Origin of the sequence: Veillonella denticariosi JCM 15641 (assembly GCF_002959855.1) — a bacterium.
GTDB lineage: Bacteria > Bacillota > Negativicutes > Veillonellales > Veillonellaceae > Veillonella > Veillonella denticariosi.
In genome coordinates this window covers 346,029-403,699 of the sequence record NZ_PPDB01000001.1, presented here as the reverse complement: position 1 = coordinate 403,699, position 57,671 = coordinate 346,029, and the positions used below count along the sequence as shown (strand labels likewise).

At 44.6% G+C, this 57,671-nt stretch carries 59 protein-coding genes and 4 tRNA genes (1 of these 63 only partly in view); 10 read left to right on the top strand and 53 right to left on the bottom strand.

All coding sequences use genetic code 11. The features are described from left to right. The 10 genes from VEHSUH05_RS01980 to VEHSUH05_RS01935 form a co-directional block, all read right to left on the bottom strand. On the bottom strand, positions 1-485 hold the 5' portion of the coding sequence (locus tag VEHSUH05_RS01980) for a hypothetical protein (RefSeq protein WP_105090582.1). 379 nt of this gene lie to the left of the window's left edge; only the first 485 of its 864 coding nucleotides appear in the window; it begins with the start codon at positions 483-485; the stop codon falls past the left edge of the window. Positions 486-625: 140 nt separating this feature from the next. Then, entirely contained in the window at positions 626-1,393 is a 768-nt protein-coding gene (locus VEHSUH05_RS01975) for an SDR family NAD(P)-dependent oxidoreductase (protein WP_038117948.1), read from the bottom strand. Positions 1,394-1,404: 11 nt separating this feature from the next. Then, a complete protein-coding gene (locus VEHSUH05_RS01970; RefSeq protein WP_054673832.1) occupies positions 1,405-2,199 on the bottom strand; it encodes a TSUP family transporter in 795 nt (264 codons plus the stop codon). 58 nt (positions 2,200-2,257) lie between these two features. After that, positions 2,258-2,563, bottom strand: a complete 306-nt coding sequence (locus VEHSUH05_RS01965; protein WP_038117953.1) for a YerC/YecD family TrpR-related protein — start codon at positions 2,561-2,563, stop codon at positions 2,258-2,260. Positions 2,564-2,572: 9 nt separating this feature from the next. Further along, entirely contained in the window at positions 2,573-3,226 is a 654-nt protein-coding gene (locus VEHSUH05_RS01960) for a methionine ABC transporter permease (RefSeq protein ID WP_105090581.1), read from the bottom strand. Next, positions 3,207-4,253, bottom strand: a complete 1,047-nt coding sequence (locus VEHSUH05_RS01955; protein WP_105090580.1) for a methionine ABC transporter ATP-binding protein — start codon at positions 4,251-4,253, stop codon at positions 3,207-3,209. The genes VEHSUH05_RS01960 and VEHSUH05_RS01955 overlap by 20 nt, the downstream gene beginning before the upstream one ends. Before the next feature lie 143 nt (positions 4,254-4,396). Then, on the bottom strand, positions 4,397-5,254 hold the full coding sequence (locus VEHSUH05_RS01950) for an aminotransferase class IV (RefSeq protein WP_105090579.1): 858 nt from the start codon (positions 5,252-5,254) through the stop codon (positions 4,397-4,399). 170 nt (positions 5,255-5,424) lie between these two features. After that, positions 5,425-6,540: an acyltransferase gene (locus VEHSUH05_RS01945; protein WP_170007086.1), complete on the bottom strand. Its 1,116-nt coding sequence runs from the start codon at positions 6,538-6,540 to the stop codon at positions 5,425-5,427. Positions 6,541-6,556: 16 nt separating this feature from the next. Further along, positions 6,557-8,365, bottom strand: a complete 1,809-nt coding sequence (locus VEHSUH05_RS01940) for a DUF4127 family protein (RefSeq protein WP_105090577.1) — start codon at positions 8,363-8,365, stop codon at positions 6,557-6,559. A 113-nt stretch (positions 8,366-8,478) separates the two neighbouring features. Next, positions 8,479-9,105 carry a trimeric intracellular cation channel family protein gene (locus VEHSUH05_RS01935; protein WP_105090576.1) on the bottom strand — a complete coding sequence of 209 codons (627 nt, stop codon included), beginning with the start codon at positions 9,103-9,105 and terminating at the stop codon, positions 8,479-8,481. 83 nt (positions 9,106-9,188) lie between these two features. On the opposite strand from VEHSUH05_RS01935, the gene tadA reads away from it, so the two are divergent. From tadA to VEHSUH05_RS01915, 4 genes are all read left to right on the top strand, one after another. Next, positions 9,189-9,689, top strand: a complete 501-nt coding sequence (gene tadA / locus VEHSUH05_RS01930; RefSeq protein ID WP_105090611.1) for a tRNA adenosine(34) deaminase TadA — start codon at positions 9,189-9,191, stop codon at positions 9,687-9,689. After that, positions 9,643-9,733: transfer RNA gene (locus VEHSUH05_RS01925), tRNA-Ser, on the top strand. The genes tadA and VEHSUH05_RS01925 overlap by 47 nt, the downstream gene beginning before the upstream one ends. A gap of 77 nt (positions 9,734-9,810) precedes the next feature. Beyond that, positions 9,811-11,001, top strand: a complete 1,191-nt coding sequence (locus VEHSUH05_RS01920; RefSeq protein WP_105090575.1) for an MFS transporter — start codon at positions 9,811-9,813, stop codon at positions 10,999-11,001. Between the two features lie 85 nt (positions 11,002-11,086). Continuing rightward, positions 11,087-11,812, top strand: a complete 726-nt coding sequence (locus VEHSUH05_RS01915; RefSeq protein ID WP_105090574.1) for a hypothetical protein — start codon at positions 11,087-11,089, stop codon at positions 11,810-11,812. A gap of 123 nt (positions 11,813-11,935) precedes the next feature. Here VEHSUH05_RS01915 and VEHSUH05_RS01910 read toward each other — a convergent pair whose 3' ends face one another. The 4 genes from VEHSUH05_RS01910 to VEHSUH05_RS01895 all read right to left on the bottom strand — a co-directional run bounded on the left by VEHSUH05_RS01910 (position 11,936) and on the right by VEHSUH05_RS01895 (position 15,449). Beyond that, positions 11,936-13,180, bottom strand: coding sequence for an L-cysteine desulfidase family protein (locus tag VEHSUH05_RS01910; RefSeq protein WP_105090573.1), 1,245 nt, complete (start codon positions 13,178-13,180; stop codon positions 11,936-11,938). A 1-nt stretch (position 13,181) separates the two neighbouring features. After that, a complete protein-coding gene (locus VEHSUH05_RS01905; RefSeq protein ID WP_054673839.1) occupies positions 13,182-13,553 on the bottom strand; it encodes a RidA family protein in 372 nt (123 codons plus the stop codon). A 140-nt stretch (positions 13,554-13,693) separates the two neighbouring features. Next, positions 13,694-14,497, bottom strand: a complete 804-nt coding sequence (locus VEHSUH05_RS01900) for a hypothetical protein (RefSeq protein WP_105090572.1) — start codon at positions 14,495-14,497, stop codon at positions 13,694-13,696. 1 nt (position 14,498) lies between these two features. Further along, positions 14,499-15,449, bottom strand: a complete 951-nt coding sequence (locus VEHSUH05_RS01895) for a hypothetical protein (protein ID WP_105090571.1) — start codon at positions 15,447-15,449, stop codon at positions 14,499-14,501. Between the two features lie 205 nt (positions 15,450-15,654). Between VEHSUH05_RS01895 and menA the strand changes: the two genes are divergently transcribed. Both menA and VEHSUH05_RS01885 read left to right on the top strand, forming a co-directional pair. Continuing rightward, positions 15,655-16,551 (top strand): 1,4-dihydroxy-2-naphthoate octaprenyltransferase, encoded by an 897-nt coding sequence (menA, locus tag VEHSUH05_RS01890; protein WP_105090570.1) that lies wholly within the window; start codon positions 15,655-15,657, stop codon positions 16,549-16,551. Positions 16,552-16,690: 139 nt separating this feature from the next. Then, on the top strand, positions 16,691-17,509 hold the full coding sequence (locus tag VEHSUH05_RS01885) for a MetQ/NlpA family ABC transporter substrate-binding protein (protein WP_054673842.1): 819 nt from the start codon (positions 16,691-16,693) through the stop codon (positions 17,507-17,509). A gap of 34 nt (positions 17,510-17,543) precedes the next feature. On the opposite strand, the gene VEHSUH05_RS01880 is transcribed toward VEHSUH05_RS01885, so the two are convergent. The 4 genes from VEHSUH05_RS01880 to VEHSUH05_RS01865 all read right to left on the bottom strand — a co-directional run bounded on the left by VEHSUH05_RS01880 (position 17,544) and on the right by VEHSUH05_RS01865 (position 20,925). Further along, a complete protein-coding gene (locus VEHSUH05_RS01880) occupies positions 17,544-18,008 on the bottom strand; it encodes a cytidine deaminase (RefSeq protein ID WP_105090569.1) in 465 nt (154 codons plus the stop codon). A gap of 155 nt (positions 18,009-18,163) precedes the next feature. Then, on the bottom strand, positions 18,164-19,465 hold the full coding sequence (locus VEHSUH05_RS01875; protein WP_105090568.1) for a pyrimidine-nucleoside phosphorylase: 1,302 nt from the start codon (positions 19,463-19,465) through the stop codon (positions 18,164-18,166). A gap of 60 nt (positions 19,466-19,525) precedes the next feature. Then, positions 19,526-20,188: a deoxyribose-phosphate aldolase gene (deoC, locus tag VEHSUH05_RS01870; protein WP_054673844.1), complete on the bottom strand. Its 663-nt coding sequence runs from the start codon at positions 20,186-20,188 to the stop codon at positions 19,526-19,528. A 107-nt stretch (positions 20,189-20,295) separates the two neighbouring features. Then, complete coding sequence (locus VEHSUH05_RS01865; protein ID WP_105090567.1) at positions 20,296-20,925, bottom strand: 3'-5' exonuclease; 630 nt, start codon at positions 20,923-20,925, stop codon at positions 20,296-20,298. Between the two features lie 186 nt (positions 20,926-21,111). Here VEHSUH05_RS01865 and pyrF point away from each other — a divergent pair, with 186 nt between their 5' ends. Beyond that, the gene (gene pyrF, locus VEHSUH05_RS01860; protein ID WP_105090566.1) at positions 21,112-21,831 is read left to right on the top strand and encodes an orotidine-5'-phosphate decarboxylase; all 720 of its coding nucleotides are present in this window, start codon (positions 21,112-21,114) and stop codon (positions 21,829-21,831) included. Continuing rightward, entirely contained in the window at positions 21,828-22,415 is a 588-nt protein-coding gene (gene pyrE, locus VEHSUH05_RS01855) for an orotate phosphoribosyltransferase (RefSeq protein WP_105090565.1), read from the top strand. The genes pyrF and pyrE overlap by 4 nt, the downstream gene beginning before the upstream one ends. A 321-nt stretch (positions 22,416-22,736) precedes the next feature. Here pyrE and VEHSUH05_RS01850 read toward each other — a convergent pair whose 3' ends face one another. From VEHSUH05_RS01850 to VEHSUH05_RS01790, 13 genes are all read right to left on the bottom strand, one after another. Continuing rightward, positions 22,737-23,153, bottom strand: coding sequence for a transcriptional regulator (locus VEHSUH05_RS01850; protein ID WP_105090564.1), 417 nt, complete (start codon positions 23,151-23,153; stop codon positions 22,737-22,739). Positions 23,154-23,162: 9 nt separating this feature from the next. Further along, a complete protein-coding gene (locus VEHSUH05_RS01845) occupies positions 23,163-23,735 on the bottom strand; it encodes a DUF1700 domain-containing protein (RefSeq protein ID WP_095065313.1) in 573 nt (190 codons plus the stop codon). Further along, positions 23,722-24,051 carry a PadR family transcriptional regulator gene (locus tag VEHSUH05_RS01840; protein ID WP_038118023.1) on the bottom strand — a complete coding sequence of 110 codons (330 nt, stop codon included), beginning with the start codon at positions 24,049-24,051 and terminating at the stop codon, positions 23,722-23,724. The genes VEHSUH05_RS01845 and VEHSUH05_RS01840 overlap by 14 nt, the downstream gene beginning before the upstream one ends. A gap of 239 nt (positions 24,052-24,290) precedes the next feature. Next, on the bottom strand, positions 24,291-25,397 hold the full coding sequence (locus VEHSUH05_RS01835) for a S1C family serine protease (protein WP_105090563.1): 1,107 nt from the start codon (positions 25,395-25,397) through the stop codon (positions 24,291-24,293). A gap of 463 nt (positions 25,398-25,860) precedes the next feature. Then, a complete protein-coding gene (locus VEHSUH05_RS01830) occupies positions 25,861-26,550 on the bottom strand; it encodes a response regulator transcription factor (RefSeq protein ID WP_038118031.1) in 690 nt (229 codons plus the stop codon). Next, a complete protein-coding gene (locus tag VEHSUH05_RS01825) occupies positions 26,543-27,886 on the bottom strand; it encodes a sensor histidine kinase (RefSeq protein WP_038118036.1) in 1,344 nt (447 codons plus the stop codon). Before VEHSUH05_RS01825 ends, VEHSUH05_RS01830 begins: the two co-directional genes overlap by 8 nt. A gap of 218 nt (positions 27,887-28,104) precedes the next feature. Continuing rightward, the gene (locus VEHSUH05_RS01820; protein WP_008715613.1) at positions 28,105-29,457 is read right to left on the bottom strand and encodes a pyruvate carboxylase subunit B; all 1,353 of its coding nucleotides are present in this window, start codon (positions 29,455-29,457) and stop codon (positions 28,105-28,107) included. A gap of 540 nt (positions 29,458-29,997) precedes the next feature. Beyond that, entirely contained in the window at positions 29,998-30,318 is a 321-nt protein-coding gene (locus tag VEHSUH05_RS01815; RefSeq protein ID WP_054673847.1) for a hypothetical protein, read from the bottom strand. Continuing rightward, positions 30,305-31,480: a glycosyltransferase family 9 protein gene (locus tag VEHSUH05_RS01810; RefSeq protein WP_105090562.1), complete on the bottom strand. Its 1,176-nt coding sequence runs from the start codon at positions 31,478-31,480 to the stop codon at positions 30,305-30,307. Before VEHSUH05_RS01810 ends, VEHSUH05_RS01815 begins: the two co-directional genes overlap by 14 nt. Before the next feature lie 72 nt (positions 31,481-31,552). Continuing rightward, complete coding sequence (locus VEHSUH05_RS01805; RefSeq protein ID WP_038118042.1) at positions 31,553-32,530, bottom strand: hypothetical protein; 978 nt, start codon at positions 32,528-32,530, stop codon at positions 31,553-31,555. 8 nt (positions 32,531-32,538) lie between these two features. Next, a complete protein-coding gene (locus VEHSUH05_RS01800) occupies positions 32,539-33,477 on the bottom strand; it encodes a phosphodiester glycosidase family protein (RefSeq protein WP_038118045.1) in 939 nt (312 codons plus the stop codon). An 11-nt stretch (positions 33,478-33,488) separates the two neighbouring features. After that, positions 33,489-34,292: a polysaccharide deacetylase family protein gene (locus VEHSUH05_RS01795; RefSeq protein ID WP_054673849.1), complete on the bottom strand. Its 804-nt coding sequence runs from the start codon at positions 34,290-34,292 to the stop codon at positions 33,489-33,491. 67 nt (positions 34,293-34,359) lie between these two features. Then, positions 34,360-34,923, bottom strand: coding sequence for a nitroreductase family protein (locus VEHSUH05_RS01790; protein WP_105090561.1), 564 nt, complete (start codon positions 34,921-34,923; stop codon positions 34,360-34,362). A gap of 149 nt (positions 34,924-35,072) precedes the next feature. On the opposite strand from VEHSUH05_RS01790, the gene VEHSUH05_RS01785 reads away from it, so the two are divergent. Beyond that, positions 35,073-35,864, top strand: a complete 792-nt coding sequence (locus VEHSUH05_RS01785; protein WP_105090560.1) for a carbon-nitrogen family hydrolase — start codon at positions 35,073-35,075, stop codon at positions 35,862-35,864. A 139-nt stretch (positions 35,865-36,003) separates the two neighbouring features. Here VEHSUH05_RS01785 and VEHSUH05_RS01780 read toward each other — a convergent pair whose 3' ends face one another. From VEHSUH05_RS01780 to VEHSUH05_RS01765, 4 genes are all read right to left on the bottom strand, one after another. Continuing rightward, the gene (locus VEHSUH05_RS01780) at positions 36,004-37,440 is read right to left on the bottom strand and encodes a hypothetical protein (RefSeq protein ID WP_054673855.1); all 1,437 of its coding nucleotides are present in this window, start codon (positions 37,438-37,440) and stop codon (positions 36,004-36,006) included. A gap of 107 nt (positions 37,441-37,547) precedes the next feature. Next, positions 37,548-37,633: transfer RNA gene (locus VEHSUH05_RS01775), tRNA-Leu, on the bottom strand. A 13-nt stretch (positions 37,634-37,646) separates the two neighbouring features. Next, positions 37,647-37,722 (bottom strand) — tRNA-Phe (locus tag VEHSUH05_RS01770). 18 nt (positions 37,723-37,740) lie between these two features. Beyond that, positions 37,741-37,816, bottom strand: a tRNA-Asp gene (locus VEHSUH05_RS01765). Between the two features lie 281 nt (positions 37,817-38,097). Between VEHSUH05_RS01765 and VEHSUH05_RS01760 the strand changes: the two genes are divergently transcribed. Continuing rightward, positions 38,098-38,730, top strand: coding sequence for a hypothetical protein (locus tag VEHSUH05_RS01760; RefSeq protein ID WP_054673857.1), 633 nt, complete (start codon positions 38,098-38,100; stop codon positions 38,728-38,730). Positions 38,731-38,816: 86 nt separating this feature from the next. On the opposite strand, the gene VEHSUH05_RS01755 is transcribed toward VEHSUH05_RS01760, so the two are convergent. The 18 genes from VEHSUH05_RS01755 to VEHSUH05_RS01670 form a co-directional block, all read right to left on the bottom strand. After that, complete coding sequence (locus VEHSUH05_RS01755) at positions 38,817-39,194, bottom strand: PaaI family thioesterase (protein WP_054673858.1); 378 nt, start codon at positions 39,192-39,194, stop codon at positions 38,817-38,819. Beyond that, entirely contained in the window at positions 39,191-40,342 is a 1,152-nt protein-coding gene (gene menC, locus VEHSUH05_RS01750) for an o-succinylbenzoate synthase (protein ID WP_105090559.1), read from the bottom strand. Before menC ends, VEHSUH05_RS01755 begins: the two co-directional genes overlap by 4 nt. Positions 40,343-40,369: 27 nt before the next feature. Then, positions 40,370-41,761 (bottom strand): o-succinylbenzoate--CoA ligase, encoded by a 1,392-nt coding sequence (gene menE, locus VEHSUH05_RS01745; protein WP_105090610.1) that lies wholly within the window; start codon positions 41,759-41,761, stop codon positions 40,370-40,372. Between the two features lie 155 nt (positions 41,762-41,916). Beyond that, entirely contained in the window at positions 41,917-42,759 is an 843-nt protein-coding gene (menB, locus tag VEHSUH05_RS01740) for a 1,4-dihydroxy-2-naphthoyl-CoA synthase (RefSeq protein ID WP_095065288.1), read from the bottom strand. Continuing rightward, complete coding sequence (menH, locus tag VEHSUH05_RS01735; protein ID WP_105090558.1) at positions 42,752-43,576, bottom strand: 2-succinyl-6-hydroxy-2,4-cyclohexadiene-1-carboxylate synthase; 825 nt, start codon at positions 43,574-43,576, stop codon at positions 42,752-42,754. Before menH ends, menB begins: the two co-directional genes overlap by 8 nt. Before the next feature lies 1 nt (position 43,577). Beyond that, complete coding sequence (menD, locus tag VEHSUH05_RS01730; RefSeq protein ID WP_105090557.1) at positions 43,578-45,359, bottom strand: 2-succinyl-5-enolpyruvyl-6-hydroxy-3-cyclohexene-1-carboxylic-acid synthase; 1,782 nt, start codon at positions 45,357-45,359, stop codon at positions 43,578-43,580. Between the two features lie 165 nt (positions 45,360-45,524). Then, positions 45,525-46,667, bottom strand: coding sequence for an isochorismate synthase (locus VEHSUH05_RS01725; protein ID WP_105090556.1), 1,143 nt, complete (start codon positions 46,665-46,667; stop codon positions 45,525-45,527). 301 nt (positions 46,668-46,968) lie between these two features. Next, a complete protein-coding gene (purD, locus tag VEHSUH05_RS01720) occupies positions 46,969-48,231 on the bottom strand; it encodes a phosphoribosylamine--glycine ligase (protein WP_105090555.1) in 1,263 nt (420 codons plus the stop codon). A gap of 97 nt (positions 48,232-48,328) precedes the next feature. Next, entirely contained in the window at positions 48,329-49,858 is a 1,530-nt protein-coding gene (gene purH / locus VEHSUH05_RS01715; RefSeq protein ID WP_105090554.1) for a bifunctional phosphoribosylaminoimidazolecarboxamide formyltransferase/IMP cyclohydrolase, read from the bottom strand. A gap of 39 nt (positions 49,859-49,897) precedes the next feature. Further along, the gene (purN, locus tag VEHSUH05_RS01710; protein ID WP_105090609.1) at positions 49,898-50,521 is read right to left on the bottom strand and encodes a phosphoribosylglycinamide formyltransferase; all 624 of its coding nucleotides are present in this window, start codon (positions 50,519-50,521) and stop codon (positions 49,898-49,900) included. A 76-nt stretch (positions 50,522-50,597) separates the two neighbouring features. After that, positions 50,598-51,659, bottom strand: coding sequence for a phosphoribosylformylglycinamidine cyclo-ligase (purM, locus tag VEHSUH05_RS01705; RefSeq protein ID WP_105090553.1), 1,062 nt, complete (start codon positions 51,657-51,659; stop codon positions 50,598-50,600). Beyond that, the gene (gene purF, locus VEHSUH05_RS01700; RefSeq protein WP_105090552.1) at positions 51,646-53,064 is read right to left on the bottom strand and encodes an amidophosphoribosyltransferase; all 1,419 of its coding nucleotides are present in this window, start codon (positions 53,062-53,064) and stop codon (positions 51,646-51,648) included. Before purF ends, purM begins: the two co-directional genes overlap by 14 nt. A 12-nt stretch (positions 53,065-53,076) precedes the next feature. Further along, on the bottom strand, positions 53,077-53,805 hold the full coding sequence (purC, locus tag VEHSUH05_RS01695; protein ID WP_095065272.1) for a phosphoribosylaminoimidazolesuccinocarboxamide synthase: 729 nt from the start codon (positions 53,803-53,805) through the stop codon (positions 53,077-53,079). Positions 53,806-53,956: 151 nt separating this feature from the next. Beyond that, complete coding sequence (gene purE / locus VEHSUH05_RS01690; protein ID WP_105090551.1) at positions 53,957-54,448, bottom strand: 5-(carboxyamino)imidazole ribonucleotide mutase; 492 nt, start codon at positions 54,446-54,448, stop codon at positions 53,957-53,959. A gap of 457 nt (positions 54,449-54,905) precedes the next feature. Then, entirely contained in the window at positions 54,906-55,346 is a 441-nt protein-coding gene (locus tag VEHSUH05_RS01685) for a hypothetical protein (RefSeq protein WP_054673862.1), read from the bottom strand. Positions 55,347-55,354: 8 nt separating this feature from the next. Beyond that, positions 55,355-55,804 carry a hypothetical protein gene (locus VEHSUH05_RS01680; protein WP_054674178.1) on the bottom strand — a complete coding sequence of 150 codons (450 nt, stop codon included), beginning with the start codon at positions 55,802-55,804 and terminating at the stop codon, positions 55,355-55,357. Positions 55,805-55,841: 37 nt separating this feature from the next. Beyond that, the gene (locus VEHSUH05_RS01675; protein ID WP_038118102.1) at positions 55,842-56,417 is read right to left on the bottom strand and encodes a xanthine phosphoribosyltransferase; all 576 of its coding nucleotides are present in this window, start codon (positions 56,415-56,417) and stop codon (positions 55,842-55,844) included. Between the two features lie 191 nt (positions 56,418-56,608). Continuing rightward, positions 56,609-57,514, bottom strand: a complete 906-nt coding sequence (locus VEHSUH05_RS01670) for a LysR family transcriptional regulator (protein ID WP_038118105.1) — start codon at positions 57,512-57,514, stop codon at positions 56,609-56,611. Between the last annotated feature and the right edge of the window lie 157 nt (positions 57,515-57,671).

Below are 57,671 nucleotides of genomic sequence, written 5' to 3'. Positions count from 1 at the left end.
TCGCGTTGACCTTGCGTGAAAGGAATGCTGGTCGCAGCATCGCGGGCAATTTCGGAGGCCATCGCTTTGCCGTTTTCAAGGAATTCCGCAACCATAGGTTTGTAGCGTTCAATATCGGAAGGCATACCGTCCTGAATCCAGATATGTGCAACCTTGCCGATTGCATACGTCAATCCGATAGCCACAGGTATGCGGACAGCTTTCACAGGAATCACTAAGGATATCGCGGCAGTCGCTACAGCCGTACTCAAACCACCCACAAAGCCTACAACGGCACCAGTTTGTAATTCCACATCATATAAATGGGCAATGCGCGTTACCATATATGTTGCATTAGCACATAGCGCAACATTACTGAATTTTGGAGATAAAGCCAATGCTGCCGCACGCCCTGCCCCCCAGAAAATAAATTGTTCAACTTGATAATCACGATCTTGAGAACCGTCCATAAGAGGCTCAAGTGTTACGCCATTATATTCCGCCATAATTATTCTCCTTTGTTGTGTACCAACTATAGGTCATATTATTAGTATTATTATACCATTCTATGTGTAGAAGTGAAATGAAATTTTATGTTTACCCCGTAAATGGTTCATATCGAAAAGCATCATTATGAGGGCTGTCTTTACCAACTTGTGAGACCGCCGTCTATGGTCCACGCCGCACCTGTTACGAACGAAGCTTTACGGCTCAATAAGAATGCGATAACTTCACCGATTTCATGTGGTTTGCCGATGCGCCCCAACGGATAATGCTGTCCCATTTCCGCCTTTGCGGTCGCCATATCCTGATGAGCATGAGCTATTTGTTTATCCACCAATGATGTATCTACATCGCCGGGACACACGCAGTTGACCCGCACCCCATGAGGCGCCATTTCCAAAGACAGCGATTTAGTAAAACTGACCACGGCCCCCTTCGATGCGCCGTATACGGAGCATGCTACATTTCCTTGAAGCCCCGCATCGCTGGCCACCGTTACGATACTGCCCTTCGCTGATCGTAAATAAGGCAATGAAGCCTGGCATAAGAATACGGTGCCCTTCACATTGGTGCCGAACATCTCGTCAAAGGCGGCTTCCGTCACATCCGCCAAAAGTTCTTCTTCATAATAACCCGCCGCAGTCACGAGGGCCGAAATACCGCCGAAAAAATTTACCGTTTCCTTTACAATACGCTGACAATCTTCTATTTTCGATACATCACCTTGCACAAAGCGAACTTTTGACGAAAAGCGGCGCAATTTCATTTTCGCCTTCTGTCCTTCCCGTTCATTACGGCCGTTAATAGCTACACACCAGCCGTCCTTCAACAACAGTTCCGCCGTAGCAAACCCGATGCCCGACGTACCACCGCTGATCAATGCCACCTGCACATCACTTTTATGAGGCATACCTAGCCCTCCTATAAGTTCGTAATATAATCAAACACCAATTTTATGAGCATGACAGTCGTTACCGACAAAAACACGACACGCACCAGAGACGAGCCTTTCATGATGGCCAGCTGCGACCCTATATACGCACCGATCACCTGACCGACGGCCGCCGCCAAACCATAATAAACTTGTACATGCCCAAGATAGAAAAACACGATAAGCGATGCTAAATTACTGGTAAAATTTAAAATCTTCGCATTCGCCGAAGCGTGAAGAAAATCAAAGCCCGTAAAAATAAAACCCATGATGAGAAATGTTCCGGTCCCCGGTCCGATAAATCCATCATACATACCGATGCCAAGGGCGAAGGCCATACAAATATATAAAGCCCGTCCCATCACTTGCGATGTACGATTCACCTCGCCCCAGTCCCTTTTAAACACCACGAACAGCGTCACCCCTACAAGAAGTGCGATAATAATGGGTTTTACATAGAGAGGCGGCAACGATACCACCGCAACGGTACCGACCATGGAACCTATAAAGGTAAACGGTAAAAGTTTACAAACCAGGCTGAAGTCGACCATGCCGTTGCGCAAGAACGTAATGGATGCGCTGCCGGCACCAAAAATGCTGGATAGTTTATTACTGCCGAGAGCCACGCTGGGCGGCAGGTTCGTAAGCAGCATAGCCGGCACGGAAATGAGCCCGCCACCGCCGACAATGGAGTCCACAAATCCCGCGAAAGCGCCTGCCACACAGAGCAGCATAAGCACTAACACATCGTAAGGTAATCCCGTTATTCCTATTAGCCAATCCATAGATTTCCTCTTTTCACATAGTACAGCAACGGTCGCCGAAGGCCACCGTTGTCATGCTTTATGTATTTGATTGTACACCGAGTCGATCTAAAGCCAATGTGTATCCATCGGCACCATATACCAAACATCGTTTTACACGGCTGATTGTAGCCGTACTGGCTCCGGTTTCCTCTACAATTGTTTCATAGCTGTCACCGGAACGCAACATTTTAGCCACTTGTAAGCGTTGAGATAATGCCTTGAGTTCGTTGACCGTGCAAATATCCTCAAAAAACGCATAACATTCTTCAATATTTTTCAAGGTCAGGATAGCGGTGAATAATTCATCATTTTGTAGGCTTCTTAATTTCTCATTTATGCTCATAAGTACCTCCTATTTCTTATTCATCGCTTTAGATAGACCGTCACCGATCATCTGAATTACCTGCACGAGAATAACCAAAATAATGATAGTCGCAATCATGATATCCGCCTGAAAACGTTGATAGCCGTACCGGATGGCAATATCACCGAGGCCGCCGCCGCCGATAGCGCCGGCCATCGCCGAATAGCCGATGAGGTTCACGATAAGAACCGTCACATTGTCGATAATAGTCGGCAAGGCTTCCGGCAACAATACCTTCCAGATAATCTGAACCGGACTGGCCCCCATCGATTGTGCCGCCTCGATAACACCGAAGTTAATATCCTTAATCGATGTTTCCACAAGACGTGCCAGGAACGGGATAGCCGCCAAGGTCAACGGCACACAGGCCGCCGTCGTACCGATAGAGGTACCCGCCACCATACGTGTAAACGGGATAATGGCAACCATCAAAATAATGAACGGTACGGAACGAACCGCATTGATTACGGCCCCCAACACCTTATTCAAAGCGGCATTTTCGAGAATATGTCCCTTTGAAGTAACGACGAGAATAACACCTAACGGAATTCCCAGTAACATCGCCATCACCGTAGAGACAACGGTCATCTGCGATGTATCCAAGGTACCGGTTATGAGTAGATTAATGACTTGCTCTGACATAACCGATCACCTCGCTTTCAATTGGCAATGTTTTGATATACTCAAGCCCTTCCTGCGCTCTTTCAGGGTCACCGTTCAATATGACGATAAGACGCCCTACGCTCGTATCCTGAATGTAGTCGATGCCACCAAAGAGAATGCTTACATCTAAATCGAACCGTCTTACGAGTCCCGCCACGACAGGTTCATCTGTAGCTTGCCCCGTAAATTTAAGGCGTACCAGCGGTGCCGTTCCGCCAACCCATTGATCATGCAGTTCCAGATGCGCAAGTGCTTCAGGAGGCAGATTATCACTCACGACGGAGCTGATAAAGTCCTTCGTCGTATTCTCGCGAGGATGCGTGAATACCTCAAGGGTACTGCCTTCTTCGAGGATTACGCCGCCTTCAATGACCGCCACACGGTCACAGATTTCGCGTATGACATGCATTTCATGAGTGATGAGGACGATAGTAAGTCCCATCTTCTCATTGATATTCTTCAGTAATTTTAAAATGGAGTCCGTCGTCTGCGGATCGAGCGCTGATGTCGCTTCATCGCAAAGGAGAACCTTCGGATTGGACGCCAATGCACGGGCGATGCCGACACGCTGCTTCTGACCGCCTGATAATTGAGACGGGTAATTATTCATACGTTCCGTAAGGCCAACGATGTCGAGGATCGGCATGATACGTTCCTTGATTTCCGATTTGTTCATGCCTTGCAGTTCCAATGGGAACGATACATTATCGTATACGGTACGGGATGACAACAGATTAAAATGTTGGAAAATCATGCCGATTTGCTTACGCGCCTTACGTAAATCGGATTTTCCAAGCTTCGTTAAATCAGTTCCGTTTACGATAACGGAACCTGATGTAGGCGCTTCGAGCATATTAATGCAGCGAATCAATGTGGACTTGCCCGCACCGGATTGACCGATAATGCCGAAGATTTCACCTTCCTTGACGGTAAGGTTGATATCCTTCAATGCCTCCACACGATTAGCGCCTTCATAGACTTTACTAATGTGTTGTAATTCTATCAAAATACTATCCTTTCTTATGAAAGTAAATACTAAACTAATTTAACCTGATCACAGATTATCGCAACAGGGTACACCAATAACATTATATTCAGTAATGCCGAAAAACCAGATATCTGTTTATACAGCGGATACTAAGGCACCCATCAAGGGAGACCTTCTTCCATCAGCTTCTGTAATGCTTCTCGAAGCCGTAGTGTGACGGTCCCCGGTTTACCACCGGATACAGGATTGCGATCCAGTTTGATGATTGGAATAACGCCGCCAATCGTATCGGTAAAGAATAATTCATCCGCATCGTCCACGAAGGCGCGGTCAAATTCCTTTTCAATAAGTGTAATACCTAATGACGGTGCAACACGGGTCAGAATCATTTGACGTGTAATGCCCTTCAAGATGTGATTATCCGCCGGATGCGTGTACAAGATACCGTCTTTTACGGCAAATACATTCGACGTTGCACCTTCCATACAAATATCGTCGCGAAATAAAATCGCCGTATAGGCAAATTTCTTTTCCGCCTTTGTTTGAGCTAAAATATTCGGAATCAGGTTGGTCGTCTTAATATCCACATGACCCCACCGTTCATCCGGTAAGGCAATCGCCTTTACACCTTCCCCTAATTTATTAACCGCTTCCATGTCCAGAATGCGGATGGACATGAGCATCTGCGGCTCCAACTTAGAGCGATCATAGGCATGATGACGCGGTGCTACGCCACGAGAAATCTGCAAATAAATATACCCGTCCCTGATCTCACTTTGTTCGATCAGTATTTCATGCAACTCCGTCAAATCATCAGGTGTCATTTTAACAGGAATATCCATTTCACGCATGGACCGATACAGGCGATCCTGGTGATACGATAAGGCAAAGCATCGACCATTTACAACACGTACCACTTCATACACGGAGTCGCCGAACAGATATCCCCGGTCATCAATGCTGACTACCTTGGCGCCTGGTTCGACGAATTCGCCGTTAAAATATGTTAATTCTTGCATAGGAGCACCTCTTTTTCTATATCGTTACTCTATTTCTAATAGCAATCATCATGAATTTATTATATCATAATTGCTTTTAAATTTTCACACTTTACTTTGTAAAAGATAGTATTTTCCCATAAAAAAATCCGCCGGCATAGCATAGCAAAAAACTATGCCCCGGCGGATAATTATCGGCCCAACACAAAACGCCGCACCTGTTTAGGCAACTGATCCAGCGCAAGGGTCGTCAGATACGACAAACCTAACGCCATGATATACATGGCAATAACGTGTATAACCGTATATGTTAAATTATATTTTGCCATCAGACCGGACAGGATGAGCAGCCAAAACGGATGAACCAGATACACACCGTAGGATGTATCCCCGATTTGAGACCAGAAAGCCTCCATGGTCGCGTTGAGCGGTACCGTCTGAAACAAAAACAAGCTAAACAAGGTACCGAGCCCCGTATAGAGAACCCCCATCGGACTCATTTGATGTACCGTATAAATCGCTTCGAGTACGGTGTAATGCCATACATCCATCACATAGTAGTAGGCGCCCAGCATGAGCAATGCCGACCCCACTGCACCGACGGCCAATGCATAGCGGTAACGCCACATATACTCACGCACCGCATCATATCGCTCGGCACAAACGGCACCTAAAAGAAAAATCCATACATAGTGAATCACCCAGTAATTGAGGCGCATATCAAAAAGATATTTAATAGCCGGTCGGTCGCCGAAATGTTGTGTCACCCACGCCCCGAGCATGTAGGATGATACATAATCGATACCCACCTGTAGCGCCAAAAGAACCGACAGCCACAGCACGGGCCGTTTCAATATGACTTTCACCATGGCGCGCCATATCGGCATCATCACATAAAACCACAAAAGAATGACCATAAAGTACAGATGGTACATGGATGTGCCGAACAGCATATTCACGGCCAGCGGTCCCGGATGCAGATTCGCGAAATTATGAGATGTCGCCGCTGCATAAAGCAGATAAAACAACGACCACACAATATATGGAAATAGCACCACCTGGATGCGGCGGTGCATAAATTCCTTATATGAGAATGGTCCCTCTACCGAGGTATGATAAAACAGACCGAAGGCAGAAAGAAAAAAGAACGCAGGAACTCCGAAGCGTGACAGAATTTCCAGCACGCCGATGAGCTGTAAATTTACAAAGGGATTTTGCAATGCATAGGACCCTACGTGAATGCCGATAACACCGAGCATGCAGAGTCCGCGCATATAGGTAATTTCCGGTAAAAACGCCTTTTTCATAACCATGCTCGTTTCATTAATGTCCCGGTGCAGCGGCCGGTGTCGGCACAAGACGAGGACCTTGAGAAGTCGTAGCCGGTTGTGTTACCACATTCGAAGGCGCTGTTTCTGTTTTTTGTTGTGTCGGTTGTGCAGGTTGAGCCGGTTGCGCAGCTTGTCCGTTTTGACCGGCCTCTTTGGCCGCTTTTGCTTTAGCCTCTGCTTCCGCCTTGGCCTTCGCTTCCGCTTCGCGTTTCAGCCGCAATTCTTTTTCAAGAGGTACTACCGGTTTATCATAAACGGTGATGTCCGTTTCAAATAAACGGCCCCATGGGAATGTGGCCTTCACCGTACGAGGATTTACCTTAAGGTATTTTTCAGCGAAATCCTGAATGCGTTCGCCGAGATAGCTTTCAAGGCGTTCATTGAGCTCGCCCGAGTATCGAACGTTATCCGTGCGGATAGAATCCTGCATGCGGTAAATATCCTTACGGATATTCGCCTGATAAGCCCAGTTATCCAAGTACTGTTGCGTCAACATGTTGCGATGGCTTTCAGGGCTCATAGTTTTGAGCAGCAGGCCTTGCGCAATCGCATAACCTACCGTATTACTTGCCGTATTCCAGCCGTTATAGGCACCGATCTTATAAAGCATATCGCGTTTATACATAGCGGATACCAATGTATTGTCCGCACCATTATTATAGGCGATGTCCGCAACACTCACATTGACACCGGAATCAACCGCCTGTTGAATGCGATCTACAAAGGCATTGGTAGATTTAGAGATCATCGGGAAGTTTTCAAAGTTTTCAGATTCCCCCGTACTTGTCGTAAGCGGTGTATTCACAGCCAATAAAACCGTCGGCTTGCCTTGCGTTACCATCGTACCGCCTACAGCCTGCACGTGTTCCGCAATCGTCTTATCAACGGTCTGATCTTCGTATCCCGGCAAGGTCTTACCGGCGCCGCCGAGAGGATAAATCACGGAAAAAGTCGGTTTTTCCGCACTTTCATCGGTACGGGAACGAGCCATCAACAACAAGCCGAGTTGATCGGCCCCCGGGAAGCTGCCATATTTTTCAACAGGAATATCCTTTGAATACGAATTCAGATAACGACCTTCCAATGCGGACTGGGATAATTGAGATGTATCATCATGGCCCAATGCGAAATAATCGAATACGCCGCTGCGGGTTTCATCGATTAAGCCCTTATTGACCTTCATGTTCTTTTGACGACGTTCAAACCAGTCCTGCAGATATTCCACAGGTACGGAAGCTTGAAGGCTCATCAATTTTTGCGTTTCCTCCTGCGTCAAGGAAGCTGCATCCATCTTGTCCTGCAATGCGGCAATTTGGAAAATAGTCGGACCGTATTCGGCGTAATATGCCGGCTCCGTACCGCCACCGCTGGCACGAGGGGAGCGCATTACCGTACCGAAACCGTAAATGCGCACATTTCTATGACGCGCCTTTAGGCCTTCGATTCGTTTCAACCGATTTTGCAATACACTGAGAGGAATATTATGCTTACGAGAATCAACAAGACCGCCGTAAATAAGGGAGTCCGTACTCAATACCATAACATCTGCACGACCGGCATTCTGTTCGACCCAGTCCCAGATTTTGTCCGCCTGACCTTGATAAGTCTTGCCGGAAATCAGATTCTGAGGTGGTGTCAACACGGTCATCCCCGCTTCACGCGCCGTATCAACGGTGTACTGTAAACTTACAGGACGATCATCTTGCGGTACATACAAAACGGTTTCCGCATCAACATAGATGGACGTACCTGTAGCAATAGCTGTTGCCATGAGGGCCACTTTCAACCACTTATTAGTCATATATAAACTCCTTCTCCATAGGCGGGTCAATATAAACCCGCAGAAATAACTGCTTTATAATACCTTTAATTTCTGACAGTTTTATGAAATCCTTATTACTACGATTATAGCACTTACCGAACCTTTGGCAAACTCCACCGATATTTGATGGCCAACAGGCGTATAATGAGAACGATACTGAAAGCTCCATACACGGCCTGTCCGGTCCAGCCGTACAGGACCATAACGTAATAGACGATGCCGCCGATGATGCTGGGCAAGGCGTATACATCTTCTTTCAGAACGGACGGAATGCGCTGCGCCAGCATGTCCCGAATAATGCCACCCCCGACGGCGGTTATCGTCCCGAGAAGAACGATAAAAATCGGTAAATCCGGATACAATGTATAACCCGCAGATGCGCCGGTCACCGTAAAGGATGCCAACCCCACCGCATCGGCAAACAGATAGCTGGCCCGACTGCGAGGCCCCATCACCTGCCGTCGATATCGGCTGCTGTAGATGATAAATACGATAATCGTCACCACGATGACCACCGTTACATACACGATATTCCGCAGCGAGTTCGGCGGAAAATAGCCGAGCAATACATCGCGAACAATACCGCCCCCGATGGCCGTCGCCAGAGCGAGAACGGACATACCGAAGATATCCATTTTCCGCGCCACCCCCACAAGAGCGCCGGATACGGCAAAAGCAATCGTCCCGATCATATCAAATATATACCATATAATATCCATAGTTCCCCCACACAATCTATTCGCATAACTCTTCACACTATGATAGACTTTATGTAGAATATTATACATGAAGAGGTATGATCATGACAAAAGATGAACAATATATGCAAGAATCCCTCATTGAGGCCCGTAAGGCCTATGAATTGGGCGAGATTCCCATCGGGGCGATCTTGGTGCACGACGATACGATTATTTCCCGCCATCACAACCGCCGAGAACTGGATCATGATGCGACGGCTCATGCGGAAATCCTCGTCATTCGCGAGGCCTGTGAAAGCCTGCAGCGTTGGCGGTTGACTGGATGTACCCTGTATGTTACGATAGAGCCGTGTCCGATGTGCGCCGGCGCCATTATCAACAGTCGTATCGACAGGGTTGTATATGGTGCGAGCGATTACAAAGGAGGCGCGGTAGAATCACTATTCAATGTGCTATCTCATCCCGGATTAAACCACGAGCCGGAACTCACGGCAGGTGTCCTCGGCGATGAATGTAGCCAAATTATGAAAGATTTCTTCAAAGAGCGCCGTAAAGCACGGAGGAGTACCCAAGAGGCTGAAGGGTCCGCACTCGAAATGCGGTAGGTCGGGCAACCGGCGCGGGGGTTCAAATCCCTCCTCCTCTGCCACATAACATGCACAAAGCGCTAACGCAAGTTAGCGCTTTTTTAGTAATATTTTCTTATCCTTCAAGGGAAGTGAAATCATGCAGAAATTCTATCCTTATCTGATTACCGTGAGCCACATGATTAACGATTCGTGCCAGAGCGTGTTGCCCGCCTTATTACCGCTATTTATCTTCACCTACGGTCTCACGTTGGAACAGGCGGGTTTCCTCATTTTGGCCAACACCGCTTTATCATCTCTGTTACAACCCTTATTGGGTTACATTTCCGACAAGATTCATCAACCTCGACTCATCGCATTAGGCGTATTACTGTCCGCCTGCAGCATCGGTGTAATGGGTATTGTGACGTCCTATGAAAGCCTTCTTATCTGCGCCACATCAGCAGGTATCGGCTCCTCCGTCTTTCATCCGGAAGGCGCCAAAATCATGAACCGCCTCGGCGGAGGCAAAAAAGGTAAGGCCATGGGAACCTTCGCCATCGGCGGCAGTTCGGGCTTTGCCTTCGGACCACTTTTTGCGGGGGCCATCGCTTATACAGTAGGACCTCACGGGCTGTTAGCTTTCACCGTCGTCGGAATTATCGTTTCAGTCATTCTATGCATCCTTATGCCGCGCATCGAAGCCCATGCGAATACGATTGAACAGGCCGTCATAACCAGGAATCATACGGTCCCGGCCGTTCCGCTCAAAAATTACTGGATGTATTTCGGCATTCTGTTTATCATCATCCTGTCTCAATCTATTAACTTCCGCGTTATCAACGCATTCATTCCTGTGTTCTGGACACGGGAACTGGGAACGAGCCCCGAACAGGGCAGCTTTGCCCTCACCGTATTCTTCAGCATCGGTATCTTTATGACCTATATCGGAGGTCTGCTTGGCGACAAATACGGACCGATTAAAATCATCCGCCTGTCCCTCCTACTCTGGCTGCCGTCCATGTTTCTGTTGCCGCAAGTGCCGGAATTTTCCGCCACCATTATGTTACCCCTAGGCTATCTTCTACTGGTTATTATCGGTGCAGCCAAGGCGCTCAGCTACAGTCCCGTCATCGTGCTGGGGCAAACCTATTTAGCTAAAAGCATCGGCTTTGCCGCAGGCGTCACCCTCGGGGTGAGCCAAACAATCGGCGGCATCATCGCACCTGTTGTGGGCAACATCGCGGATACATACTCCTTGCCGGTGGCGATGATGACACTAGTGCCTTTCCTTCTCATAGGATTGATAGCATCACTATTCTTAAAAGATCCGAAAAAATTGGGAGTATAAGACAAAAGCGGATATAAATAAATTGACGTACTAAAAAGCAGTTACTTCCAGTTGGAAATAACTGCTTATTAAAAGGAGTGCACATTTGGAAAATACGATTTTGGAAAAATATGAAACAGGAAATTTTTCTAGTATATATGTGGGATCCAAGCCAACTATCAAATTGGCTATGCTTAGATTGGAAAACTTTATATCGTATTATCTAAGAGGTCCGGGTGGAATAGATTATAGGTCCAATATTCTTACTATTAATTCATATGCTCGTGAAATTTTTTATGTAGAACAAACTGATGTCGACAAATTCGAAAACTGGACAGTATACTATGACGATGAAAACGACTGTATCGCTATAAGACATTGCTATTGGGATAAAGCCTTAGATCGGGACATGATAATGGCGGACGAGAAATTAAGAGCTGATGTTAGGGATAACGGTATTGTTGGTGCAGTTCCACATATTAATAATGAAACGGTCATCGACGTAAACGAAAGTAGTAAAAGTAAACTTTTAAATACAATTAAAGGCCTTGATAACGTAATATCGAAAATGACGATAAAAAACCTTTGTAATAATTTAAATTATCACAAAGGGGATTACAAAATCTCCAGATCCTATGATTTAGACGTGCGATTAGAAACTATTATTAACGACGAGCAAATCAAAATATATTCAAAAATACACGACCTGACTAATCTAATATCCGATATCTTATCACAACCGATGGATACGTCACCAGAATATAAAATTTCCTTTGACTATCAACTGTCACCTATTGATGTACTAAAAAATACCTTTGCAATCAAAAAATAACTAAAGAGTAATAAAAAACTATTGATAAAATGCACCCGTTTAATAGCGGGTGCATTTTCATCATTCAGTAATATATTATTTTCTATTTACTATGGATAGCTGTATATTAGTATCAATACTTTCTTAATGTTTCAGCATTTCATTGAGTATAACCACATCGGTTTCTTTCATGCCTTGTGCCACGACACCGATGCTGCGGATGGTTTCATCCACGGAATACGCCACGAGGCCGTCGCCTTTTTCGTAGTTTTTATTTAGACGGGCCTGTTTATACCCCATAAAAGCGCCGTTCAAAGAGATTGCGATTTTACCGGCACAGGACGGTTTAGCACCGTCACAGACGATACCGGACAGGCTCGCCAGACCGTTCACGAGGGTATTTCCGATAATCTCTTTGCTTTCACCCTTCAGAAAGGCTATCCCGGCAACACTGACGACACCGGCGGCTACAACGCCGCAGTAAGCGGATAGTTTTCCGATACCGGTTTTGACGTACAGCGTCAAAAGATTGGCAAAAACGAGAACACGATACAGTTCTTCATCCGTTTTGTGCAATTCTTCAGCAGTCGTGATGATCGGTACCGACACCGTCAAGCCCTGATTGCCCGATCCGGAGCAGATAACAACGGGTAAAGGGCATCCGCTCATACGCGCATCGGAACCGGCCGCAGCACGGGCCTTACACTTAGTTTCAAGGGATGGATTTTCCTCATCAAGCAACAGGATTTGCCCGATATTAGCACCGTAAGAGTTCTTAAGGCCTTCATCCGCAATAGCCGAATTATAAGATATCTGCTGTTGAATTTGAGGAATAATTTCGGAAATATCGCCTGTTTTGGCAAATTTATAAATACTGTCAAAGTCCATAGAGCAGGTATCCGACTTATTTTTGCTTTCATCGGCGTGCTCGGAGATAACCTCACCGTCAAGCGCCAGATATGTCACATTGGTATGGTCATTTTCGATACGTATTACGGCCGTATGGTCATCGCTTTCAGCAACGATCTCGATATACAGATTGTCTACGCCCTCGGCCAGTTCTACGGTACAGAATTCAGATTCCGTCAACGTGCCGAGCCGTTTACGGTCTTCATCTGTAGCCGCCCCCAGCACCTCGAGTTCACGTTCCGGATGTCCTACAACAGCACCTAGAACGATGGCGGTAATAAGTCCTTTTCGCCCCCCGGAATTGGGAATGACTACAGATTTTACATTTTTAATGATATTTGCACTACAGCGTGCATGGATACGATTAGGAAATTCAGGTAAAACAGAGGCGACCTTTGCTGCCCCGTAGGCGAGCGCAATCGGCTCAGTACAACCGAATGCAGGTCGCATCTCTGCTTGCAACAACGAAACAAAATCCATATTAGACTTCCGCAATAATTTCCACCTCTACGGAAACGCCCAATGGAAGATCTTTTACGGCTACACAGGAACGAGCCGGTTTAGATGTGAAATACCTGGCATATACTTCGTTAAACGCCTTAAAATCACCGATATCCGCCAAGAAACACGTAGTTTTTACAACTTTAGAGAAATCTGTGCCGGCCTCAGTCAATACGGCTTCGATATTTTTGCATACCTGTTCAGTTTGTTCCTGAATACCGCCTTCCACAACGGTTGCCGTAGCCGGATTGATAGGTACTTGTCCGGATGCGAACAAAAAGCCGCCCGATACCTTTGCCTGGGAATACGGTCCTACTGCTGCCGGTGCTTTGTCTGTGTGAATTGTGTTCATAATCAATCTCCTTTTCTAAAAATAAAATACTATATAAATTAGTCTTGCCCACAAAATGCCATTATTACACTTCACAGTAATACTTATACATCATAATTTTTTATGATGTATGATTTGTGAAAGCAACGAACCATTATAAACTATCTAATAGACTTGAAAGCCTTATCAAAAATCGGACTGAAATAATCGCGTTGTACATCGCTTGTAAGGCCGATATACAATGTCGGTTTTCCCGGTTTCATCACGAGAGCCGCTTTGGCATAATACGGTGCCTGCCAACCGCTACTATTCAGCAACAGGCGGGAACCTACCGTATACGTCTGATATTTCGTAGAGTCCAATCGTTTCATCGGCTCCGTATCCTCTACCGTAAGCGTAGCTTGTGATTTAGGGGTAACGCTAACCTTTTTAGGATCGCGGCCGGATACGTTAATCGGTTCATTTAAAGGAATTACCGTAGTTTGTTTCGGCAATACATTATTCACAGATGTCAACATGAGTTGTTCCATCGCCGGATCTAATTTACCCTGGTCCAACATCCCCATAACCACCGCCATATTCGGATTCACGGAACGACCTTTATTCATTTCCTCAGCCATGGTCTTAACATCGACAGCCACTATAAAGGCATCCTTCTGACCGGTCTTATCATTTCCTTGTAATTGGTATGCATCATAGTTTACCCCCAGATTCTGTAAAAAGTTCACCACTGACTGTTCCGGAGATACCAACATAGCATTCGTCTTATTTACAGATGTATTTAATGCCTTTTGAGCCTCTGTTAATGCATAATTACGGGTATTTGTCTGAGATGCGGTCACCATCGTTACGTCATTAGGTACCGTCATCGTTCCCGCCAATGTATGTACATCCTTTGCCACGCCTACAGCCGTCAAAGTCCCCATTAAGCAAGCGGTACATGCTAATACTTTCAAAGATTTCATATTATTTGCCTCCCTTAAGAGATTGTGTCTGATAGATAAGATTTAATTCATTAGCCCAGTAGTCATGACTGGAATCCTCAGATAACAGGAACTGAACGGAAACGCCCTTGTCTGTCGGCACCGCATAACCGATGAGTGAAAACGGCGATTTGAATCCGTCATAGCCAAGTGAACCGCGAAGATCGCCTTTTACAGCCGTACCGTAGCGAGTTTGAACCGGCTCGTAGGCCATATGCGTTGCATCAACCTTCATCTGTTTAATGCCGAATGTAGTCCAGTTGATCAGTTTCTGCTTTTCAGAATCTTTCATCTTCTTATCGGCTAAAACAGCTTGGCTGAAAGATTGAATCAACTGTTCCGGCAACTTGGCATTAAATTCCGTCATTTTCTTTGCCAGTTTTTTTCCATCCAAGGATTCACCCTTAACGGTTTGCAGCTTATTTTCAGCGGTAGCTTTGGAGTACATCGAAATTTCTTTTGACAATGGATGCTTACTATTTGCTTTTATCTTATCCCCATCGGAACCTTTTTCTAAAACCGTTTTCTCTATAGCTATTGCCCCGTCAATGATGGATTTTGAATAATCTATCGTCATATAATATGCCGTATGATGACCTTTTGCATCGGCACCTTGTAACTGATATATAGAATATCCGTCTACAACATTACCTTCAAGTTGAGGTAACTGCACCGAATATTGATTTTGCATAAGTGCGTTCACCTGAGCACGGGCATTATCATTTGCCTGACGAATCAGTTTATTCTGCTCCGCTGTGCGCATACTTGGATCAGATGGAATATCCGCCAACTTCACCGCTTTCACGGAGGCCGAAGTATTTCCTTGTAAGCCGTAACCCATATCAACCGTATCGGCACAGGCAACAGCGCCCATTCCAACAGTCAGACAGGTAGCACAAGCCAATGTTATTAGTTTTTTCTTGAGAGCTTTCATAAGACACCTCACTGATTAACAATCATAAAACAGTATTATAAAATGTAAAAGTTTCTATAACACGTATATTTATTATTATACTATATCTCTCGTCACTACTGTATATATTATTTTCGTTACTGCACGCTATAATTTACAACCCGCCCGTTCTGCTATACAATACATAGAGACAGAAAGGAGCACACGTGTTGTGTACATAAACCATATGATACAAGAATTAATCCCTCTCACCCGGCCCCGCACATTGGCGGCGGCCCTCGGCCCCGTTCTACTAGGGGCGTCCTTCAGCTATTATGCATTTGGCGCCGCACACGGTACGGCCCTTGCCGTATTCCATACGGTGCTCATATTCCTCGCCGTCGTATCCGCGCAAATCATCGCGAATATGTGGAATGAATATGCAGATTTTAAAAGCGGTCTCGATCACGGCCAGAAGGTCGGTAACGCAGGATCCATCACCCGTGGAGCCATGAGTCCTACGCTCATCATGCGCCTCATCAAAACAGTAATGATCGTCCCCATCGTCATCGGCCTCTATTTATCGGCCACGATTACATGGTATTACTTGCCGGTCGGCATGGTGTGCATCTTAATCAGTTTCCTCTATTCAGGAGGGCCCAAACCGATTTCACGTACACCCTTCGGCGAATTATCCTCCGGCATCGCCATGGGGCTTGCCATTGTACTCATCACAGGCTATGCATGGACCCGTGAGTTATCGTGGGCTCTGCTCATCCCCGGCATTCCTTCTACTCTGCTCGTCGGTTCCATCATGTTGACCAATAATATCAGGGATATTAAAAATGATGAAAGCCACGGACGTCGTACATTACCGATTATACTGGGCCGTGACAAAGCGCTGCATCTCATGAGTATCTGCTACATCTTTAATTTTCTGTGGGTTATCGCATGGATTATCGTAGGACACATGACATGGTTTTCCCTCTTAGCTCTTTTAGCGGCACCGTTAGCATTCAAGACAGTGTATACCTTGGATACGTATGCAGACGAATTCCAATTGGACAAAGCCATGGGGACTACGGCAGGCGCCGCCATGATTTACCAGATTATGTGGTCTGTGGGGCTGATTATAGGAAAATAACTTTCGCGTTCCTCATACCATAGCTTTAAGTTATGCATAACTCATACTAATACCTTCTTGCAGACTAGGAAATAATTTAGTAGTATAGATTTATTAAATAAACTTGGTACATAAATTTCTTGTAAAAGGAGTGTTTTTAATGAACAAATTTTTAGCATTGGCGGCAACCGTAGTTCTCGGCGGCGCCCTATTAATCGCAGGTTGCGGCAGCGATAACAACAAGGCTGCAAGCGGCGACAAACAAGTTTTAAAAATCGGCGCGACAGCCGTACCGCATGCAGAAATATTAGAACAGGTTAAACCTGTTTTAGCAAAAGAAGGTATCGATCTTCAAATCACCGAATTCAGCGATTACAATACACCGAATTTAGCATTAGGCGACAAGGAAATCGATGCTAACTTCTTCCAACATACACCTTACATGGATGAATTCGCAAAGGCTCACAACTTGCCTTTAGTATCCGCCGGTGCGGTTCACTTGGAACCGATGGGCTTATATTCTCGTCAAATCAAGGATCTGAAAGATCTTCCTAAAGGCGCAAAAATCGCTATTCCTAACGACCCTACAAATGGCGGCCGTGCCCTCTTATTGTTACAGAAACAAGGTCTTATCACACTGAAAGATTCCAGCAATATCTTGTCCACCGTACAGGACATCGCCTCCAATCCTAACGAATACCAATTCGTAGAATTGGAACCTGCTCAAGTACCTCGTGCACTTGATGATGTAGCTTTGGCTGCGATCAATACGAACTTCGCGTTGAACGTAGGCTTGAATCCTGGTAAAGACGCATTGGCTATCGAATCCAACGATTCCCCTTACGTAAATATCGTAACCGTTCTTAAAGGCAATGAAAGTGATCCACGCATCCAAAAATTGATGGCTGCACTTCATAGCCCGGAAATAAAAAAATTCATCGAAGATAAATATAAAGGTGCTATTGTACCTGCATTCTAATTTATAAATCTGCATAACACAAAACGGAGTCGGTTTAAACCGGCTCCGTTTTTATATCTGCCGATTCGAAGGAATACGGCAGTAGTTCTCGTAATGTAACAACTGTATATTCACCATTAAGATTGCCCATGACTATATAGGGAATCTTAAACTCCGCGATCACCTGCCTGCAAGCTCCACACGGCGAACAGGGTCCGTCCGTATCGGCTACGACTGCGATCGCAACAAATTCACGGCATCCATGACTGACAGCATTAAAGATAGCACTACGCTCCGCGCAGTTTGTCAGACCATAGGATGCATTTTCTATATTGCAGCCTTTATAAGTCATGCCATCGGAGCCTAATACAGCCGCCCCGACCTTAAATTTGGAGTATGGACTATATGATTGACGACGGGCTTCAACGGCTGTATTTATCAAATTTCCTACGACCTCGACACCAAGATGCTTCACATATTCTGTTGCTACTTGATAATTATCCGATTGTACTAACTGCATATACACTCCTATGTTCGATTATTACTATCTCACCAAGATATCAGGATACTTATTCAATATTACAATTGCACATGTAATATTACGTAGTTTACACAATACAACTCAACTCAATTCAACTCAATTCAGCATAACATAATACAACTACATAATATACGTCATTCAACAATCCCTAAAATCGTATTCGACACACCGGGTGCTACCGCATCTATAGTTATCGCATCTATATAGGTTTTCTCCGCTCCATCAAGCAAACTTTCATCACCGGCATAGAGCGTGGCGATTACATCATCTTTGGAAACGGCATCACCTGTTTTCTTATGCATCACAATGCCCGCACCGTAATCAATAGGACCATCCTTAACAGTGCGTCCTGCACCGAGCATGACAGAGGCTATACCGCATTGTTCCGTATTCATATGGATGATATATCCATTTGATTGTGCAATCACGTCACGCGTATAACGACCGATCGGCAACAAGCTGTCATCATTGAGGACTCGCACATCTCCGCCTTGAGCTGAAATCATGAGCCCCAACCGCTCAAGAGCGGCACCGGAATCCAATGCCTGTTGTACTCTTTCAAAGGCCGTGTCATAATCACAGATCTTGCCTAAAACAAGCATATGGGCTGCCATAACAAGGCATTCGTGAGTTAAGTCCTCAGGGCCGTTGCCCTTCAATGTATCGATAACTTCGCGAATCTCAAGTGCATTTCCTATCGCGTGCCCCAAAGGGCGATCCATATCGGTAAGGATGGCTTTCACAAAGCGGCCGTTAGCCTTACCGATATCCACCATGGCCTGTGCCAATTGGCGCGCATCATCCAGGGTTTTCATAAATGCTCCGCTGCCGACCTTCACATCGAGGAGAATGGCCTGTGCACCGGATGCCAGTTTCTTACTCATAACGGACGATGCAATGAGCGGAATACTGTCGACGGTCCCTGTCACATCCCGCAAGGCGTATAGTTTTTTATCCGCCGGGGCAAGTCCTTCCGACTGTCCGATAACGGCGAGTCCGATGCGGTTTACCTGTTCAATGAAAGCATCCTGTTTCATCTCCGTCTGCAAGCCCGGGATAGACTCCATCTTATCGATGGTCCCGCCCGTATGGCCGAGACCGCGGCCGGACATCTTGGCTACCTTGCCACCGCAAGCGGCCACAAGAGGCGCAATAATCAGGGTTGTTTTATCCCCTACACCGCCCGTGCTGTGCTTATCTACGGTTACACCATCAATCGAGGATAAATCCACCATATGACCGGATTTCGCCATTTCCAATGTCAATGTACCGAGTTCGTCTTTATTCATCCCGTTAAAGACTATGGTCATCAACAAGGCACTCACCTGATAATCCGGTATATCTCCGTTCACATAACCGGAGATGACAAAGTGAATCTCCTCAGACGTCAATGGCTGAGCGGCCCGTTTTTTCAGAATAATATCATACATGCGCATCATATCACCGCCAGTCTAAAAAGCCACCTGAGACAAGCTCAGGTGGCATCTCATCATCTATTAGTAATCTTCATCCAAATCATTTTTTAATAGTTCTACAGCTGCGCTGGCACCGATACGTGCACAGCCGGCTTCAATATAGGCCTTCATATCCGTTACGGAGCGAATACCGCCGGCAGCCTTAATCTTTACATTAGGACCGATATGCTTTTTGAAAAGATATACGTCCTCTATACTGGCACCGCCGCTACCGAAGCCCGTCGATGTTTTGATATAATCAGCACCGCCGTCGGTTATGCATCTACATAGTGCGACCTTTTCCGCATCGGTCAGATAACACGCCTCGATAATAACCTTTAAAACCTTATTGCCGCAGACAGCTTTAAGCGCCTTGATTTCCGACGTAACGGCCTTAAAGTCACCTTCCTTAACCTTGCCCAAGTTGACGACCATATCGATTTCATTGGCCCCGTCAAGGATGGCCTGTTCCGTTTCGGCCACCTTCACGTCTGTAGTCTCATAGCCCAAAGGAAATCCGATAACGGTACATACATTAAGCTCCGGAAAGGCTTTATGTGCAGCGCCTACAAAATCAGGTGGAATACATACGGAAGCGGTTTTATAAGTTACGGCATCCGTACAGATTTGCTTCACCTCATCCCACGTCGCGGTAGGTTTTAACAACGTATGATCCACATATCGTAACAGTTCTTTTCCTAACATCGTCCCTCCTATTCCCCATCGAATACGTCGCACATATTCTCATCAGTCAATTTATAACATAGTCTATTTATGACATACAACAAAAAGGCTGTACAAATTCCAGCCGGTTAAAAAAACGACATTTGCTCCGGTTCCGGCTCTTTATGTAGAGCCTCCTGAGCCGACCGATTTTTCTCATCGATAAACGGCTCCAACGGAACCCCCGTGCTTTTAAGCAAGTCAGGCAAGCTGTCAGCACCGCGCAGTTTAGCGGCCTCCATCACGACCTTTGCACAAGTCTCCGCATCATCGAGAGCGTAATGGTGTTTAAACTCCACCCCCAAATAAGCGGCCATTGTGTTCAACTTATGGTTTACCAGATCAGGCCATACGGCGCGTGATAATTTCACCGTACATGCATAATCAAGATTCGGCCAGGGAATCTTATAATAATCCAATGTAGCACGAAGTACATTCATATCGAACTTGGCATTGTGCGCCACCATGATGTTTCCTTTCAAGTGGTTTTCATAGATGGCATCCCACAACCGGTCGAAAGTTTTTTCATGCAATACGTCCTTCGGTTCGATACCGTGAATTTCAATACATTCATCATCAAAGCTCATAAACGGAGGCTTGATGAGGCTATACGCCTTTTTTGTAATCTGACCGCCCTTAACGGTGATAACGGCGAGCGAGCAGGCGCTATTTTTAAATTTATTGGCTGTTTCAAAGTCTAATGCAACAAAATCTAACATAGGACTCCTTTCACAAATCTATATATAAGAATTATCATCAATTACTATATTTATTATAGCATGAAACCTCGGATTATCTACTGCCCGAAGGTTCCTATCAGTCACCTATTTTACGGCGATTTACATTGACAGGACCGCCTCGATATGTAAAAATTATTTAGATATATATAATATGGAGGTTGTAACATGGCAGATGACAGATTAATCGTAGCCCTAGACGTATCCACCATGGATGAGGTGAAAGCGATCGTCACATCCCTCGGTGACGCGGTCAGCTTTTACAAGGTCGGCATGGAACTATTCTACGCCGAAGGGGAGAAAACGATTCGCTATTTACAGGAACAGGGCAAGCATGTATTTCTCGACTTGAAATTACATGACATACCGAACACGGTGGCCCACGGTGTATCGTCCTTGACATATGTGGGCGCTAATTTAATCACAATTCATGGGCAGGGCGGCCCCGTGATGATGAAAGCAGCGGTACAGGCGGCCCGTGAAAGTGCGGAAAAGCTCGGCGTGGAACGTCCAAAACTATTGGCAATCACCGTGTTGACCAGCTTTGACGAAGAGGCTTGGACGGCTACAGGCGGTCAGTTACCGATTTCCGATCAAGTTATCCGCCTCGCAAGGCTCGCTAAGGAATGCGGCATGGACGGCGTCGTATGCTCCGCCCTCGAAGCGAAAATGATTCGACAAGCCTGTGGCGAAGATTTTCTCATCGTCACACCTGGCATCCGTCCTTCTTTTGCGACTACAGATGACCAGAAACGTATCGCCACCCCGGCAAGTGCCCTTCAGGACGGCGCCTCCCGCCTTGTAATAGGCCGTCCTATTACCCAGGCAGCAGAACCTCGCGAAGCAGTCCGGCTAATTATTGAAGAAATGGAGAGTCTATCAAAATGATGACAGAACAAGAAGTAAAACAATTACTCATCGACACACAAGCTATTCTGAAAGGCCATTTTCTGTTAACCTCCGGTTTACACAGCCCCATGTACGTTGAAAAATTCAACGTCTTACAACATCCTAAATACACGGAAACACTATGCAAAGACCTGGCAGAACGATTCCGCGATCAAAATGTGGAACTCGTTATCGGACCTATGACCGGCGGTATCCTATTGGCTCATGAAGTAGGCAAAGCACTTGGCACCCGTGCTATCTTCACGGAACGCGAAAAAGGCGTAATGACATTACGTCGAGGCTTTAAAATTGAACCGGGCACCCGTGTCCTCATCGTGGAGGACATCGTAACCACAGGCGGTTCCGTTCAAGAGGTTGTCAACGTAGTCAACCAGAGCGGCGGTGAAATCGTAGGCGTAGGCCTCCTCGTCAACCGCTCCGGCGGCAAGGCCGAATTCGGTGTACCGAAAGAAAAAGTACAGGCTCTTCTAAACCTTGAGGTCCCTACATATAAACCTGAAGAATGCCCGCTTTGTAAAGACGACATTGCCATGACAGAGCGCGGATCCAAACATATCAAGTAAAATACCCGGAACACTATACCCGCTCCTGTTTTCCGATACAATATCAAAACATCCGATAATGTTGTAAGTCATACATGATAATATTGTGAGTCATGCATATTTAATTACATACAAAAAGCGCTCCTTCAATGAGGAGCGCTTTTTGCGTGTGTGTAGTTACTGTGTGTAAGAGAGTTTTTGATACATAATGTATCAGCATAGAGTGTGTGGCTCTATGGTGGCCATGAATGCACTTTCATGACCACGCCTCTAAAAGATTTTACCTATATGACTCACAATCGATAATTCGATATATATTTGACAATCAGTCATTCAATATAATTACTGAGCCTGTGTATTCGGTTGTGCTGCCCCCTGTTGCGTATTGGATGCTTGTGGAGGCACGGCACCATCAGGCTGATTTCCATTCATAGGGCCTTGAGGTACATTCGGCTGACCTTGAGGCGGAGCCACCGGTCCTTGTGGAGGGTTTGACTGTCCTTGAGGACCATTTTGAGGACCTTGACCAGGATTTTCCTTAGGAGGCATTCCGTCCTGAGGACCCTTTTGATTCCGATCATCCATCATCGGTTTATCCATATGCTTATGCGGGCCGTCATGTTTCGGAGGCCGTCTGAATTGTTGTTCATTCGTTTTCATCCATTCACCGAAATTCGGTAAATCATTGACCACAAACGATGTCGTTGCACCGACGGCACATATAACCATGAGAATCGCCGCAATTATAATTCGTCTCATAAACCCTCCTCAGTCCAAATTTCCGAAGTAGCGTTCACGAACGCCACGCAGTTCTGTACCAATAAAGATACATACAAGGCCGGCAAATAATCCCATGCCGCCTAAAGCAACCAACGTAACGATGGATAAAGCGGGAAATGCCGTTACATTTTCAAACGGCTGCCAGGAGATGCCCAACAAATACAAAACAGCCGGTGTAATAATAAATATAAGAACCCCTACAATATAAGATAATATGCTGCCGATGAACAATAACGTGCGGGAAGCCTTCTTGGCCATACTCGGCAATTGAGGTAACAACCGTTCTCTATAATCATCTAAACGCTCATAAAGAGCCTGCATATTAATCGCTTTACTTTCACCGTCCTGCCCCGAAGTATCCGTAATAATACCCGCGTCTACATAGGATGCATAGATTTCTTCTGGAGTCCCCAACGATTTTATAATTTCACCATCGGTCAAACCCTTTTCATAACCGGCAGCGAAATGCTCCTCATAGATTTCTATGATACTTTCCACATCGGCAACGCGCGCTTTCTTAAAAATATTGCGCAATGCTTCTAAAAAATTATTTTTGGTCATTATAGTCGACTCCTTTCAACAGGATGTTGATAATACCGGAAAATTCATCCCATTCCTGACGCATTCTGGCATAGGCCATACGCCCATCCGCCGTAATGTGATAATACTTCCGCGATGGTCCTGTAGGCGACTCTTTCAAATACGTTTCAACGTACTTCTCTTTCTTTAATCGATTAAACAATGGATATATAGTACCTTCCGAAATCTCAATATACTCCGAAATCGTACTCACAATTTCATAACCATAGCAATCATTCTGTGTCAGTAATGCAAGCACGAGCATATCCATAACACCTTTTTTTAATTGAACTTGCATAGTTCCTCCCTTTGGACAGTGCCCATAGGCAATGTGAAAGTTCACTTATAGACATCATTATCTACCAGCAAATACATTATAACACAAGGTACTATATAATGCAAGGTACTTTAAAATACAAAATATAAATAATAATCCTCTAAATGGAGAATTCACAGTTTCTATCTATGTTTTTCACATTTAGAGGACCATGTACATCATTTACAATTCAGGCATATCTTAACACTATTAATCAAAACTTATTTACCGGATTGAGAACTTACAGCCCCCAATTTAACCTGTGTGCTCTTTGAACGCCCGTTATGAGTATAGGATACCAAAATCGTATCTCCCGGACTCTTAGAATCAATTTGTTCTTTCAATCCGATGAGATTAGTGACGTCCTTTCCGTCAATCTGATCAATCGTATCGCCTTCTACGAGTCCCGCTTGTGCCATAGGCCCGTTATAATCCAGTTGAACGATGAGAAGTCCATCACCTTCATAGCTCACATTGTTGCGCGCTGCCGTCTGTTTATCCACGGCCCATACGCCGAGGTAAGGACGTATAACCTTACCGTTTTTGATAATAGAGTCGATGATCGGCTTGGCGGAATTTATAGGAATCGCAAAGCCCATCCCTTCAACGCCTTCTTTGGAAATTTTAGCACTGTTAATGCCGATTAACTCCCCATCCGCATTAATAAGAGCACCGCCGGAATTTCCCGGATTGATGGCCGCATCCGTTTGAATCAACGGGAATCGTTGTCCCTGATCGTCAATGGTTCGTGCTAATGCACTGATAACACCGGACGTAACCGAACCTTTAAATTCAAGTCCCAACGGATTACCAATAGCAATAGCCGGTTCCCCGACCTGTAAGGAATCGGAGTCCCCGATTTCAATAGGTTTAATATTCTTAGGCGGTGTAATTTTAACAACCGCCAAATCCGTTTGCGGATCCGTACCGATGACAGTACCTGTTACGGTGCTGCCATCAGATAACGATACCGTCACCTCTCCATTTTTAGCGCCGGACACAACATGATTGTTTGTAACAATATGACCGTCATTATCGATGAGCACACCGGATCCTACGCCTTCTCCCGCATAAATCGTGCGATTAAAGATATCTTTTTGAAATACCTGCGTAGTAATACCGACTACAGCAGGACCCGATTTTTTGGCCGCCTGTACGACAAAGGTATTACGGGTTTCAGTCAACGGTTTCGTCTGCTTTGTCTGCTCCCGTACAGTAGGCTGATCCCCTCCTGCAGGATTGCCGAAATAGTAATAGCCCCCGCCTAATCCAACGCTCAAAGCCAGGATACAGGCGATGATGCTTTTCTTATATTTTGAAAAATTCATAATCTCTCCTTTATATTTAATTTTATAAAACTAACTTTGATGAACTAATTATAGTACGCAAACTTTCATAATGCAATATTCCAATTTTCAATAGTTTACACTGCAATATTTTACGTTGCGACATAAGAGTTATAAAACACAAAAGGCATTCATCAGCTGACGCTAACGAATGCCTTTTATGCATATAGCTTGAGAGTGTAAGGACTGTTGAGAGAGAGTATATGTGATCAGGAAAAGTATGAGAGAGAACTTATTAAGAGAGAGAAGTTTAGTGTATTACTTTTCCAGAATCAAATTTTTATCCTTACATTACATAGTATACAACGAACAGTTAAACTATCAATGTAGCAATATAAAATATTCTTAAAGGTTTGATTACATCTATATAATAAGTTCTTATGAATTTATATACGCTCAACAGTCAGACTTATCGCATCTACAATTTAACCATCATTCCGGTTCATCAGACAAATTTATAGCCAACGCCCCAAACCGTAATGATGTGTTTGCTGTCGGACGGATTGTCTTCGATTTCTTCACGAAGGCGATTGATATGCACCGCAACAGTAGCATAATCACCGTAGGAGTCCAACCCCCAAACGCGAGAATATAGTTCTTCTTTACTAAATACGATGTCGCGATTACGCATCAAGAATTCCAATAGCTGAAACTCTTTCTTTTTGAGATGCACTTCCTTATCATTAACCCAAACCTTCATCATTTTAGGATCAAGGCGAATTTCTCCGGATTGAATCGCATTGGTTTCCATGGCGTCTTTTTCCGTCAAGCGTTTATATTGTGCCAACATCGCTTTAATCTTAGCAATCAATACGGATGGGGAGAACGGTTTTTCGATATAATCATCCGCACCGACCCCTAAGCCACGAATTTTATCAATATCATCGAGGCGAGCCGTCACCATTACAATAGGAACACGTACCTTATCACGAATTTGACGGCATACTTCAAAGCCGTCCATTTCAGGTAGCATAACATCCAAAATAATGAGATCTACAGGTGTATTTAAAGCGGCTTCAATACCATCGGTACCGTTATTCATAACCGTTACTTCATACCCTGCTACCATTAGATAATCCCGCTCAATGTTGGCAATATCCAAATCGTCTTCAATAATTAAGATATGTTCACTCATGTTTTTCTCCTTGCTTAGGGAACTCTAATATAACACGTAGACCATGAGGTCTAACATTTTCAATAACCACTCTGCCTTCAAAGATTTCCATAATTCTTCGAATGATCGACAACCCGAGGCCACTACCCTCCTGCGGATTCGTACGGGACGAATCGACACGATAAAATGGACGCATCAACCGTTCTAATGATTCAGGAGGCACTCCCGGACCGTCATCACTGATGACACAATAGACATAGTCCTCATCACTGTTCACATCAATAACACAATGACCGATATCAGCCATTTTGTATTTAGCACTATTATTCAGTACATTCTGTAATACACGCTGCAACAATTGCGGATTCGCATTGATATATGCCGAATCTGTGACAATGCGATACTGAATATCGATGCCGCGAGCCTTGTATGGCGCCAAATGATCTTCCACAAAATCCCGTACATACTGTCCCAGCTCAATACGCTCGGATGGACGAGATTCCTTCTTATAATTCAATGTGGTAATAAGGAATAGTTCCTCCAACATAGAATCTAAATCATTGGCACGTTTCAATATGATACCCATATAGCGTTTTTGCTGCTCTTCCGTAGGTGCAATACCGTCACGCACCCCTTCTGCATACGCCTTAATGGCCGTCAACGGAGTTCGAATATCATGAGAAATTCCGGCAAGCAGTTCTTTCTGCTGCTCCTGCTCGACTTCAATCTGCTGATTCGCCAGCTGTAACGACTTCGTCATGTTCTTAACATGAATCATGATAAACTTCGTGACAAACCTGTTAATGGCGAAGAATGTGATAATGAAAAGCAGGCTGGCTACGATAATGATGTAGAAAGATACAGACTCCATCAAGCTGTCACTACCGTTAGTGGCACGCTTAATCGCAATATGATACACATAAGAATGATGCGAATCATATTTTCTCATTTCATAAACGAAGGTATTATTGGACTGATACACAATGCCCTGTAATTCAGGATTCACATCAATAAGTCCAACAATAGCGGAAGCACTATAAATCTGCGGATTACCATAGTGATACACCAGGGCTCCTTGATCCATAACTTCCACGTAAACTTCTTTCGGGTCCAGCAAACTATAGCTAGGTTTGACCAATGTGTCTATGAGATTATTTTCTAATCCATAAAAAGTAATCGTTTCAGCAATACGACTTACACTTTTGAACTGCTGTTCCTGTTCAATACGCAAATAGTAACCAGCATTAGCCAATATGCGCAGACCTGTAAAATAAAGCAAAAATAATATAAATGCAATTAAAATAGGTACTACAAACAGCACAACATTGGATATCCAAATTCGAATTTGTAAATTCACAGGGCTACCTCAATATCATAAATAGTAGATACTCCTTATAGTTTACGCTATTTTGAATATTTAAAGCAAGTCCAAACGTAAAAAACGCCCCATAATAATTACTTATAGCTTATTATTCATTAATAAACAGGAGATGTATAAAATACCATTATGTCCAAAATGTTCTTAGACGTCGACAAACAAAAAGAGGATTCCGAAGAATCCTCTTTATATTTTGATTAACGACGATTAGCATCGAAGAAGTTAATTGCAACTTCTGGGAACATAGCGTAAGTCAATACGTCTTCATCAGTGATACCGTTGTAGCCTTTGGAAGCCAAGTCTTGACGGTAACCTTCCAATTCAGGTTCGATAAGATCTGCAGGACGGCAAGTGATAGGTTCTTCATCACCGATAATAGTACGACGAATATCGTCGGAGATAGTGCCAGGTAACGCACCATATTTACCACGTACAAGGTCTTTAACTTCATTAGGAACCATTTTATAACGGTCACCCATCATAACGTTCATCATAGCCATTGTACCGACGATTTGGGATGTAGGTGTTACCAATGGAGGGTAACCCAAGTCTTCACGAACGCGTGGCATTTCATCCATAACGTCGAAGAAACGATCGCCCATACCCATTTCGTTCAATTGGTTTTGAGTGTTGGACAACATACCGCCAGGGATTTGATAACGACGAACAGCCGGGATTACATCACTAGCTGGTTTCAAGTTGAATTCTTCAGCGATTTGTTGTTTAACTTTACGGAAATGATCAACCAACGGAATGTATTTATCAAGGTCAAGGCCAAGATCCCATTCAGTGCCTTTGAACATTTCAATCATAGTTTCAGTAGCCGGTTGGCTAGTTGCATGAGCGAATGGAGAAATAGCAGTATCGATGATATCCACACCTGCTTTAGCAGCTTCCCAGTATGTTGTGCTTGCAAGACCGCAAGTGAAATGGCTGTGCAAGTCGATTGGCAATTCACCGAAACGTTTTTTGAAAGTAGATACCAAATCATATGCATCAGCAGGTCCTAACAAACCGGACATATCTTTGATACAAAGGGAATCAGTACCCATTTCCACCAATGTTTCAGCAACTTTCAAGAAACTTTCAGTTGTATGTACAGGAGAAATAGTGTAAACCATAGCGGATTGAACATGAGCACCGGCTTTTTTGGAATACTTGATAGCGGCTTCCATGTTGCGAGGGTCGTTCAATGCATCAAAAATACGGATGCGGTCGATACCATTTTTTACAGCCGCATTACAGAATGCTTCCACTACGTCATCGGAGTAGTGTTTGTAGCCCAACAAGTTTTGACCACGAAGCAACATTTGCAATGGGGTATTTTTCAAATTAGCTTTCAATTTGCGAAGGCGTTCCCATGGATCTTCATTCAAGAAACGAAGACAGCTGTCATACGTAGCGCCGCCCCAACATTCAAGAGCTTCATAACCAATATCATCTAAAAGACCGAGCACCGGTTCCATTTGTTCGTAGCGCATACGCGTTGCCAAAATAGATTGATGACCGTCACGAAGAACGGTTTCGCAAATTCTTAATTTTTTAGCCATGTTAATCCTCCACTTCGAAATAGTTTGTAAATGTAATTTTATGCATTCACAAAATGTCTATCTCACACCTATTTACCAACGTTTTTTGTAGTCTCTACACATGTAGATGAAACACTCTACAAATCGTTGTAGCATACTTATATTAGACTACTTATAAAATTCTTTGTCAACAACTATGTTATGCTATTTAATCATAAATTCTCCGATTTACTCGGCTCATATTCGTGACATAAATCACATCAATCCACTGAAACCCTAGTGATCATCTTGTATGTTTAAACAATACATATTTAGTATAATTCCTGTTTTTAATAATAAACCAAAAATTATTTCGAAATAATTTTTAGTTATTAGTGGCTGAGAATTTATTTATATCGGTATTTTTTAATGTAGTTTACCGAAACATATCGGTTCGCTTATAAGCTCATCACTTTTATTAATATATTGCTCATTTTGCTGTGATTCATAAATATACAAAAAGGTCCTATGATATACATATCACGGGACCTACGCGTATATATTTTCACTTTTCAGGTCGCATTAAGGCTTAACCTTCTTAGGCGCCGTTTCAAGCACGATATTTTTTCCATCGCGCTTTACCTGAATCGAAAAGGCACCCTCGCCTTCTTTAAAATATTCCATCTTAATATCGAGAAGCATTTTACCGATCAACGTTTCCACCTTTTCCGTCAAGAATTCACGATAGAAAGAATCTTCTTTCTGCTTTGTGCTCTGATGAATAGTCGGTTTATTCGCGACGCGTTCCATATTGAGCATCGTTTCTTCAAAATTATCATCAGCTTTGAAATGTTTCATCATATCCGCATCGGATAAGCCTTTTTGTATTTTAATCTTTGCCATATTTAACCTCTCCTATCAATTCCATAATTGCTTTTTTCACCCGTATCGAATCAATACCTGACATGCAGTACTGAGCCGGCTTCGGACATCGCCGTCTGCGGCAGCCTAAACAATCCAGCGTATCATTAACCAGCACCCTATAATGACCGGTTAAAGGGCCCCAAATGTTCGGATTTGTAGGTCCGAACAGTGCAACGGCAGGTTTTCCAAGGGCTAACGCCATATGAAGCGCCCCCGTATCGGCACTGACAACAACATCGCTCTGAGCAATGATTGCGCCCAGTTCCTCCAGCGATGTATGGCCCATCATATCCTGTACGATGTGTTTCATATCCGTAGTTCTTATAGATTCTATAAAAGGTGCATACTGCTCCGCTTCTTTCTCACCGCCAAGACATATGAAATTCGCTCTGTATCGCAATGACTCAACAAGGGAATACCACTTCTCCTGAGGCCATTCCTTGCTGGTCCACGATGTGCCCAATACCAGGCATATCCGCAAGATACCGGAGTTGAAACGCGTATCCGATACATCTCCATCTCCAGCCTCATCTGTTCCGTCAAACGATGACCATATAGATTCCGCCCATTTTTTTGACTCAGGGCTGACACGGAAATTCATCGCATACAAAGCGTTAGCATCGATTGCGTCCTTATCATCGGCACCAGTCTCTTTCACTGGTTCTATGCCTTTATCCGCCAATGCACGAGGCAACAGTTGTACCACATCCATGTATCGACGGATTACATGCGCCTTACTTGGTTTTGCCTTATAATTTGTAAAAAGCCAATTTAATTCCTTTGTACCGCCTAGGCCAAGTCGGATAGGCGCGCCCGATGCAAGCAGTACAAGTCCCGATATAAGCCGTCCCTGTACATCAACGGCCACATCAAAATGATAGGGCTTCAGCTTGGCTTTCAGATCCCACCACATACGCCACATCGTAGGAATATGCAGTTTTTTCGAATGAGCCTCATATACATCCCGTTCCCACGGAATAATTTCATCTACATAAGGGTTGCCTTTCAGTAAGTCCACCATGCTGGGCGTTACGATCCAATGCAACTTAGTATCCGGATACTGTTCCTTTATCCACCGAGCTGCCGGGGTGGCATGCAAAATGTCCCCAATATAGCTGAGGCGTACAAATAATATATTCATATACATCCTTATGCTACTACGACTGTAGGAAGAAAGCCTTTATAATGAAGTGACATTATAAAGGCTTTTTTGTTATGACTTCTTTTTACTTTCACTGTTTGATTTATTCGATTTACTCGATGAGGATTGGGAGGAAGATTGAGATGATGTGTCGTCATCCGTGACCTTCGTGGTTTCCTCACTGCCATTCTTGATGATATCTTTCACATCAGACAATGTTAATTCATTAAATGTGGTAGGATGATTATATTTATAAACCGGCTGGAATCCTACGCCTAATTTACCGGTATACACAGTCAATGCATTATTATCTTCGTCTACACGAGCGATATAAATGGTCTTGTCCATATCGACACCGATAAAGCGGAAACGTCCCGGCGGATTGATAACACGCCAACCGCCTTCAACACCGTTAAACATAAAGATATCACCGGTACGTACATTATCATAGAAGAAATTATCTTCATCATAAAATACGCCGATATGCCCGATATCCGTAGCCTGCATATAAACGCGGCGCGTATCATAGTTCGCATCGGTACGATAAATGCGATACGAATTTTCTCGTACCTTAACCTTCATGTAAACGACATTGGTCGCCTCGGAATAAGCGGCATCAACGATTTTACTTTCACGAGGTAAATCCTCAAGTTCCGTATCCACTTCGTGTTCAGGATCATCCGCATTAAGGCGTGCCATAACAACTTCGTTACTGCGATACAAGCCCATAATGGCATAGTTTCTATCCGGCATCCAGTTAAAGTAGCTGATAGAACGCCCCTTCAAGTTAACCGTAGTCGGGTCGCTTTCACCGGCCTTGTAAATTTTCAAAGAATTCTCCGTAACCACCGCCATAAATTGGTGATCATAAGATACGTATTTTGTACCTTCCTTCACATCAGGAAAGTTTTTTGTATCATCCTTATTCGCCCCCGCCACATTAAATTCCGTAGTAGGTGCAAACACATATTGATCCAAGTATAGGTACACCCCACCTTGCAGCAGAATCCCCACCGCAAAAGCGCTCAGTACGCGCGTAAAAGGTTTCATGCATCCTCCTATTTTACGATAAACGCCGTCGGGATCATCCGTTCCCCTAATAAATCGGCCGGTTTGTTCACGACCTTACCGTTAAGATATAAGGTGGAACTGGACCCGCCATCCAGATTAGCCGCGATATAACAGCCTTTTTCATACAGGATATCCTGTACATCTCGCAATGTCGCCCCCAGTGAATATCCCGGTTGACGTCCGTCAATAACGAGGAATAATACGGTTCCGTCCTTCTTTTGACCGATAGCCGTACGAGGGCCTACGCCCCAACCGCCGTCACCTTCGGTGATCATTTTCTTACCGTCTACAATAAGAGGCGGTCCGAAGGTAATGCCTTCCATAGCTTTCATATCCGCTAATTCAGACTTGTTATAATTGCCGGCGATAAGATTTCCCGCCTTTGAAAAGCCTACAAAATCTACATCTTCATCGGAACCTACGTCCTTGCCGATAACATATTCACCGTCATGGAGAATAAAGCCGTACGGCAAACGACCTGTTCCGGTACCGTTCGGATCGTGGAATCCGCCGCCGTTAATAGCGGCAACAGCATTATTCATCTTTGCGATATTACTGGTCGTATCGCCTTTTTCCTGGATATTTGCAGCAGTCCCCACCTGAATACGACGAGGATCGGGAATTTCTAAAATATATCCGACATAACGAGCGGACTCAATCTTTTCAAGATTTAAGGTCTTATCTTCACGGGCATTAAACTTAAATAAATCCTGACTCTTCACAACCCCTACCGTACCCAATATGGACTGTAACTGTTCATCATTGAACAGCCATGTAATATAGTGAGGATGACGAGATTGTAAAATGGCGCCGATTACAGCACGTTTTACATTATTAAACGGTCCAAAGAGCACCACGATCGGTGATGTAATAGCGGTAAATAAAATCACCATGATGATGAATTTTACCCAATTCTTTTTGAACAATGTATTTCTCCTTATAAATCACTGAAATGTTCGGTACTTAGACGTTCCTCAAAATGCTTGAGGTCTACCGCATTACCGACCCACACGCGCAAGATATTATATGGATTATCGCCGGTATGAGCCCAACCGGACTTCATAGCCATACCCATTTTAATTCCCGCCTTCTCACTGGCTTTATCGGTGTATTCATTCTTATCCCCGTACGGATAGCAGAACCATGGATTATCCTTGATACCGACCTCTTTTTCAAGAGCTTGTTGTGCCTTGGTGATATTTTCTATTTGTTCAGCTTCTGATAACTGTCCCATCTCTATATGTTGAAAGCCATGATTAGAAATGGTCATACCGCCTTTATGCATCTCCCTCACCTGATCCCAGGTCAAACGGGTACCGATATCGCCGGGATTAATAAATACGGTAGCGGCGAAGCCATATTCTTTCATGACCGGATAAACTATGGAATACGTATCGGCATAACCGTCATCAAAGGTTAAAACAACAGGTTTTTCCGGCACAGCGGCACCGTTAACCACATATTCATACAGCTGTTCCATCGTCAACGGATGATAGCCGTTATCTTTGAGAAACTTCATCTGCTGTCTAAACAGATCCTCTCGAATAACCGCATCATTATCCTTATCTTCACCGACTTTATGATACATGAGGACAGGGATTCCGGACGGATGCACCATCTTGACCTCTTTTACAGGCGGCGCATTGTTGGCCGTTTCACTTTTTTGTGAAAGTACTCCACAGCCTGTCAGAACCACTATAAATAAGATAACTATGCACGTTACCAATGGAATCCGTTTCATAGCTCCTCCTTTATCAGAAATAATTATATACAGATTATTATAGCATTTCTATGAAAAATAGTAAAAATTAACGCTTTATAAGCACTTCCTTCAATGATTTCCTCGGCCTCGGATACATACCTTCATCGGATTTCCCGATAGCAATAATCGCCAATACATCATGATTAATTCCCAAAAAAGCCTTGCTTTCACATTGCATAAAATACACATCATTCATCCACAACGTGCCGAGTCCTTTATCCTTGGCCCCAAGGATAATATGTTCAATAAATGCGCCGATAGCCTGTAAATCACTTTTCTCCCACACACGATGATAATCCGGCAAGTCATCATACGGATTATACACAAATAATAAATCACTCGCCATTTTTATTGCACCAAGACTGATTTCCAAACTGCCGAAATGAGCTTTCCTCGATTTATATTGTTCAAGCACCTGAAAACCTAAATTAACAAAATGTACTTTCTCTTCCCCTGTCATATGAAGAACCTGCCAAGGTTGTCGATTTTTCGGCGATGGTGCACGCATACCGAGCTGAACCAGTTCTTCAACTACCTCAATGCCAACAGACGGAGCTTTTTTATACTTACGTACGCTTGTGCGCAACTGTATCACTTCTTGCAAATTCATATCGTTCCTCACTGCTGAATATTGAAATTTACCACATATATTGTAATATCCCATACAATACTATATTATTCTAATTATAATATATACGAAAATTATAATATATACGACATGATATAACATAAAAAACTACTAATATAAAAGGAGTCCTCATGAAAAAATGCCTCGCCCTCATCCAAATGGATGTTCATGTAAATGACACAGAATATAACTATAATAATGTCCAAAAATTACTATACAACTCCCTCGCTGAAGAACCGGATATCATCGTCTTACCGGAAACGTGGAACACGGGGTTCTATCCGTCAAAAGATTTAATCACCATCGCCGACCGCAACGGAGAACGCACGCAAACATTGTTAAGCGACTTCGCCAAAGAACACAATGTCAACATCGTAGGCGGCTCGGTAGCGGTAGCAAAAAACGACCATGTATTCAATACGTCATATGCATTTGATCGTGCAGGTCAGCTCGTCGGGGAGTATTCCAAAATGCACGGTTTCAGTCCCGCCAAAGAGGACACATACTTTGCCGGCGGTACACATACATCCCACTTCGAGCTGGACGGCATTCCTTGCAGCACGGTCATCTGCTACGACATCCGCTTTCCGGAACTCGTACGCATGGCTGCACTACCGAATACGGAACTTCTATTCGTGCCGGCTCAATGGCCGACCATGCGACTTCGTCACTGGCAAGTGCTCAACGAAGTACGGGCAATCGAAAATCAGTTATTCTTATGCGCCGTAAACGGATGCGGTACCGTAGGCCGCGTTCAAAGTACCGGCCACTCCGCCGTATACGATCCATGGGGCACCAATCTGTTGGAAATGGACACTACTGAAAACATCCAATCCGTTGATATCGATTTTGATGTAGTCCAGGATATCCGCAATAAAATCAATATTTTTAAAGACCGTAAACCTGAACTCTATAATCTGTAAAATAAAGACACATTGTTACTGAATGATTTTCTAAGATTATCTCAAACTTTAGAGAACCGTTATAATTAACAATGTGCCTTTTAATTTTTATTGTGTTGTGTTCGGATTATAAAAGATAATACGGTTTAAAGAAATATGATCAGCCTTGTTGGCAGAAATAAATTATATAAGCTTTATTAGGGCTGACTGCAGCTCCCAACGCATATGGATGATTCCAGTTTCCACCGAAATCAAATAGATAAATCACATAATCATCAGGTATTTTTACAGAGTCTTCGTTAAAGGATAATCTATGTAAATATTGTTTCTGAAGTTTTCGATTCTCAGCTTCCGTATAAGTTGGATATGATTTATCTTTAGATAAACCAGACTGATTTATTTGTTTAGGTTTTATTTTATCTTGCTCAGCTTCTACTCGCTGACGAGTCTCGACATACCGCTTAAACTTTATCTCCCGATCTTCACCATCAATCTTAACCTTATTAAATTCAGCCAAAATTTGATTTTCTAACTCATATAATTCATCAACAGTTTTATCAATAGGGTTATCCAATCTATTTTGAATAAATTTTCCCATAGGAACCGTTGTACTTTCAACAAGCACCATTAATTTAGGCAACAATTGCGCTAAAGTATCCGCATATGTCATGTCCGAATCAACATATTGTTTTACATATACATTTACTAAATCGGATTTGGAAATAACTACTTTGGAATTTATACGTGCTTCATCAATATATGACTTTAATTGCTCAGGCGTACCGCCAAATGCAAGCTGTATATATGAGCCGGCTTGCAAAAATCCTGGATTGCTATGCATATGAATATTCTTAGCAAAACTTGGTATTCTTTTAGGGAAACCAGGAATTGTAGAAATCAACTTATAATCCTTAGGATCATTGATAGGATACTCAATTAACTCTATGGATTTAAGGAAACTTTCTAAGGACTCTTTAATCTCAGCTTTAGATCTAGCCGTATATAAATTGTGCCCTTTACCTTTATTTTTATCTAAATATTCTCGAAGTTCCTTTTCATGTGCCACCTTCTTATCCGCACGTGTCCGATAAGACGGCGTGTCAACCGAATTAGTTAGCGTAGGGTCACCTTGTCCATTTTTACTCATATACGGACTTACTACGCGTATAGGCTTATTTCTGCTACCGACACCATAACCTTGCTTATATGTTTCTCCAGTATTATAACGCTTGATTTGTTTAAGCGCCTCTTCATCCTTATCATTATAAAGAGGATCAAAAACCTCATATTCATCTCTCATATCAGCCTTTTGTAATTCTTTCAAGTGTTTAGCTGAACGCTCCTGCTCTTCCACATTCAATACTGCAAGTTCTTGAGTTGAAAGTTTTCTCGGATTTCCGGATTTATCTTTCACTATATTTTTGAAAGCACCAGGGATTACCTCAATTCGTTCTGATTTTAAATTTTCTGCTGAATTTATATCACTTTTAATACCGCCATTTATATTGTCAACCGGTTCTTTTACAGTTGTAGCAAATCCAAGCTGAACGGAAATTACCAACGAAAGAATCGTCAGTGCAAAAATTTTCTTTTTCATAGAGTCCCTCTCCTACCATATTTTAAAAGTTTATACTCAAATCACGCATCACCATAATCATAGATATACAAAAAAGGGACCTACAGAAAACTGTAGATCCTTGTATCTGGTGCGGTTGGCGGGACTTGAACCCGCACGAGCATTAGCCCACCACCCCCTCAAGATGGCGTGTCTGCCATTCCACCACAACCGCATGGAATAGAAAATGGTGCCTCAGGACAGAATCGAACTGTCGACACACGGATTTTCAGTCCGTTGCTCTACCGACTGAGCTACCGAGGCATTTTTCGTAAAAAAAAATGGCGACCCCGATCAGATTTGAACTGACGATCTTCGCCGTGACAGGGCGACATGTTAACCGCTACACCACGGGGCCGCGTATCAACTCGCGTTGACTACTTAGATAGAATATCATAAATTCCGAACTAACGCAACTATTTATCGAAAAAATTTTATAAATTTCTCTATTCTATGCTATTATCAACACTTTAAAGCGTTCCCCACAAGAAATAATCAAGAATACACATATTTCCGTCATTATACGAAGGAATCCATTAATTTTTGTATTTAATCAAAGTACTTTACTTCATATGCTACAATATGTATATATCCATGTGTAAAAATACTCACAACATGTCTATAACAGAAAGGGTCCTTATGAATCGATTTAATTCCAAAGGTGTCATTATCGCCATCATTATCGCTATCGTAGGCATTTTAGGCGCAGCATGGTATTTCTGGTGGTATCTGCCTCATACACCGGCATATACATTACAAATTATATATCAGGCCGTAAAGGATAAAGATGCGGACGAAGCCTTGCGACATATCGATACAAAATCGATTGTGCGCAATATCGTCGAACGCGAAGGCAATACATATGTAGACACATCCAATCCATTCGGCAAAGCGGCCATCGCCGCAAGCAAAACATTCGGTCCCGCATTATTAGAGGATGTAATACGAAAATATATTGCCGATCCGTCCAGTTTTTCCTCTCAACAGGCGGCTCATGAAAGCTCCACTACCAACCAATCAGATAGCGACAAAAAGTCTATGGTCGATCGGCTCATCGAAGGCCGTATGTTTGAAGGCCACGATATAGAAATCAAAAACATTAAATCATCAGAAGAGGACGATGATAAAGCAACTGTAACGGTAACCGTACAGAATAACAAACACAATATGACGAAGGACATTCGTCTCTTGATGCGTCATCTCGGCGACGGCACATGGGTTATTTACGATATACCGGATATTGAAGATCTATATACGATTACACAAAAATAATAGAAAGCACTCGTTCAGAGCACCTTATGTACAATAAAGGACACATCTGTGATACCGAATCACAGGATGTGTCCTTTTATGTTTATTTATCGTTCAAAATTGACAACGGCCAAGGTAACCGTCACCTGAGATATGAGGCGCTCCTGGTCATCCAGCATATCGAAACGCCATACATGTGACATCTTCCCCTTCACAAGCAATGTGCCGCGGGCCGTCAACTCACCTTCACATTTCATAGGGCGTAAATGATTCGCCGTAACGGATTGCCCCACACCGAATTTACTTTCATCTATGAGTTCATTCGTCATCATGCCGGCTACGATTTCCGCGAACGCCAATGTAGCACCACCGTTTAAATATCCTTGCAGTTGACTGTGAAAGCTGCCCAAATGCATAACCGCCTCACATGTGGTATCACTTGTCATATGAGGTTTATCAATTTGTAAGGAATCTATTAATGTCATAATCTTCGTCTCTCCACACAATATTCTTCAATGCGATCATCAAACACAGTCACACCTAAGCCGTCTCCGTCAGGAACACTCATAACGCCATCTCTAAAAGATAAGTCGGGATAGATAAGATCCCTTTCAAAGTATCGGGACGAGTCGGATAAATCCCCCGCCATATATGAATCCCCGAGAGCCGCCAATTGTACATGAAGCATCTTGGAGATACCTGATTCCATCATACTGCCGATCCAATACGGAATATGACGCTCCCGACACAGATTGATGGCCGCCTTTGTCGGTACAAGACCGCCCATACGCCCTACTTTCACATTGAGCACATCTATGAGTCCGAATTCAATGGCATAGGACAAATCATCATAGCCCAAAATCGATTCATCCAGACAGATAGGCGTCATAACGTGCCAGCCATCCGAATTGAACCGTTTCCATTTCCAGTCCCGGTAAGACTCTAGCGACGCGATGGCAAAGGGTTCCTCGATACAGGTAAGGCCCAACTCATCATACTGCCGCACCTTGTCAATTTCATCATAGGTATAACTCTGATTCGCATCGGCTGCGAGCACCAAATCGGGGTATGCGTCACGTATTCGAGCCATACGCTCATAACCATCTACGGGATTTACCTTCACCTTAATGCGATTGCAGCCGGTTGCAACAAATCGTTCCACCGTAGGTAAAAGCCCCTCCATCGGCATATCTCCAATGACGAGACCGCTCTGTATAGTATCGCATAGCGGTTGATCCATAATATACGATACGGAATTGACACCGATTCGCTCACAATGCAGATTGATGAGCGCATTTTCAAGGGCCGCGATAGCCATGGTCATGCCGTCCCGCTTCATCCAAAACTGCAATTGCCGAATATAGGTCATCAACTTGGCCGGCCGCATGAGACGCAGGTTGAACACATAGTCATCGACTATGGTGCGCCAACAGGAGTCCACCGTTTCCACCGTATAAAAAGGGGTCGTGAAAGCTACGCACTCTCCATATCCTACATAGCCCTGCTGATCTTCGATACGAACCACTATCGTTTCTCGATCACGCACCTCTCCCTTCGCCGTCTTAAAAGTAAATTTCAAAGGCATTCGCAATCGGTAAGTAGTAATACTTTTAAAGTTTAATATATCATTCATAAGCACCTCACTACATACCTACATAAATTAACGCTCCCGTGGAATAAGAGTATTGCGCATAATCTTTCCCGTTCCGTTTCTCGGTAAAGAATCCATCACCTGCACATATTGAGGAATCTTGTATTTCGCTAAACGGTCTCCCAAAAAGGCAAGTATCTCATCTTTTCCAAGGTTCTGATTATCATTAAAAGCCAAGAAGAGTGCAGGCACCTGACCCCATTTCGAATGTGGCATAGGTACTACGGCGCATTCTTTTACGGCATCCAATGTGTAGAGTAAGTCCTCGATTTCTTTCGGATAAATATTTTCACCGCCGGAAATGATGAGGTCTTTACGTCGATTCAGGATATATACAAAGCCGTCCTCATCAACATAGCCGATATCATCCGTATTAAAATCACCATCGATAGGTTCACGATTGATATAACCGCTCATGACCATAGAGCCTTTCAGATGAATTTCACCGATTCCCTCTTCATCGGCATCAACAATGCGTACCGTCATGCCCGGCAACGGCAATCCCACGGACTCAGATTTATCAGGATGATCCAGCACAGAAAACGTCACACTTTGACTAAAAGTTTCTGTCATTCCGTAGGTCTTATAAATCGGCAAATTCTTTTTTACGCAGGATTCAATAAGGGACTGCGGAATAAATTCACCGCCCAGTAAGATGACGCGTAAGTTATGATGTTGAATTCTCGGCTCCAAGTGAGTCAGAATGGTAGGCACCAATGACATCATATTGATCCGATTACGATTGATGAGATCAAGGACCTTATCCTCATCATATTTCGGCAATACCGTAACGGCCGTGCCGTTATACAAGGACCGCATCAGAATCGATAAGCCGCTTACGTGAAATAGCGGCAGCACCATGAGCCAGTTATCTTCATCGGTCACACCTAACACAGATCGGGACGCCTTTACATGGGCACGAATCTGTCCCCAACGCAAGGGAACGGACTTAAACTGCCCCGTCGTGGCACTCGTATTCATAATGGCCGCAACATCCATATCGTTAAAGGTCCAGTCAAACGTATCCTCTATCACAGGGGCTGAAATGATACTTTCACACGATTCAAACGCAACAGAAATAGCGGAGTCCGGCACCTGATAACGTCGCTCAATGCTGTGCAATACAGTCGTAACACCTAGTTGTGACAGTTGAGCCTCAATCTCGTTCGTCTTAAGATGTACATTCAATAAGAGGACCTCTTTATGAGCCAGCATAGCCGCCAAAATATAGATTGCCATCGTCACGGAATTATCGGATAAGACAGCGATTCTCGACGCATCTAGAGATTCCAGGCTACGAGCTGCATAGATCACCCCTCGGCATATCTCCTCGTAGGTATACCCATTCATACATATGCGATTGGGATAGTGCCGAGCACCGTAACGTAACCACTCCATCATATTACCTTTCATCACATCATCAATGCAAAACCATATGTAAAAGAAAGGCGCCCCACAAGGAGGCGCTCTATGCGAATCGTATCAGCAAAACACATCAGCGGGAGCCGAAACATATCACCTCATACCGAACGGCTCTCACCTCATGCATTATTTCATTAAGGGAACTTAGGAAATTGTTTAAAATTAGGTTTGCGTTTTTCCTTAAACGCATCGCGACCTTCCTTAGCTTCATCGATAGTATAATACATCAACGTCGCATCCCCTGCGAATTGTTGTAAGCCCGCAAGGCCGTCCGTATCCGCATTGAAGGCTCCCTTCAACATACGCAACGCCATAGGAGATAATTCAAGGATTTCGCTACACCATTGGACCGTTTCTTCTTCGAGTTTATCGAACGGCACAACGCAGTTGACCATACCCATTTCATAAGCCTGTGCAGCCGTGTATTGACGACAGAGGAACCAAACTTCACGGGCCCGTTTATGACCGATCATGCGCGCCAAATAGCCCGCACCGTAACCGGCATCAAAAGAACCTACACGAGGACCAGTCTGTCCGAACTTTGCATTTTCGGAGGCGATGGTAAGGTCGCACACGATATGCAATACATGACCGCCACCGATAGCGTAGCCGTTTACCATGGCGATAACAGGTTTAGGAATAACGCGGATCAAACGCTGCAGATCCAGAACATTAAGGCGCGGCACATTATCTTCACCTACATAACCGCCGTGACCGCGCACGCTTTGGTCACCACCGGAGCAAAACGCTTCTTTGTCTTCCCCTTGTCCGTGGTTTGCACCTGTCAATACAATGACGCCCACTTCGTTATCTTCACGGGCCACCGTAAACGCATCAATCAATTCCATAACCGTTTTCGGACGGAACGCGTTGCGCACCTGCGGACGATTGATAGTAATCTTTGCAATACCGTTATAAGTCTCATAAATAACGTCTTCGTAATTACGATCTAGTACTTTCCAATCAAATTTACTCATGGATGTAACCTTTCTCATCTAAAAAATTCAGCACCACCTGCTCAAATGCGCGCGGCTGCTCTATGTGCACATTATGCCCCGCCCCTTCGACGATGACATGGTGAAAGTTCGACATCGTGCCGAACCCATCTCTTCCTATTGTAGTATATTTTATGTCCAACGCGCCACTCACATATAGTCCGGAGACGGATAATTTTTTCAAATCATCTCCCACATAGGGCATGACACCTTGTCCCGATCCACGCAATGTAGCGGCTAACGCATTCGGACTGTTATGTGCACGTCTACGATATATGAGTTCCCGTTGCTTCTGTGAAAGTCGCTGTTGTGATGCAAAAATCGGCGCTTGCGCCCAATGCTCCGCAAACCACGCCCCATCGTGAGTTTCAATACGTTTAGCCAACTCTTCATCAGTTCGTCTTCGCGCCTCACGTCCAGAATCCTCGGCAATGCCGACGGAACCGCTCTCTAAAATGAGGCGTTTGACCTCCGACTCATATTGCAATGTATAGAGCAAGGCTAATCTCGCCCCCATGGAGTACCCCATCAGATGATAGCTTTCACCGGCCACATGATACAGAACCGTATGCAAATCCTCCAGCATAACGGGAATCGTATAGGCCATCTCGTCATCGGGAACATCAGAATCACCGTGACCGATCGTATCGATGCGAATCATGCGATACCCCGGCAGTGTAATCCCGTTCCATGTATATCCGGACTCGGAAAATCCGTGAAGACATACCAGCGGCTCACCGGTGCCGACAATAGTCAAGCCGTATCGATAGGACCCTAAGTCTATATACATGCGTTGCATATCAGTGGATCCGATATTTCTTATGCAACTCTCGACTTCCTTCCTTGGATGTTGGAATTTCAATGATATGTACCCCCGACTGACCGATATACTGTGCGAACGCCGCCTCTAAATCGTCATTATTCCGAACGCGCACATAATCAACACCGTATAATGTGGCAAGACCACTATAGTCAATACCTTGCGACGTGTTAAATAAATAATCAAAATGCTCCGTGCCTTTTTGGGGCAAGTATTGGAAAATGCCGCCCCCATCGTTGTTATGAAGGACGATGGTGAGATTCAGCTCATGTGTCTTTGCGATGGCAAGACCGTTCAAATCGTGAAAGAACGACAAATCCCCCGTCAGTAATACGGTCGTCTTTCCGTTCGTGGACAGGCCTAATGCGGTCGACACGGTCCCGTCGATTCCGTTGGTACCGCGATTTCCGTATACATCCGCATCACTGCGCCCACCGGCCCAGAAGTAATCCATATCGCGGACGCTCATGCTGTTGGCACTCATGATTTGACCGTCCTTCGGCATGAATCGTTGTAACATATAGATGGTTCGACCTTCGAATAATTCCGATTCCTTCGCCACCGCATCCAATTGATTACGACTGTATGATTCCGTATCAATCCATGCAGCAAGGTACTCATCGATAGAGGTATCAAACGTTTGATCGCAACCATCAGCAATGTTCTCTGTCCCGGTAAATGTATTCGCTGCACCGATCGAAATACGCGTCATATCAGTAGCATTCGCTGCACCGACAGAATGCAATTCAACAACATATCGCTTCAAGCCGTTCATCAAACCTTGTGCTGTCGACTGAATATACATGGTCGTATTTCCCATAGGATTCGTATAATCCATAGTAGGACTCACCGATATAATCGTCGTCTCGTCCATAGTCCCTATCCATTGTTGAACACGCTTGGATACAATCATCTGACCGATTTGTAAAATACAATCCGGTTGCAATGCATCACGACGATTTTCATCGGCCAAGAATGCATCATAAGAGGTGATGATATGCTCATCATCGATGCGGCGCATATTTGATAGCGGATCTGCAAGAATAGGCGCTTTAAGCATATGCGCCAATTCCAAAATAGCCATTTCTTCGTCAAGGCCCCAAGCCGGGCCTGCCAAGACGATAACCTTCTTGTTCAAAAGCGCCTCGTAAACGGGCTGAATTGCACTCGGCTGCAACATACCGGTCACCAGTGAAAACGATTGTTCCATGCGCCCCGCCTCAAAGTGCTTTCTATCAAAATCAGGTACCAACGGCTCAAAGAGAGGTACATTAATATGTACCGGGCCGCGCTTCAGGTCCATTGCTTTCATACACGCCTTGCGCGCCACCTGACGCGGATACGTATAGAAATGTTCCTCACGAGGTACAGATAGTTCCTCATAATAATTGACAGCCGTACCGAAAAGCTTTTGCTGGTCTATCGTCTGCGGAGCCCCCATATGTTGTAATGTATGAGGTCGATCGGCGGACAAAATAATAAGCGGAACGCCACTATATTGAGCCTCCAGAACAGCCGGTAAATAATGAGCCACCGCAGAACCTGATGTGCACACCAGTACAGCCGGCTTCTTATGAGCCTTTGCAATACCTAAGGCCATAAAAGCAGCCGACCGTTCGTCAATATTCATATATGTTTCAAAGCCTTTATGCTCCTTAAAAAGCATGGCCATCGTCGTAGAACGCGATCCCGGACTAAATACGACATGCCGTACGCCGAGTCGATGCAGTTCGTCTACGAGGGCTGCAATATATTCGTTCATTTCGATTCCTTTCACTTTTCCTTTGGTAAGGTGTGGTTCAAAAAATGCATTATAAATTAGTCAAAAGGCTGGTTAGCATGAGAAAAACGACTTGGCGGCTTCGCGAAGCGAAGTAGGTGGCCTTGGAGGCTTTTCGCATGCTGACCAGCCATAACTACGAGAAATTTATAATGCATCTAATATGGTTCTCATTTTATTGTTAGTTTCCTCATACTCCGCATCTGCATCGGAGTCGCCTACGACACCGCAACCGGCGTAGGCATACAGGGCATTACCTATAACGAGAGCCGACCGAATGGCCACGACGACGATGCCATCCCCCATGTCTTTCATAAAACCGAATGGCGCCGCATACATACCTCGCTCATGGGTTTCATATTTCTGTAACAGAGCAAGCGCCTGCTCCCGCGGTTCACCGCCGAGGGCCGGTGTAGGATGCAGCAATTTCGCCCATTCGACCAAGGACTTCGTCGAATCTGTAGCGGTAATGATGGTGCGTAAGTGGTATAGATGAGCCAGCTCCATAATGCCCGTTTCCCCTACCGATACATGAGGCGTAATGTCTTTCATGGTATTCAGAATCCGGTCCCGTACGATATTGTGCTCAAGCAAATTCTTAGAATCTGTAAGCAACTGTTCCTTTGTCCACGCATTTGGGCCATCCTTCGGCGCTGTTCCGGCCAACGCATAGCTCAAGATTTCGCTACCTCGATGGCGCACCAGAATCTCCGGCGAAGCGCCTAAAAATGTGCGACCATCCTTTTCATACCCGAAAATAAAACAATTTGGATTATTATCCGCCAAATTAGCCAAAATGCTTGCCACATTAAAAGGTTCCGGACTCGTAAACTGAACCTCGCGGGATGCAACGACCTTTGTCGTTTTTCCATGCGCAATGCTTTCACCGATAGCATTCATCAAACGGTCCCAGTCGGCTCTATCATCACTCGTTTCCACATACTCATGACGTACGCGCGGCACCGGTACGTCCTCGATAACTGCCGGTTCCCCCGCATATAGGTAAAAAGATTCCCCGTTTTCCACAATATAGTAATGGGTGAAAGCAATCATCTCGTGCCCCATCCCCTCCCATTTAGGATCATTCGAGGCATCAAAAAAAGTATCCCCATAAAATACATAGGCATACCGTTTACGGTCTTCGTCATCGAGAACCGTCGCCAAGCGCTTGGCACCGACAACGATACGGTCACTTTGACGATCCACCCAAAACACGCGTTCCTCATTCGGAAAATTGAGCCAAAAAGCTACGGGGCTATTCAGTTCCAACGGTTCTTTATTATATATCATAATCGTATATCGCTTATCGCTATTTATGTAATCAGATATTCATCATATAAAACGCCTAACGTATAAAAGATTTAGTCCTCTTACACGTCAGGCGTCATCGTTAAAAGTTTCTACATTTTTGATATGAGCCTAACGCCCTAGCACGTTGACGGGCTCTTTCACGTTTTCATTATATCATAAATAAGAAATAAAACAATCCTCCACTCCGGCCATGACACATAGCATAGACCCTCCCAATGATAAGGTTATTTCACTTTACCACCGGAAGGGTCATGCGCAATTCCACGATGTAGAGAATTATTTATTTGAAAGCTTTAGCACCGATATCCTTACGGTATTGCATACCGTCAAAGGAAATATGCTCTATTCGTCCATAGGCTCGGTCCAGAGCCGTCTGAAGATCCTTCCCGAGTCCCACGACGCCCAGAACGCGACCGCCATCGGTCACATACTGATGGTCGACGAGCTTTGTACCGGAATGGAATACGATAGTCGTATCATAGGGTTCGATATCCCCCTTAATCACATCACCTTTCGAAGATGTTTCCGGATAGCCTTTCGATGCAAGGATGACGCAGGCAGCGGATGATTGTTTCCACCGCACCTCTTCCGCCTTCAATGTACCCTTGGCACAGGACATCATAATTTCGCCTAAATCGCTGTCCAGTAAAGGCAATACCACTTGTGTTTCAGGATCGCCGAAACGCGCATTGAACTCGACCACCTTCGGACCTTCATCGGTAATCATGAGTCCCGCATACAGACATCCCACATACGGCATACCTTCATCAGCCAATGCTTTTACAACGGGATTTAAAATTGTCCGCATCGCCTCATCCCGAAGTTCATCGGTCAGAACCGGAGCGGGAGCATAGGTCCCCATACCGCCTGTATTAGGACCTTTATCGCCGTCAAAGATGCGCTTGTGATCTTGAGATGCAATCATGGGAACCACCGTCTCGCCGTCCACAAATGCGAGCAAGCTCGCCTCTTCACCGACCATGAATTCCTCTATAACCACGGTATGCCCGGCCTCACCGAAACGATTACCGCTGAGCATATCCTCCACGGCTGCATACGCTTCGTCCACGGTCATGGCTACAACGACGCCCTTGCCCGCAGCGAGACCGTCGGCCTTCACTACGATGGGCGCCCCCGTATCATCAATAAATGACTTTGCGGATTCAACGTCGGAAAATACGCCATATGCAGCGGTCGGAATATCATAGCGTTTCATCAGCTCCTTCGCAAAGACCTTGGAACCTTCCAGTTGAGCCGCCGCCTTGGACGGACCGAACACGGGAATACCTGCGCTGCACAAACTATCGCTAAGCCCTGCCACAAGCGGGGCTTCAGGACCAATGACGACAAGGTCCACCTGATTATCTTTCAGAAACTGAATCAAGTGTTCTGTTTGCTTCCAGTCGATTCCTACCAACTCGGCACAACCGGACATGGCCGCACTGCCGGGAACAGCGTATACCTTCGTTACACTGGGGCTGATAGAGAGGCGCCAAGCCAAGGCATGCTCGCGGCCACCACTGCCGATGACACATACTTTCATAGAGTCCTCCGTCCGGCGCCTAATGCGCCAAGTTTCATAACTAAAATATATTAAAATGAATATATACTCTGGCAATACTGCATTCCATGTTCCTATATCAATGTTTAAAATGACGAATGCCGGTAAATACCATGGCTATGCCCGCTTCGTCGGCAGCCTTGATGGATTCCTCATCCCGAATGGATCCGCCGGGCTGGATAATCGCCGCAATACCATGTTTCGCCGCCGCTTCAACGGTATCGCCGAACGGGAAAAACGCATCCGATGCCATAACGGCACCATGAGCCGCCTCACCCGCCTGTTCCAGTGCGATATTAGCGGAGCCGACGCGATTCATCTGTCCCGCACCGACGCCCAATGTATGATGCTCATTGGAAATGAGTATGGCATTTGATTTCACATGCTTTACCATCTTCCACGCAAATTCAAGAGCCTTCCACTGCGCCTCCGTAGGCTGCACCTTCGTCACCACTCTATAATTTGCGCGGTCCTCAACGATATCATCCTCCGTTTGCACCAATAAACCGCCGGAAACTTTCTTTACCGTCACTTGCCCCGATTCCGGTTTCGACAATTCGATGAGGCGTATATTCTTTTTTGCTTCTAAAATGGTCAATGCTTCCTCTTTGAAAGCAGGCGCCATGATAACTTCTAAAAAGATATGACTCATTTCCTCCGCCGTCGGGCCGTCCACTTCGCGATTAAGTGCAACGATACCGCCAAAGGCCGAAACGGAATCCGCTTCATAAGCCGATACATAAGCATCCTTCAATGTATCTGCCGTAGCGGCTCCGCATGGATTCGTGTGTTTAATGATACAGGCCGCGGGCTCCGTAAATTCCCACACCATATTCCAGGCCGCTTCCATATCCACAATATTATTATAAGACAACTCCTTGCCGTGTAACTGCTTTAATGCCCCCATACCATGAGCCGTACCGATTTCACTATAGAAAGCAGCCCGTTGATGGGGATTTTCACCATACCGGAGATCGGTCACCTTTTCATAAGCACTTAAATATTCAGGCGGTGTAGGACCTTCTTTCAGAATAGTGCTCATGTAATTAGCAATAGCTACATCATAAGCCGCCGTATGTGCAAAGGCTTCCTTCGCCAAAGCGAAACGATATTTTTTTGACAATTCACCGTCTGTCTTTAACATGTGAAGAACTTCATCGTAGTGATTCGGATTGACCACAATCCCTACATATGCGTGATTTTTCGCAGCCGACCGTACCATTGTAGGACCGCCGATATCGATGTTCTCAATAGCCTCCTCCAGCGATACATCGGGTTTTGCAATGGTTTCCCGGAACGGATACAAGTTGACCGCCACCAAATCGATAGGTTCAATACCATGTTCCGCCATCGCCTGCTGATGCTCTTTATTATCGCGAATAGCCAAAATACCGCCATGCACCTTTGGATGTAATGTTTTCACGCGACCGTCCATCATTTCTGGAAAGCCCGTCAAGGATTCAACAGACTTTACAGGGATACCTGCATCAGCGATGACTTTCAATGTACCGCCTGTAGAGTAAATGGTGACGCCTAACTCAGCTAATCCCTTTGCAAAATCTATAATTCCCGTTTTATCGGATACACTTAAAAGTGCATTCTTAATCATATATCCTCCCAACCTCTGTTTTCGCACAGAATGACAATCTTATTCTTCATTGCGTACGATGCGCCCCTCAACAGAAAGCTTATCAGCACAAAATAACCGCAATGCCTCAACGTATGTAGCATGTTCTACGGGCAATAACCGTTCACTCAACGTATCCTCCGTATCATCGGGCAATACAGGCACCGTATTCTGCATAATAATGGGCCCCGTATCCATACCGGCATCTACAAAATGAACGGTACATCCCGTTACCTTTACGCCCGCATCAATAGCCTGTCGATGTCCATGCAGACCCGGAAAGGACGGCAATAAAGCGGGATGAATATTTAAAATCCGATACTCATAGCTGTCGATTAACTGACGTCCGAGGATACGCATATATCCGGCGAGTACGATCCCGTCCACCCCATAAGGCGCGAGGGCCTCTAATTGAGCGGCCTCAAAATCCGCCTTGGAATCATAATCCGACCGTTCTATGACGACAATGGGAATCCCCCACCCGTCCGCACGCTGTACAATCCCCGCATCATGATGGTCCGTAATAATTACAACGAATGTCCCGTTAATATAGTCGTCACACATGGCCTTATAAAGAGCCTCTCCGTTAGAACCGCGACCGCTGGCAAAAAGGGCCAGTCTCTTCTTCACAACTTTATTACCCATACCACCGTTCCCTACATCGGTCGTGATACTGCCGACGCTATTGCTCACAATAGCGATAGCGCCGATATCATCAGTCTCATGCATCAAATTCAGCCCCTTTGAGAACTACAGGGCCGTCACCATTAACGACACGGCCGATTTCATAAACCGCTTCATTCCGTTTCGCAAGATCCGCTTTCACTACGTCCGCCTGTTCAGGTGACACGACGAGAATCATGCCGATTCCCATATTGAAAGTACGGTACATTTCAGGCCATGCCACATTACCCCACTCCTGCAGTTTTGTAAATACCGGCAGGCGAGGCCATGTACTGACATCAATATGAGCCGTTATGCCTTTAGGCAGAATGCGAGGAATATTTTCATAAAAGCCGCCACCCGTAATATGAACCATCCCTTTGAGCAGATTTTTCTCTAGGAGCGGCAATACAGCCTTCGGATACAGCCGTGTCGGCGTCAATAACTCCTCACCCAAGGTTTTGCCGAACTCAGGAATTCTGGTATCGATGGAGAATTTCTTATGTTCAAATACGATTTTACGAACCAATGAAAATCCATTTGAGTGAACACCGGACGAAGGCAATCCCAAAATGATATCTCCCTCCGCGATATGTTCACCGGTAATAAGTTTAGGTCGATCAACGATTCCCACAGCAAAGCCGGCCACATCATAATCATCATTATCGTAGAATCCCGCCATCTCGGCTGTTTCACCACCCAATAGAGCACAGCCTGATTCCTCGCATGCCCGCGCTACACCGCGCACAATATCCGCGACTTTCACCGGGTCCAACTTGCCCACTGCAATGTAATCGAGGAAAAATAGAGGCGTCGCCCCCTGAACGAGGATATCGTTCACACTCATCGCCACACAATCCTGACCGATTGTATCGTGTTTATCCATCATGATGGCGAGTCGTAATTTCGTCCCTACCCCATCAGTACCGGATACGAGCATGGGATCCGTCATGCTGTGCCCCGCCAAGGAGTACAGGCCTCCAAAGCCTCCTAAATCTCCTACTACCCCGAGAGTATAAGTGCGCTTTACGGATTCCTTCATCAATTCCACGGCGCGGTTTCCCGCATCGATATCAACACCGGCGTCACGATAGGTTAAACTGGTTTTATTCGAGCACATATTTGACCCCTTCCTCCTGTTCCGACGGAACCGCAACACTGTAATCACCATTGAAGCAGGCGAAACATAAATCTTTTGCGCCTACGCCCGAAACAGCGCGACAGAGCCCCTCACGGGATAAATAATGTAACTTATCCGCATGAATATAGCTCTTAATCTCATCCACCGTATGAGTCGCTGCAATGAGTTCTTTTCTGACCGACGTATCGATGCCGTAATGGCAGGAGTACTCAATGGTGGGAGAGCTGACGCACATGTAAACTTCTTTGGCGCCCGCCTCTTTTAACATTTTAACGATGAGTCCGCTCGTAGTACCTCGCACGATGGAATCATCGATGAGAACGATACGCTTTCCGCTGACGACATGAGGCAATGCGTTGAGTTTCATGCGCACCGCCAGCTCACGTTCCTCCTGATTCGGTTTGATAAATGTACGTCCGCTGTAACGATTTTTAATGAGACCTTCCGCGAAAGGAATTCCGGAGGCTCTTGCATATCCTAATGCGGCGGTCGTTCCCGAATCGGGGATGGACATGACAATATCCGCATCATATTTTGTTTCATTATATAATTCACGCCCCATGTTGATACGCGCTTCATACACCGACTGACCGTCGATATGACTGTCGGAGCGGGCGAAATAAATATATTCAAAAACGCATAGCTTTTTATCGATTTTTTCGGGCTCCGCATAGATAGTGCTGCGTACACCGCTATCATCGATAATGACCATTTCACCCGGATCGATATGGCGTATAAACTCCGCCTTAATCGCGTCAAAAGCGCAGCTTTCACTAGACAGTACATATCCGTTCTCGGTCTTGCCTAAGCAGAGAGGTCTGAATCCCTGCGGATCGCGAAGGCCCACAAGAGAATCATTTGTGGTAATAACCAACGAAAAAGCCCCCTCGATTTGACGCGCCGCATCGGCGATGCGTTCTACCTGTGTGGCAGCCTTGGACCGGGCAATTAAATTTACGATAACCTCCGAATCCATGGTCGTCTGAAAGATCGAACCGTCCGCTTCAAGGCGCTTGCGGATAGTAAGGGCATTCGTCAAATTACCATTGTGAGCCACCGCAATCTGTCCGCCCTGATAATGAATAACCAATGGTTGAATATTGCGAGGATTATTGGAGCCCGTCGTGGAATACCTGACATGACCGGTTCCCATATAACTCGGCAAGGTCGGCAATTCCTTAATAGCCTCCGTCAAAAGACCCATGCCCTTTTTCAATTCCACATCGTGCCCATCCGTAACGGCGATACCGGCGCTTTCCTGCCCCCGATGTTGTAACGCAAACAAACCCCAGTACACATAACGAGCCACATCTACGGTATGATCAAAGATGCCGAACACACCGCATTCTTCATGCCACTTGTCAAAAATAGGATCGTAATTCATGAGTCACTCCGATTAAGCACGCTCGCCTGTGAGGCGGAACAACATCTCCTTATAGGCTTCTTCAACATTGCCGAGATCGCGACGGAAACGGTCTTTATCAAGCTTGTCACCCGTTGTAGCGTCCCAGAAACGGCATGTATCAGGAGAAATTTCATCCCCTAAAAGCACTTCGCCGTTATGTCTGCCGAATTCCACTTTAAAATCTACAAGGGTTACATTTTTTGTAGCCAAAAATTTCTTTAAAATATCATTTACTTTTAAAGTGATGGTAGAAATCGTATCAAGTTCTTCCTGCGTAGCCCATCCGAGCGCCGTAATCTGCGATTCATTGGCAAAAGGATCGCCTAATTCATCGTTTTTATAACAGAATTCTAGAATCGGATGTTGTAAAGGTGTTCCTTCTTCGATGCCGAAGCGTTTCGCCATGGAGCCCGCTGCAATGTTACGAATAATAACTTCTAATGGAATGATATCTAAGGTAAGTACCAATTGATTGCGGTCATCTTCACGACGGATAAAATGAGTCGGTACACCTTCTTTTTTTAGCAGTTCAAAGAAGAACGAGGAAATCTTATTGTTCAATACGCCCTTACCTAGAATCGTGTCATGTTTTTCGCCGTTAAATGCGGTGGCATCATCCTTATAATGTACAATGTATTCATCTTTATTATCTGTCTGATACACCTGTTTCGCTTTACCTTCATACAATAATGTCAATTTGTCCAGTTCGATGTTAGCCATGATGATCTCCTTTGCCGTAAATTATGAATGATCTATTTTAACCGGAATAAATGCTGAAACTGTTAATATTAAAAACTTTAATTCCGAAAATTCCGAAGTATTCATCGTGAGATATATTACCTCGCAGCGGACGATACAGTCTGAATCGACATCATTTACCGAGTTCGCTCTGCAATGCCTCATTGTCCGCTAACACTTTATCCGCCATATCCTTTCGATATTGCTCGTATCGTTCTTTTAATTCTTTATTGAAAGCGGCACCGATCTGTACCGCAAAGAGAGCCGCATTTTTAGCCCCGTCCACAGCCATCGTCGCCACAGGCATACCGGACGGCATCTGAACGATGGCAAGTAATGAGTCGACGCCCTTAAGAGCCGTCGCATTAAGAGGAATACCGATAACGGGAAGCGTTGTAAAGCTTGCCACAACCCCCGGTAAATGAGCCGCCGCACCGGCACCGGCAATAAAGGCGATAGCGCTTTCCGCTTCGAGGCGTGTTACGAAGGACCGCACAGCCTCCGGCGTACGATGAGCCGAAGCAATAACCATTTCATAGGGAATATTAAATTCATCCAATACGGCAGATGCCTTCTTCATTATGTCCAAATCGGACTTGCTGCCCATGATGATACCGACCTTCATATAACCTCCTAATAAAAAAGCCCAGCCTGAACAGACCGGGTCAAATGCGCACGGATAGCCTCCGAAGATTCACTTGTTAATTGTTGATAAAAGTGTTTCATGGTGCTACCTCCTTTTGGTAGCTAAATTGTAACACTCACAAAACCTTCGGTCAATACTTTTTCGAATAATTAATATATAAGTTTTTGTTATTGTTCATAATATATCGAACAATCGAATGATTAAGAAATAAGATCCATGAAGAATCCACATAATAAATCAGATACTTCACTTCGATTGAAACAGTGTCATCAAAGTCTTTTATGACAGGATATAATCATATTTATCATATAGTTTCCAGTATACAAAAAAGAGACAGTCGATTTATTGAATCGATTGTCTCTTTTATTTAATTTCCGAACGATATATTCTTTTATACATCAGCAGCTATATATTTATAAACCAGCTACATCATGTTCTAATGCGCCGTACTTTCAAAAGCGCTTTTCAATTCACCTACAGATTCGGGAATATAATCCACGATAGATGACATCAACGCATACATCAAGGTAGGCTCGAAAGCATCATCAGCACACATATATACGCAGTCCAGATATAAACTGGAATCCTGCTCGTCAATATAAAGTTTATAATTCTTATACGTTGCATTTTCACGGTTGATAAGCGCATTTAAGGCAGTCATATTCTGAGCTGTCACCTTTTCAGGGCCCAAAACCAAACGGATAACGCTGTAAATACTATTATCTAAGATCACAAATAACGGCATATCCCACAACGGAGATTTGATGTACGAACGATATACGACAGTACCGTCTTCATCTTCAAAATCCTTGCGTTCAAAAGACGTTATCTGCTCTTCTTTCATAAATTTGTCAAAGGCTAGTGCTTTCGGATTCATAACGACCTCTATTTAACTATGCCCGCTACCTTTAGAATACCTTGATGTACCTCATCCAAGTGAGGTTGGATTACACCTAATAAGATATTCACCAGTACGCTAGGGTCAAACTGTTCATCCAATGTAGGAACGGAAATATCCATATATATATTACCGTCTTCATTGCTTACATAATATTTAGATACTTTATATTCCTGATTTAATGTATTCAATTCTTCTAACACGGAAGGAATCATATCTTTTGCAACAGATGTCGTCGTAATCGCTACACGCACATAGGAAAATGCGGAATCATCCACTACGATAAACACAGGCAGGCTGTTTTCATGCACATCTAAACGACCGTGATATACAACTGTATTTAAGTCATCGGTCAATTCCTCCTTAAGAAACCAACCGTTACCGCCTTTTTCAAGATCTGCTACAAGTAAATCAAATTTTTCTGCTTTGTGATTCATAATACCCTCTACAACTAATAACAAGACCACACACACATCAGTCTTCTAAAAATACACAACCATTATCCTTGAATTCTTTGATACGCACTAACGACTCTACACGGAATCCCGCATTTTCAAGGCGTTCACGTCCCGGCTGAAAGGATTTTTCGATGGCAATCGCCATACCTACCACTTCATCACCTGCTTCCTGCACCAATTTAGCCAGCCCCATAGCGGCTTCACCGGATGCCAAGAAATCATCGATAATCAATACCTTTTCACCGGCAGGCAAGAACTTTTTGGAAATCGTGATTTCATAGTTTTCTTCCTTTGTATAGGAATAGACAACGGAATGATATACCTCATCCACCATGAGAATCGATTTTTTCTTGCGCGCAAATACCAACGGTACATCGAGTTCCAATGCGGCCATCAATGCTAATGCGATACCCGATGCTTCTATGGTGACAATCCGTTGTACCCCCGCGTCACGATAGCGATCTGCAATTTCCTTTCCGATGGCTTTGAACAAATGCGGATCGATTTGATGATTCAAAAATCCATCTACTTTTAACACGCGATTATTGAGGACGATGCCCTCATCTCGAATGCGTTGCTTTAATAATTCCATGTGCTTATACCTCCGTATAACTATCTTTAAATTTTAACGTAAATAGGGGCTCAGGGTCAATATATATTGAAAGCACATTTCATATATTATTTAAAAATAAAACTATACTTTATCAAAATATAAACTGCATTTCAAACTCCTCGCGAGAAGTTTGAAATGCAGTCCAGCATAATTAGTATAAAGTATATGATTTATAAAATTTTATCCCGATTACTTTCCTTATTTACAAGCAGCGCCGTAAATCGTGCAGCTCCTTCCGATTGCGGCACCAGTCGGGAGCGTACGAGGACGATATCGCGAGTCGGCACAGGGATATCCGTATCAATACGTACGATAGCGCCTTCCTGCATTTTTTCCTGTACCACATGACTCGGCAACATAGCAATCCCCATGTTGATTTCCACGAGGTCCAGCAACACATCGACGCTGCCCAGTTCAAAACGAGGCTTGCGGCATGCACCATGAGTCACTTCATCAAAGAATGTTCGACTTGCAGTTCCCTTTTGCAGTAAAAGCATCGGTTCATTCAGAAGGCGCCCCTGATCAAAGAATCCGGCCCCTTTATATTCATGACCGCCTACAAAAACATCTTGAATTGTCGCTAGAGTGGTCACCTCCAGCTGAGGATTTTCCCGCAATCCTTCGTAATCATTGACCACGGCTAACTGCGCTTCCTTATCGAGCACCAGCTGCACACAGTCCGGTGACGGTTTATTGATGATATGCAAACCGATTTCGCTTTCCTGTAACTGCCACTTATGAAAGTAGGGCAACAGAAAATGACGGCACAAAGTATCCGTAGCTGCCAGATTTAAACTTTCATAAGCCTGATTCACACGTTCCTGCAGTTGAGTAACGCCATTATCCAAAATGGAAAACGCCTTTGCCACCGTATCAAAAAGTTCCTTGCCTTCCGGTGTAAAGCCTACGGATTTTGTAGTCCTCACGAAAAGGGGCATATTGAGTTCCCCTTCCAACTGTTTAATACTTTGACTGATGGCGGACTGAGACACTCCGAGTTCCTTCGCTGCACGAGAAAAAGATAAATACAAACCGACACCTAAAAAAGTTCTGTATAAATCTGCAGATACTGCCATTTTATTCACCTCTGTTATATACTAATAATGGAACTTTGTATAAATTAATACATACGTCAATCAAAACTCTTTATCTGGCAGGATGCTCAGCTTATCTAGCAAAATGCTCAGCAATCGCGTAGAGTTCTTCATGAACTTCAGGTCTTATGACCTTCAT

Coding starts and splice junctions, on each gene's coding strand:
- VEHSUH05_RS01950 (WP_105090579.1), bottom strand. CDS start 5,254: ATGCAAGAATTAACATATTTTAACGGCGAATTCGTCGAACCAGGCGCC.
- purM (WP_105090553.1), bottom strand. CDS start 51,659: ATGTGCTCGAATAAAACCAGTTTAACCTATCGTGACGCCGGTGTTGAT.
- VEHSUH05_RS01920 (WP_105090575.1), top strand. CDS start 9,811: ATGCAGAAATTCTATCCTTATCTGATTACCGTGAGCCACATGATTAAC.
- VEHSUH05_RS01755 (WP_054673858.1), bottom strand. CDS start 39,194: ATGACATTAATAGATTCCTTACAAATTGATAAACCTCATATGACAAGT.
- VEHSUH05_RS01935 (WP_105090576.1), bottom strand. CDS start 9,105: ATGGATATTATATGGTATATATTTGATATGATCGGGACGATTGCTTTT.
- VEHSUH05_RS01865 (WP_105090567.1), bottom strand. CDS start 20,925: ATGTTAGATTTTGTTGCATTAGACTTTGAAACAGCCAATAAATTTAAA.
- purD (WP_105090555.1), bottom strand. CDS start 48,231: ATGAAAGTATGTGTCATCGGCAGTGGTGGCCGCGAGCATGCCTTGGCT.
- VEHSUH05_RS01675 (WP_038118102.1), bottom strand. CDS start 56,417: ATGGAATTATTAAAGCAACGCATTCGAGATGAGGGCATCGTCCTCAAT.
- VEHSUH05_RS01795 (WP_054673849.1), bottom strand. CDS start 34,292: ATGAAACGGATTCCATTGGTAACGTGCATAGTTATCTTATTTATAGTG.
- VEHSUH05_RS01725 (WP_105090556.1), bottom strand. CDS start 46,667: ATGATATATAATAAAGAACCGTTGGAACTGAATAGCCCCGTAGCTTTT.
- menD (WP_105090557.1), bottom strand. CDS start 45,359: ATGAACGAATATATTGCAGCCCTCGTAGACGAACTGCATCGACTCGGC.
- VEHSUH05_RS01805 (WP_038118042.1), bottom strand. CDS start 32,530: ATGAAACCTTTTACGCGCGTACTGAGCGCTTTTGCGGTGGGGATTCTG.
- VEHSUH05_RS01840 (WP_038118023.1), bottom strand. CDS start 24,051: ATGCAAGTTCAATTAAAAAAAGGTGTTATGGATATGCTCGTGCTTGCA.
- VEHSUH05_RS01790 (WP_105090561.1), bottom strand. CDS start 34,923: ATGAATTTGCAAGAAGTGATACAGTTGCGCACAAGCGTACGTAAGTAT.
- tadA (WP_105090611.1), top strand. CDS start 9,189: ATGACAAAAGATGAACAATATATGCAAGAATCCCTCATTGAGGCCCGT.
- VEHSUH05_RS01810 (WP_105090562.1), bottom strand. CDS start 31,480: ATGAATATATTATTTGTACGCCTCAGCTATATTGGGGACATTTTGCAT.
- menH (WP_105090558.1), bottom strand. CDS start 43,576: ATGCAACGCATGTATATAGACTTAGGGTCCTATCGATACGGCTTGACT.
- VEHSUH05_RS01670 (WP_038118105.1), bottom strand. CDS start 57,514: ATGGCAGTATCTGCAGATTTATACAGAACTTTTTTAGGTGTCGGTTTG.
- VEHSUH05_RS01975 (WP_038117948.1), bottom strand. CDS start 1,393: ATGCCTCATAAAAGTGATGTGCAGGTGGCATTGATCAGCGGTGGTACG.
- purN (WP_105090609.1), bottom strand. CDS start 50,521: ATGGGTAATAAAGTTGTGAAGAAGAGACTGGCCCTTTTTGCCAGCGGT.
- VEHSUH05_RS01820 (WP_008715613.1), bottom strand. CDS start 29,457: ATGGCTAAAAAATTAAGAATTTGCGAAACCGTTCTTCGTGACGGTCAT.
- VEHSUH05_RS01815 (WP_054673847.1), bottom strand. CDS start 30,318: ATGGCAAAGATTAAAATACAAAAAGGCTTATCCGATGCGGATATGATG.
- VEHSUH05_RS01780 (WP_054673855.1), bottom strand. CDS start 37,440: ATGAAAAAGAAAATTTTTGCACTGACGATTCTTTCGTTGGTAATTTCC.
- deoC (WP_054673844.1), bottom strand. CDS start 20,188: ATGTTAGGAAAAGAACTGTTACGATATGTGGATCATACGTTGTTAAAA.
- VEHSUH05_RS01880 (WP_105090569.1), bottom strand. CDS start 18,008: ATGCAGTTAGTACAATCGGATAATTATCAAGTAGCAACAGAATATGTG.
- menA (WP_105090570.1), top strand. CDS start 15,655: ATGATACAAGAATTAATCCCTCTCACCCGGCCCCGCACATTGGCGGCG.
- menE (WP_105090610.1), bottom strand. CDS start 41,761: ATGATGGAGTGGTTACGTTACGGTGCTCGGCACTATCCCAATCGCATA.
- VEHSUH05_RS01895 (WP_105090571.1), bottom strand. CDS start 15,449: ATGAAAGCTCTCAAGAAAAAACTAATAACATTGGCTTGTGCTACCTGT.
- VEHSUH05_RS01940 (WP_105090577.1), bottom strand. CDS start 8,365: ATGACTAATAAGTGGTTGAAAGTGGCCCTCATGGCAACAGCTATTGCT.
- VEHSUH05_RS01875 (WP_105090568.1), bottom strand. CDS start 19,465: ATGCGCATGTATGATATTATTCTGAAAAAACGGGCCGCTCAGCCATTG.
- VEHSUH05_RS01970 (WP_054673832.1), bottom strand. CDS start 2,199: ATGGATTGGCTAATAGGAATAACGGGATTACCTTACGATGTGTTAGTG.
- VEHSUH05_RS01885 (WP_054673842.1), top strand. CDS start 16,691: ATGAACAAATTTTTAGCATTGGCGGCAACCGTAGTTCTCGGCGGCGCC.
- purH (WP_105090554.1), bottom strand. CDS start 49,858: ATGATTAAGAATGCACTTTTAAGTGTATCCGATAAAACGGGAATTATA.
- purC (WP_095065272.1), bottom strand. CDS start 53,805: ATGGCTAACATCGAACTGGACAAATTGACATTATTGTATGAAGGTAAA.
- pyrE (WP_105090565.1), top strand. CDS start 21,828: ATGATGACAGAACAAGAAGTAAAACAATTACTCATCGACACACAAGCT.
- pyrF (WP_105090566.1), top strand. CDS start 21,112: ATGGCAGATGACAGATTAATCGTAGCCCTAGACGTATCCACCATGGAT.
- VEHSUH05_RS01960 (WP_105090581.1), bottom strand. CDS start 3,226: ATGTCAGAGCAAGTCATTAATCTACTCATAACCGGTACCTTGGATACA.
- VEHSUH05_RS01685 (WP_054673862.1), bottom strand. CDS start 55,346: ATGAATCCGAAAGCACTAGCCTTTGACAAATTTATGAAAGAAGAGCAG.
- VEHSUH05_RS01845 (WP_095065313.1), bottom strand. CDS start 23,735: ATGACCAAAAATAATTTTTTAGAAGCATTGCGCAATATTTTTAAGAAA.
- menC (WP_105090559.1), bottom strand. CDS start 40,342: ATGAATGATATATTAAACTTTAAAAGTATTACTACTTACCGATTGCGA.
- VEHSUH05_RS01945 (WP_170007086.1), bottom strand. CDS start 6,540: ATGAAAAAGGCGTTTTTACCGGAAATTACCTATATGCGCGGACTCTGC.
- VEHSUH05_RS01850 (WP_105090564.1), bottom strand. CDS start 23,153: ATGAGACGAATTATAATTGCGGCGATTCTCATGGTTATATGTGCCGTC.
- VEHSUH05_RS01760 (WP_054673857.1), top strand. CDS start 38,098: ATGAATCGATTTAATTCCAAAGGTGTCATTATCGCCATCATTATCGCT.
- menB (WP_095065288.1), bottom strand. CDS start 42,759: ATGAGTAAATTTGATTGGAAAGTACTAGATCGTAATTACGAAGACGTT.
- VEHSUH05_RS01830 (WP_038118031.1), bottom strand. CDS start 26,550: ATGAGTGAACATATCTTAATTATTGAAGACGATTTGGATATTGCCAAC.
- VEHSUH05_RS01835 (WP_105090563.1), bottom strand. CDS start 25,397: ATGAATTTTTCAAAATATAAGAAAAGCATCATCGCCTGTATCCTGGCT.
- VEHSUH05_RS01965 (WP_038117953.1), bottom strand. CDS start 2,563: ATGAGCATAAATGAGAAATTAAGAAGCCTACAAAATGATGAATTATTC.
- VEHSUH05_RS01900 (WP_105090572.1), bottom strand. CDS start 14,497: ATGAAATCTTTGAAAGTATTAGCATGTACCGCTTGCTTAATGGGGACT.
- purF (WP_105090552.1), bottom strand. CDS start 53,064: ATGAATTACGATCCTATTTTTGACAAGTGGCATGAAGAATGCGGTGTG.
- purE (WP_105090551.1), bottom strand. CDS start 54,448: ATGAAGGTCGGTATCATCATGGGCAGCAAGTCCGATTTGGACATAATG.
- VEHSUH05_RS01785 (WP_105090560.1), top strand. CDS start 35,073: ATGAAAAAATGCCTCGCCCTCATCCAAATGGATGTTCATGTAAATGAC.
- VEHSUH05_RS01910 (WP_105090573.1), bottom strand. CDS start 13,180: ATGGATTTTGTTTCGTTGTTGCAAGCAGAGATGCGACCTGCATTCGGT.
- VEHSUH05_RS01905 (WP_054673839.1), bottom strand. CDS start 13,553: ATGAACACAATTCACACAGACAAAGCACCGGCAGCAGTAGGACCGTAT.
- VEHSUH05_RS01680 (WP_054674178.1), bottom strand. CDS start 55,804: ATGAATCACAAAGCAGAAAAATTTGATTTACTTGTAGCAGATCTTGAA.